Here is a 55991-nt window from a genome sequence, read left to right as displayed (position 1 = left end):
GGATCAGGAACGCTTGCAAGGTCTTGGTGAGAAACCCGAAGCCGAACAGCGCCCCGGTCAGCAGCACCCAGCGCAGGCTCGCCGTCTCGACGGCCCGCAGCAGCGCGTACGCGGCCAACGCCATCAGCAGCACCAGCAGCGCGTCCGGGTTGTTGAACCGGAACATCAGCGCGGCGACCGGGGTCAGTGCCACCACCGCGCCCGCGACCAGCCCGCCGAGCGCGGAGAACCGCCGCCGGACCGCGGCGTAGACAGTCCCGACGGTGGCCACCCCCATCAGCGCCTGCGGCAGCAGCACGCTCCAGGAGCTGAGCCCGAAGATGCGCGCCGACAGCTCCATCGGCCACAGCGACATCGGGGGCTTGTCGACGGTGATGAAGTTCGCGGCGTCCGAGGAGCCGTAGAAGAACGCCGTCCAGCTGCGGGTGCCGGCCTGCACCGCCGCCGAGTAGAACGAGTTCGCCCAGCCCGAGACGCTCAGATCCCAGCAGTACAGCAGCGCGGTGAGCGCGAGCAGCGCCAGGAACGCCGGCCGCACCCAGGCCGCGTCCTCGGCGCGCCCCCGCCACCCGCGCCGCACCCACGCGCGCCCCGGACCGCCACCGGGCGGACCACCGCTCGGGCTGCCGGTCGGGCTGCCGGTCGGATGAGGGGGTGGGAAGATCGACTCCGCCGCAGGGCCGCCGGGCGGCGGGACGGGCGGCGGTGGCAGGAGGGCGTCCGAAGGGACGGCGCTGGTACTGGTCATGGCGGACACGCTCCCGCCCCAAGCTGTGAATGCGCTTTGCCGCCCCTCTCACCGACCTGTGACCGGACGCCCGCCCACCAATTGGCGGTCGGTCTAAGACCGACCGGCAATTGGGGGGTGGAGGAAGGAGCGGCGTCCGGGCCGAGTCTGGGCGGTGCCGACGAGGGAGCCACTGCGGAGCATTGGCGACTGAGGAGAAGCCGTCCAGGCGACAGCCCGGGCGTCGCGACGCCGCCCCCCAATTGCCGGTCGGTCTAAGCTGCTTACATGCCTACGCACCCGCTGAGCACTGGTCTGGACGAGATCGCACGCCTGCTGGCCGGGCGAGGTGTCGCGGTCCTGAGCGGCGCGGGACTGTCGACCGAGTCCGGTATTCCCGACTACCGGGGCGCCACCGGCAGCCGGCGCCGCGGCACGCCGATGACGTACCAGGAGTTCGTGGCGAGCGAGGCGGGCCGCCGCAGGTACTGGGCGCGCAGCCACGTCGGCTGGCAGGCGATCGTCCGGGCCGAGCCCAACGCCGGGCACCGGGCGGTCGAGGAGCTGCGCCGCTCCGGCCGGGTGTCGGCCGTGATCACCCAGAACGTGGACGGGCTGCACCGCGCCGCCGGCACCCTCGACGCCGTGGAGCTGCACGGCGGCCTCGACCGCGTGATCTGCCTCGACTGCCGGCGCACCAGCACGCGCGAGGCACTCGACCGGCGCCTGCACGCGTTGAACGGCGCCTTCCGGGACACCGGCTCCCCGGTCAACCCGGACGGCGACGTCGAGCTGCCGGCGGCGCTGGTGGACACGTTCCGGATCGCTCCCTGCGAGGTGTGCGGCGGCATCCTCAAACCCGATGTGGTCTTCTTCGGCGAGAATGTCCCCAAATCCCGGGTCCAGCAGTGCTACGACCTGGTCGACGCCGCGCGGGCGCTGCTGGTCCTCGGCTCGTCCCTGACGGTGCTGTCGGGCCTGCGCTTCGTACGCCACGCGGCGCAGGCCGGCAAGCCCGTCGCGATTGTCAACCAGGGCGCCACGCGCGGCGACTCCTACGCGACGGCCAAGGTCGCCCTGCCGCTCGGCGCCGCGCTGAGCACCCTGGCGGAGCAGCTCGGGGACGCGCCCCGCGCCGCATCCGGGCGATGATTCGTCCATAGGTCCGCAGGTCCAGAAGTCCGGAAGTCCACAAGTCCGAAGAAGAGGAGAACAACTCCCGTGCGCATCGTGATCAGTGAGTTCATGAGCCTGGACGGCGTCGTGCAGGCGCCGGGCGGCCCCCAGGAGGACACCGACGGCGGCTTCGCCCACGGCGGCTGGTCACACCCGTTCTTCGACCCCGAGGTGATGGGCGCCGCCATCGGCGACGCGATGGCTCGCACCGACGCGCTGCTGTTCGGCCGCCGCACCTGGCAGACGATGGCCGCGGCCTGGCCGGAGCGGGCCGGCGACCCCTTCGCCGACCAGATGAACGCCATCCCGAAGTACGTGGTGTCCCAGACCCTGGGCGCGGACGAACTGACCTGGAACAACACGACCCTCATCCCCGGCGCCGAGGCGGTCGCCCGCATCCGCAAGCTGCGCGAGAGCGAGGGCGGCGACCTGCTGGTCATGGGCAGCCCCACGCTCGTACGCGCCCTGGTGCGGGAGGGCCTGGTCGACGAGCTCCGGCTCATGATCATTCCGGTGCTGCTCGGCGGCGGCAAGAGGCTCTTCCCCGACGACGGCGCGCTGCGCACACTCGAGCTGGTCTCCACGGTCACCAGCCGCACGGGCGTGCACGTCTGCACCTACCGGCCGGTTACCAGCGGGTAGGTCAGATCTGCCCACCCGGGTCGGAGAACGTCATCCCGCCGACGGCGAGCGGGTTGCGGACCGCGCGGGGCGCCGGGACCTCCTCGCTCGGCGGCTGCCGGAAGTCCGCGCCCTGCTCGATCGGCACGGCCGGCGGCCGACGCTCATCACCGCTCCCGGTGGGGGCGTTGACGGTATCGGTGGCGGGCTCGGAGAAAGCGGGCAGTCCCAGCGGACGGCGATCGGTGGTCATATGAGTAAGTCTCTCAGTCGAATCGGCCCCGATCTGCCAGGGCGTCAGAAATCCGGTCGCCCCGAGGGGGTGAAGAAGCGCCGCCACCCGTACCGTGTGCGCGACGATCGGCCGCGAGCGCCCAGGCACAGACCCGTTCCGACGTGCGTGTGGCGAGGAGTCGGCGGCTGCTTCGCCCGGAGTGGGGCATCCTGCGTCCGGGACGACGGCCCGGCCCGATGGCGGGAACCCGGGAGTCAACCGCTCCCGACAGTCTAGTCGGTCTCGTCCGGCTCGACCGGGGGCACCTCGATACCGCTCTCGCGCGCGAGGGCCAGGGCGTTCTCCAGCTCGTCCAGGCCGCGGGAGATCGCGTAGGAGTCATGCTCGGCGACGGCCTGTTTGAGCTCGTCGCGCGCGGTGCGGACGCGCTCCACTACGGATTCGGTGAACTCGTCCACGTCTCGGTCCCTCCGCCGGGCCGCACGGCCGATGCCGGCGGATGTGACCCCAGCATCACCGAGCTCAGGGCGTCCGTCAGTCCCTGCGGCGCAAGCGGGCGACCCGAGGCGCCGACGGCACCCGACACGACGGCACCCGGACAGGGCCGCAGGCGCCCAGGTGGCGCCGGACCGGGTTTTTGACCGGTGCGGCGCCGGGCCGAGCGGCCGCTCAGCAGCGCTGAGGCGGCCCAGCCTGCCTGGGAACTACTCGCCGACGGTGCCGGAGGCCGCGATGGCGATCTTCGCGCGGGTCGCACCGGACTGGGAGCCCAGGGACTCGATCTTCGTGACGAGCTCCTGGCCCTCGACGACCTCGCCGAAGACGACGTGCTTGCCGTCGAGCCAGGCGGTCTCCACCGTGGTGATGAAGAACTGCGAGCCGTTGGTGTTGCGGCCGGCGTTCGCCATCGACAGCAGGAACGGCTTGTTGTGCTTGAGCGTGAAGTTCTCGTCGGCGAACTTCTCGCCGTAGATGCTCTTGCCGCCGGTGCCGTCGCCGCGGGTGAAGTCGCCACCCTGGAGCATGAACTGCGGGATGACGCGGTGGAAGCCCGAGCCGGCGTAGCCGAAGCCGTGAACGCCGGTGGCCAGCTCGCGGAAGTTCTGCGCCGTCTTGGGGACGACGTCGTCGTACAGCTTGAAGACGATCCGGCCGGCGGCCTCGTTGTTGATGGTGATGTCGAAGAAAACGTTGGTAGACATGGGGATATCCTGCACCATCCGGTGACGCCGCGCGTGCCCGGCACCCCGCACGGCGGTCGAACGGCGGTCGTGCTACGGCCGTGCTACAGCCGCCTCCAAGGGCGCGTGCTACGCCTGCGGGGCCTCGTCGAGCAGGTGCGGGCCGTTGTTACGGACGCTGTTGACCGCCGACGAGACCGGACGCACGGTCAGTCGGCCGGCGCCCGGCGAGACCAGCAGAGCGCGCAGGGCGGTCGGGTCGCCGTGGGCCGGATCGAGCCAGGCGTCGGTGTCGGCGGGGGTGATGGTCAGGGGCATCCGGGGGTGGATGCGGCCGGCCGCATCGGTGGCGTCGGTCGTGATGATCGAACAGGTCGTCAGCCACGCGGCCGGATCCTCTTCGGGGGCCTCGGGGTTGCGCCAGAACTCGTACAGGCCGGCCATCGCCATCGGCCCGCCGTCCTGCGGCGTGATGAAGTACGGCTGCTTGCGGGCCTTGGCGGCGGTGGTGGCCGGGACGGCGACCCACTCGTAGAAGCCGTCGGCGGGCAGCAGGCAGCGCCGGGAGGTGAACGCCTTGCGGAAGGCGGGCTTCTCGTGGACGGTCTCCGCCCGCGCGTTGATCATCCGGCTGCCGACCGACGGGTCCTTCGCCCAGGACGGCACCAGGCCCCAGCGCAACGCGCGCAACTGCCGCACCGGCGCGGGCCCCTCGTCCCGGACCGGGCGCTCCAGGACCGCCCAGACCGGGTCCGTCGGCGATACGTTCCAGTCCGGTTCGAGGACTTCCTCGGGGTTCCACCGCGTCACGCCGAACAGCTGGACGAGGTCCTCGGGCTTGCTGGTGGAGACGAAACGACCGCACATGTTCCCTGTACCGTCCGCGAGTTGAAGGAGTGCCAGCTGCATCGTAGGTGACTTCGCAGCTGACTTCGCAGGTGACTTGGCTGAGGAGCTGCCGCCCTCGCCCGGCGGGTGATTGACTACTCCACATGGACCTCGCGCGAGCGCTCCCCACCCGTACGGACAGGCTGACGGCCTACGTCGCACCCCCCTTCGACCCCGAACTGAGCGCGGCGCTGGCGGCGTTGGGGGACCAGGCGAGGGAGCCGGTCACTCCGGACAACCTCGCCGCCCGGCAGGAGCGGGATGCCACGACCCGGCCCAGGCCGACGGTCCGGGACCTGCGGGCGGACGGCCGGTTCGAGGTGGATGAGCTGCGGGTGCCGGGAGCGTCGGGCGCGCCGGACGTCACGCTGGTGAGCGCGCGGCCCGCCGGGATCGCCGGGCCGCTGCCGTTGCTGTACTACCTGCACGGCGGCGGCATGATCATGGGCAATGCGTGGTCCGTCCTTCCGCAGCTGCTGCACGAGTGGGCGCACACGCTGGAGTTGGCCGTCATCTCCGTCGAGTACCGGCTGGCACCGCAGGCGCGGTACCCCGGACCGCTGGAGGACTGCTACGCCGGGTTCGTCTGGGCGGCTGAGCACGCGGCCGAACTGGGCATCGACGCGGACCGCGTCATTCTCGGCGGGAAGAGTGCCGGCGGCGGACTCGCCGCAGCGCTCGCCCTGCTCACCCGTGACCGGGGCGGGCCCACGCCCATCGGGCAGCTGCTGCTGTGCCCGATGCTCGATGACCGCAACAGCACCTTCTCCAGCCACCAGCTGGCCGGCGTCGACACCTGGGACCGGACCTCCAACGCGACCGGATGGCAGGCGCTGCTGGGTGACCGGTACGGCGCGCCGGACCTGCCGCCGTACGCGGCTCCCGCCCGCGCCACAGATCTGTCCGGGCTCCCCCCGGCCTACATCGACGTCGGATCGGCCGAGACCTTCAGGGACGAGGACGTCGCCTACGCCCATGCGATCTGGCAGGCCGGCGGCCAAGCCGAGCTGCATGTCTGGCCCGGCGCCTTCCACGGCTTCGACACCCTCGCACCGGAGGCGGCCATCAGCCAGGACGCCCGGAACGCCCGCTCCCGCTGGCTTCGGCGCATCCTCGCGCAGTCCGCATCCTCGCGGGCAGCGGCCGGGCCTGACTGCTGAAGCCCGCGCTGAAGCCCGCGTGCGGCTCAGCGGCCGACCTCGCGGGCCCGGAAGTCCTCGACCGTCTCCCGGCGGATCAGCAGCCGGGCGCGCCCGTCCCGGACGGCTGCCACCGCGGGCCGGCCGACCAGGTTGTACCCGGAGGCCATCGACAGCTGGTACGCCCCGGCGGCCGGGACGGCCAGCAGGTCGCCCGGGCGCAGGTCGGCCGGCAGCTCCGCACTGTGCGCGAGGACGTCGCCGGCCTCGCAGTGGCGGCCCACGACGTCGATGGCGGCAGTCGGGGCGCAGGAGACCCGGCCGACCATGCGTACGGCGTACGCGGAGCCGTACAGCGCCGGGCGCGGATTGTCGCTCATCCCGCCGTCGACGGCGGCGAAGGTTCGGCCGTCGGCGGTGTGCTTCACCGACAGCACGCGGTAGACGGCGACCCCGGCCGGTGCGGCGACCGCCCGGCCGGGCTCGACCAGCAGGCGCGGCACCGCGAGGCCGTACTCGGCGCACCGTGCGGCGAGGCGCTCGGTCACCCGGGCGGCGAAGTCGGGCAGGTCGAGTTCCTGGTCCTCGGGGAGGTAGCGCACGCCGTGGCCGCCACCGAGGTCCAGCTCGGGGAGTTCGACGCCGTGCCGGTCGCGGATCTCGCCCAGCAGGTCGACCAGCCGGTCGAGGGCGGCGAGATAGGGCTCGACCTCGGTGATCTGGGAACCCAGGTGGCAGTGCAGGCCCGCGAGTTCGAGGCCGGGCTGGGCCACGATGCGGCTGATCGCCTCGGCCGCGTCACCGCCCGCGATCCGGAACCCGAACTTCTGCCCGTCGACTCCCGTCTGCACGGCGACGTGGTGCCCGGCGGCGATACCCGGCAGGACCCGGACCAGCACGCGCTGCGGGGCGTCCGCGATGGCGAGGGCGGCCAGCCGGGGGATCTCGGCGAGGCCGTCGATGACGATCCGCCCGACCCGCAGCCGCTGTGCAAGGCGCAGCTCCTCGGGGCTCTTGGCGTTGCCGTGCAGCAGGATCCGCTCGGGCGGGAACCCGGCAGCGGCCGCCAGCCGCAGCTCGCCGGCCGAGCAGACGTCGAGCCCGAGCCCCTCCTCGGCCACCCATGCGGCCATCGCGCTGCACAGGAACGCCTTTGCCGCGTACAGCACTTCGGCGTGCGGCAGGGCGCTGCGGTAGGCCCGGGCGCGGGCTCGGACCTCGGTCTCGTCCAGGACGTAGAGCGGGGTGCCGAAGCGGTCGGCGGCCTCGGCGAGGCCGACCCCGCCGATCAGTACCTCGCCGGCGGGCCCCGGGACGGCGGACGCGGGCCAGGGGCTGCCGATCGCCGGGCTGGTCGGCCGGGCTGCGCGCGGGAGTGTCGACGTGATCGTCATGAGGTGATGCTCCTGCTGAGAGCGGCGGATGCGGGAGTCTGGGAGGCGGGAGCCGGGGAAGCGGGGGCCGGGGAGGCAGCGGCGCGGGCCGGGTGGCCGGTGACCGGCGGGGCTACGAGCTTGGGGTCCAGGACCAGGCGGCGGACGCCGAGCGGAGCGATCAGCGCCCGCAGGGCGGGCTCGGTCAGCTCGGCCGACGCCTGGTCGGCGCCGAGCAGCGTGTGCAGAGCTCGGGCCGAGCTGAAGGCGACAGCACAGCGGCTGCCGTCGCGCTGCCGGAACAGTCGCAGTACTTGGACGGATCCGACGATCCGGACCGGCACATGGCGAACGGTGTGCTCGTCACGCGCCTTCGATCGAGCGCCTGCGTGGCTCACGGCTGGTACCTCCGGTGGGGATCGGGTGAGATCAGGTGGGGAGGGGACGGCAGGGGACGGCAGGGGGTCTCAGTCCAGGTATTGCATGGCGATCCGGCAGTGCGCCGCCCTGGTGCGTCCTTGCTCCACCGGGAGGGTGGCCGGTGCGTCGGCGCTCTCATCCTGCTCGTCCTGCTCCACGACGGGGGCGGCCTCCCTCAGCAGACCGCGCCGCACCGCGTCCGGCACCGGCCGGCGCAGCGGGCCGAAGCGGCCGAGCTGACCAAGCGGTCCGAGTCGGCGTTCGTCCTCGGTGGTGGTCATGGCGGATCGTCTCCTTCCGGGCGCGGGGATTCCGGTACGTCCGGCCCGCAGCTCCAGTGGAGCCCCACCACGCCCCACCCGCCCCCGCCCTTGACGCCCGGACTACGCGAACGCCGCCCTCCTTGACGACACCTTGACGAAACGGCCCCTGGCCACCCGATCGCCTGCCCCTGCCTGCCGCAACCAAGATCCGCGCGAGCTCGTCCCAGTGATGGATCGGCACCGAACACCAGGGGGAAGCGATGGCCGCTGTCGAACCGCACAATCCGTACGCGGTCCCAGCGCAGTGGCGCCCGCCGGCTCGGCCTGCCCCGAGCCGGCGCTGGCAGGTCGTCATCCTCGGTGCAGCCTGTGCCCTCCCGTCGTTGGCCTGGGTGATCATCGGCAGCGGTGTCCAGTACTCCGACTCCCCGGAGGACGGGCGTGTCCTCGCGATCCTGCGCCTGTCGGTGACACTCGCGGCCATCGCGCCCGCGCTCTTCTTCGGCGTCCAAGCCCTGCGGCCGTCCGCCCCCAGGCGGCGCTGGCTGCTGGCACCCGCGCTGATCGCGCTCGACCTCGCCGTCCTCCACGGGCTGGCCCTGCTGCTGCCCTTCCGCCCCGGCCTGCTGAGCGTGCTGGTGTTCGCCCTCCCGCCCTTCGCCCTGGCCGGCGCCGTGGTGCTGCGCTCACGCGCCGCCCTGCTGGCGGCCGTCGGCACGCTGCTGGGCGTGTTCGTGCTCGCGCTCCCGCTGCGGGCGATGCAGCAGGAGCTGGGGGTCCGGGACCTGTTGCTCGGCACCGGCATCCCGTCCCGGTCGCTGCTGCAGCCGGTCCTCTCGCCGGATGTGCAGATCACCGGGATGAGTGGGGACGGGCATCGGGCAGTCTTCGTGCTCAGCGACCAGGCGGACCTGGACAACACCGGCGGAATCAGCGACGGCTTCGACAAGTCCGCCGTCGAGACGGTCTCCTCGGGCTACAGCGACCCCTGCGGCCGTCTTCTGCCGTCCGCGGATGGCGAGAACCTCACCAGCAGCCCGTTCACCCCCTGCCTGCCGGAGCCGGGCGGCCTCTGGACCGACGGAGCGAACCGGTACGTCCTGCAGCGCGACGGCCTCACGATCACGCTGGCCAGCGCCGGCATGAGCACCCTCGACGGGGGCGGCGAGGTGCGCCAGGCCATCCTGGCAACCCATCCCGCCACCGAACCCGAACTGCGCTCCCTGGAGGGCTGGTTCCCCTCCTCCCTGCTGGGCCTCCTACTTCTCTGACGTTACGGGGAGGTCCAGGTGGCGCGGACCAGTTCGCGTTCGGCGGCGGTGAGGTGGAGGGTGGTGGCCAGCCAGTTCGCGGCGTAGCGGTCGGTGGCGGGGTCGCCGAGGCGGCCGAAGGTGTCGCGGGTGCGGCGGTCGGCTTCGGTGGTCAGGGCTGTGGTCAGTGCGGCGGCGGTGTGGAATCCGGTCCGGCGCAGGGCGGCCGCGTCGGAGCGGGGGTCACCGCTGCGGGCGGACTCGGCGGTGGCACGGCGACCGCCGGCGACGGCGAGTTCGACCAGTCGGCGCACCCGCCAGAGCGGCGAGTCGGCCAGCGGGTCGGGGCCGGCGGTGGTCGGTGCGGTGGGGGTGGCGGCGGGGCCGGCGGCCGGCGGGAAGTGGACGCCCTGGAGGCGGTCGTAGCCGAGGTCGGCGCGGCCCTGCCAGTCCGGCGGCAGCCGCAGGGTCCGCTCGGCGCCTGGTACGGGGCCCACCGCCAGCGGGCGCAGGGTGCTGGCGTGGTCGGGGTCGATCCTGCCCAGGACGCGGATCAGGACGCCGGGGTGCGCGGCGAGTTGGGCGAGGTTCGCGCGGTGGCCGAGGTCGGGGTGGGGGTGGGCGGCGCGAAGCCGGATCAGCGGGCCGCTGCCCGAGAAGTCGGCGGGGTCGACTTCTCGGGCGAGGACGCAGTCGGCCAGCGCGCCGACGACCAGCAGGTCGCAGCCGACCAGCCCGCGCACCCGGCCGGTCTGCTCGGGGTCGGCGAGCGGCCCGTCGGCGAGCCGTTCGGCTGCGGCCTCGGCGAGCGGACGGGCGAAGAGTTCGGCCAGCGGGCCGGTCGACCAGTCGAGACCGGCCACGGGGTTGGCCCGCACGCCGCCGCCCGAGCCGAGTCGGCCGTCGGCGGAGACGGTGGCGCCGGAGACCAGCAGCCCGCCCCGGGAGAGCTGCGCGTGGTCCAGGGCGGCGGAGCCCACCGCCACCGGCGCCGTACCGGCCCCTCGGGCGCGGGCCGGGCCGCCCGGCTTGACGTCGGCGACCGAGAACCAGCGGCCGTCCTCGGTGACCAGGTGGGTGACCACGCCGCCGTAGCCGGTCGCGGTGAGCACCGGCTCTCGGCAGACCCCGTGGACGCGCAGCGAGCCGCCGGGCTGGTAGCTGCGCCGCACGGTGCCCAGCAGCGCGGCGTCGACCTCGCTCGCGCTCAACGAGCCGGTGGTGAGCAGGAGTTCACTGATCGCCGTGACCAGGTCGGCGAGCCGGTGGCCGTCCTGCCGGGCCCGGGCGCCGCGCAGTCCGCGGACCACCCGCAGGGCGGCGGCCTCGGCCCGGTGGAGCCCGGCCAGCCGGGCGGTGTGTGCGGCGCGCAGCAGTTCGGCCTGCAGGACCGCCCCGGCCGCGGGCACGCCGGCGGCGAGGACGGCCGCGGCGGCCGACCAGAGCTCGCGGGCGGCGTGGGTCTGGTCGGCGGTCGGGACGACGGTGGCGGGTGGCGGCGTGAGCGGGGTGGGAGCGGTGGGAGGCGGCGGGGGCGGGGTGCTGTCGGCGATCGGGCAGGCGCCCAGGACCGCCGCGCGGTGCAGGCAGCGCGGCGCGAGCAGGCAGCTGCAGCTCGCCTGCGCCGGGTCGGTGATGGCGCCGTCGGGCCCGGGCAGCAGGGTGACCTCGGCGTCCTCGCCGCAGCGGACGGCGACGCCGCCCCCGTCCGCTGCCGCTGAAGCGGGCAGGGCGGTGACGGGCAGGGCGGCGTACTGCTGGATGGCGTCGTCCAGCTTCTTGCGCAGCCTGGAGGTCAAGCCCTCGACCGCGGCGGCGACCACCTGTGGTGCCACCGGCGGGAGGGAGATCGGGAGGGAGATGGAGAGGTCAGGTGTCATCGGGGCTCTCCGCGGAGGCGGTCGCCGACCCAGCGGGCGAGGGCGAGCGGGCTGAGGGCGGCCACCGGCATGCCGGCGGCCACGAGCTGCTGGGCGACCGGCACGGAGTAGCGCGGGCTGCCGGTGTCGTCCAGTGCGGCGCAGCCCATCAGGTGCGCACCGGAGGAGGCGAGTGCGCGGACCTCGGCGAGCAGGCCGCCGATCGGGTAGCCCTCCTCGAAGTCGCTGACGACCACCACCAGCGTGCGGCTGGGCACGCTCACCAGGGACCGGGCGTGGGCCAGCGCGGCCGCGATATGGGTGCCGCCGCCGACCCGGACCTCCAGGAGTAGGGAGAGCGGGTCGCTGACCCGCTCGGTCAGATCAAGCACCTGGGTCGAGAACGCCAGGAAGTGCGTGGAGAGGGTCGGCACCCCGCCCAGCACGGCTGCGGTCAGGGCCGACCAGATGACGGAGGCCTCCATCGAGCCGGACACGTCCACCACCAGGATCAGCCGCCAGTCGGCCTGCCGGCCGGCCCGGGTGCCGAACACCGGCCGCTCGGGGACGACGACGGTGCGCCCGTCCTCCAGCCGCCGGGTGTGCACCAGGTTGGCGCGCAGGGTGCGCGGCAGGTCGAGCCGACCACCGGGGCGGCGGGTCGGCCGGGGCGTGGCCAGTCCGGTCAGGGCCGGACGCAGCCGGGTCGCCAGCTCGCGGGCCAGCTCGTCGACCAGACGGCGCACCAGGGGGCGCAGCTTGGCCAGTTGGTGTTCGGGCAGGCCGCCGGCCAGGTTCAGTACGGAGGTCAGCAGCTCCACGGACGGGCGCACCGCCGCCGGGTCGAGCTCGGCCAGGACGTCGGTGCGGCCGGATTCGGCGGCACGGCCGAGCACCTCCTCGCGGACGTCCGCGCCGAACAGGGCGTCGAGTTCCTCGGCCCAGTCGCGGGCGGTCGGGAACGAGGCCTTCTGGCCGCCGCCGGCGGCTGCGCCCTCGGGCAGATCGGCGGCGCCCTCGCCGCGCCCGGCGCCGTAGAGCTCGTCGAGGGCGCGCGCGTAGCGGCGGGCGCCCGAGGGCAGCCGCTCGGGCTCGCGGCCGAGCAGCAGGCGCCAGCGGTCGGCGGGCGAGAGGCGGTCGGCGGGCGGTGGCAGCGGCGCGGGAGCCGGCACGGGGACGGGGACGGGGTCAGCGGCAGGAGCAGGGACAGGGGCAAGGTCGGGATCCCGCAACCCCGGCAGCCGCAGCGCCCGCAGGGCCGCGGCGGCCGCGGCGTCGGCGGCCGTCCACAGGGCGATCAGCTCCGGCGCGGCGGTGAGCGTCAAGTCGGGGCGCTCGCCCAGGCGTTCGGTGACGGTCTGAAGGAGCCGGCCGCGCGCGGCGGGGGTGAGGGCGTCGAAGCCGCCGCGCAGCGCCGGCAGGCGGTCCAGGAAACCCCGGTCGGGCAGCTGGTCCACCCGGTCGAGCAGCGGGGCGAGGGCGGCGGGCGCGCCCTGGAGCAGCGGGCCCCCGGCGGTGAGCAGACCGGCCAGTTGGCGGGCGAGCCGGCGGCGGCTGTCCGGACCGGTCGCAGTGTCGACCCAGCCGGCGGCGCGGGTGCCCAGCGTGTCGGCGCCGTCGAGGTCGAGCAGCACGCGGGCGGCCAGTGCGGCGCCCTGGACGAGCGGCGCGCCCGTCCGGGCGAGGGTGGCAAGCGCGTCGTCCAGGCGCAGGCCGAGGCGCTGCTCGCCGGCCCGGGTGGCGAGGGCGACCAGGGCGGCGGCGTCCTCGGGGTCGTCGCTGCCGGCCAGGCCGGGCAGGCCGCGGACCGCCGCGTCCAGCAGGGTGACGGCGAGTTCGCCGGCCTGCTCGCGGCCGGCCGGGTCGGCGCCCGGCAGGTGTCCGCGCTTCAGGGACTCCAACAGGTCCAGGGCGGTGAGGAGTTCGGGCAGGGTGGCGGAGCCGGGCAGCAGCACGGCCGCCTCGGCGAGCCGCTCGGCGACCAGCGCGGGCAGATCGCAGCAGGCCGCCAGGCGCAGCGCGTCCAGGAGTTGGCCGCAGGTGGGGCCGCCCTCGGCGGCCTGGCGGTGGGCGTTCTCGCGCAGGGTGCCGGCGGCGGCGAGTTCGGCCGTCACACCGCGCACGCCCGCGAGGTCGAGCCGGGCCGTGGCGGCGGGGGTCCAGGCCAGCCGCCACCGGGTGGTGAGGGCGCCGGCGTCACCTGCGGCGGCGACGGCCACCGGCTCGCCGTAACCGATGCCGCAGATCCGCAGGCGCTGCAGCAGGACCTCGCGCCGCGCGTCGAGGGCTGAGCGCAGCGGGTCCAGGCGCAGCTCGCGCGCCTCGGGCTGGTCGGGGCCGGGCAGCCGCAGGTCGGCGAGTTCGGCCTCGACGGCGGGGCCGAGCCCGGAGCGGGGCGTACCGGGGGCGGTCCGGCCGCGGTCGGCGCCGACCAGGACGGTCTCCAGGGCCCGGGCCAGCGCTCGGCCGCGGCCGAGCGGCTCGCCTTGGCCGAGCACGGTGGTCACCGCCTCCAGCAGCTCGCCGCGTCCGGGGGCGGGCAGGTTGCGCAGCCGGGCGAGGTCGCAGGCCAGTCGCAGGGTCTCGGCCGCCTCGCCGGTGCCGGCGGTGTGGCCCGCGGCGCGCAGCTCGCGGCACAGCTCGGTGATCGCCCGGGCGGCGGCGTCGCGTACCCGCTCGGGGTCGCCCTGCGCGGTGAGCACCGCCTGCTGCCACTTCGGGTCGCGGATCCCGGCCGGGTAGCCGGAGCGCGAGTCGAGCAGGCCGAAGGTGTAGGGGACGAGCGAGGTGGTGACGGATGCCACCGGGACGACGGACGAAGTGGTGACGGGAGACGTGGTGACGGGAGAGCCGACGAGCGCGGGCCCGTGGAAGGCGCCGACGATCGCCGCCACCCGCCGCCCGCCGGCCGCCGCCTCGGCGATCACGGCGCGCATCCGCGCCTCCCGCGCGAGGTCGCCGGCGGACACTCCGCCCCGGGCGGCGGTGTCGCGCCGAAGCGCCCAGCCGACCGCGAGCGCGGCTCGCCGGACGGCCTCCGGCGTGCTGCCGGGGGCCCGTACCTCGACCGACCGGTCCCACAGGTCGTCGCCGTCGCGTCCGGTGCCGGCGGCACTCAGCGCGTCGCCGTACAGCAGATCGGCGGTCGGACCGGGCTGCGGCTGGTCCGATTCGGGGGCCGACCAGTCGGGGTCGGCCATCGGCAGGTCGCAGCAGCGCACCTCGACGCCGCGCCGGTGGGCCCAGCGGATCGCGGCGAGCTCGGGCGAGAAGTCGGCGAACGGGTAGAAGCCCAACCGCCCGCTCTCGTCCGTCCCGGCCAGGGCCACCGGCGCGGTCGTCTCCGGGTCCGCCAGATAGGGCAGCCAGTGCTGGAAGTCGGACGGCAGCTCGACGCAGAGCACCTGCGGGTCGGCGGCCTCCAGCAGCGCGGGCACGACGGCGGCGAGCGCCGGGCTGTGGTGCCGCACGCCGATCAGGTACGGCCGCGCACACGCGGCGAGCGCGGCCACCGCCTCCCGCGGGTCGACAGCTGCATCGATAGCTGGGTCGATAGCTGCGTCGAGGTGTGCGGCGCTGGGTCCGGGGCTGGGTGCGGCGCTCACCGCAGGCTCTCCCGCAGGTCCCAGAGGCGGCGCCAGAGCGCGGAGCCGTCCTCGGCGCGGCGGCGCACCGGCCCGTCCCAGTAGCCGAGCAGCCGGCCGTGGTCGGCCGGGTCGTCCTTGTGGACGGCGCCGAGCAGGTGCCCGGGCACCAGGTCCAGGACGTCGGCGCCGGCGAAGTACGCGCGGGCGAGACCGAGCGAGGAGGCGACGTTGACGGCCTCGGCGGTGGACATCACCGTGCCGGGCCGCTCGACGTCCCAGCCCTCGGCGGAGCGTCCGGTGCGCAGGTCCCGGAAGACCGTGACCAGCACGTCGAGGACGGCGTCGTCCACGCCGAAGGCGGCGCCGGCCCGCTGCACGGCGGCGGTGGCCTGGCCGCGGACCAGCGACATCTCGGCCTCGGCGTCGGCGATCGGGTGGACGGTCTCGAAGTTGAAGCGGCGCTTGAGCGCGGCCGACATCTCCGACACGCCACGGTCGCGCAGGTTGGCGGTGGCGACCAGGGTGAAGCCGGGCGCGGCCGCCACGAAGGAGTCCGCGGTGCCGGCGAGCTCGGGCACGCTCAGCCGGCGGTCGGAGAGGATCGACACCAGCGCGTCCTGCACCTCGGGCAGGCAGCGGGTGATCTCCTCGATCCGGGCCACCCGCCCGGTCCGCATCGCGGTCATCACCGGTGAGGCGACCAGGGCTTGCGGCGTCGGGCCCTGGGCGAGCAGCAGCGCGTAGTTCCAGCCGTAGCGGAAGGCGTCCTCGGTGGTGCCGGCGGTGCCCTGGACGGTGAGGTCGCTGGTGCCGCTGACCGCGGCGGCGAGCAGTTCGGAGAGCATCGACTTGGCGGTGCCGGGCTCGCCGACGAGCAGCAGCCCGCGTTCACCGGCCAGGGTGACCACGCAGCGCTCCACCAGGGCGCGTTCGCCGACGAACTTCGGCGCGATCACCAGCTTGGCCGGGAGTTCGCCGTCCTTGCGGCGGCGCGGCGCCAGGGTGAGGGCCTGGCCCTCGCTGCCGCAGACGAAGGTCACCACGGCACTCGGGGTGAGCACCCAGCCGGGCGGTCGGGGCCCGTCGTCGTGGGCGGCGAGGAAGGCGAGTTCGGCGGCGTGGCGCTCCTCGGCGGGCAGCAGCTGCCGGGGTGCCGGCTGTTCGGCGGTCTTGGGCATCGCGGTCCTTCAGGTTTTCAGGTGTTCGGGTGTTCAGGCTGGGGACGGGACGGGCCCGGGCGGTCAGCGGCGTCGGCCGCGCCGCGCCTTCAGCTCCTCGAAGCGCGGCAGGTCCCCGTCGAGCAGGCGCTGCCAGGCTCTGCGGTAGAGCGCCTCGGCGGGCCTGGTGGGCACCAGGAGGTCCAGCGGTGCACCGCGGCCGCCGATCTCCTCCAGCAGCGGCAGCTTCCACAGCTCCAGCGGCAGGATCGGCGAGCGCAGCTCCGCCCAGCCGCCGGGGAGGAAGAGCGAGCGGCCGGCCCGGCTGCGGGAGGCCTCCACCACCAGGTCGGTGGCGACCAGTTCGGCCCGGGCGGCCTTGAGCCGGGCCGGTCGCCAGCCGGTCCAGCGCGCGGTGTTGCGGTCGGTCGGATCGGGCATCGCCAGCAGCATCAGGTAGACGGCGGCGGCGTCCTGCCCCAGGCCGTGCTCGGCCGCGACCGCTCCCACCAGGTCCGGCACCGAGTGGGACGGGTTCTGCGGCCACCAGGTGCCGTCGGCGCCGCGCGCACCCCCCGCCGGCTCCCCCGGGTCGGCGAGCTGCGCCGCGAAGGCCGCCGAGTGGCAGAGCCGCAGCGCGACCTCGGCGGGCAGCGGCACCGCGCTCTGCGGCCGCAGCACCGGCAGGTACGGGTCCTGCCCGGCGGAGTCCAGCAGCGCCGTGCGGATGCCCGGAGCGGGCTGCAGGTCGTGGGTGGCCAGCACGACCGCGCCGTAGCGCTCGTAGCCCTCGCCGGTCTCGGTCGGCGCGCCCGCCACCTGCTGGAAGGCCGTCAGGCTGACGAACCGGTTGAGGTCGAGCAGCAGTTCGGGGTTGGCCAGCCGGGCCCGCAGCGCGGCCAGCGCCGCCGGGAGCGCCGCGCGGACCGGGTCGCCGGCCGGCAGCCGGTGGGCGAGCCAGGCCGTCAGTGCCACCGTGCCGAGCAGGGTGTCGGCGGTGAAGGCATCGGGATTCGGCTCGAGGGGCACGCACCGGTCGCGGCGGACGGTCCAGGCCAGGTCCTGGCTCAACTGCGCGGTCCCGGCCGGGTCCAGCAGCGCGGGCAGCGCGCGGATCGGCGTCCAGCCGGTGCGCACCGCCCGGACGGCCTCGGCGAGCAGCGCCTCGGGCACTGCGGCCCGCCGCCCGACCGCCGCGTTCCACACCTCGGCGGCCGCGTCCGCGTCGGGGCCCTCGCTCCACAGCCGGGCCGGCTCGGCGGGCAGCAGCGCCGCCACCAGGCGCCGGCGCAGCGGCACGTCCAGGCCGCGCAGCTCCTCCTTCGCCACGGCCGCGTCGGCCACCTTGAGGCCGAGCCGGGCGCGGGTGGCGAGCGGCAGGAAGTTGCGCTGGTAGGAGTCGAGTTGCGGCAGCGCCGCGACCACCAGGCCCGCCAGGCCGCCGGAGACCCCGGTGAGCTCGGCAAAGCGCTCGGCCGCCGCCGGGAACCAGGGCGCCGGGCCGCGCTCGGCCGCCTCGGCCAGCGCGGCGGCCGACCGGTCGTCCACCGGCCCGCCGACGGGCTCCGAGGAGAGCACCGAGTACGGCGCGGGGACCGCGAAGAGCCCGGCGGGATCGTGGTGCAGCACAGTGGACTCGGTGTCCCCGCCGGTCAGCACCTCGGAGTCGGCGAACAGCAGGAACGCGCCGCCGCCCAGCGCCAGCAGGGCGTCCTTGCTGCCGTTGCGGACCGAGCCGTCGGCGCCGATCAGGTGACCGGCCGTCAGGCGCAGCCGCTGCCGGCGCCAGCGGGCCGCCCCCTCGGCGCTGGTCAGGCCGAGCCCGTCCAGCTCGCGCAGCAGCTGGAGGAGCACCTCGTGCTCCGCCGACTCGCTGGTCACGGCCGCGCGCAGGGCGACGACGGGGGCGAGCGCCGGTAGCGCCGTCCAGGCCAGGCACTCGTGCGGCAGGGCGGAAGCATCGACGTGCAGCAGGCCCGGTACGGCCTGCGCGCGGGAGGCCGCCGCGAGGAAGGCCAGCTGCTCGCTGATGTAGCGGGTGCTCGACCCGGACCAGCCGGTGGTGCAGCCGAGGCCGTTCAGCGCCTCGCGCAGCTGCTGGTCGGTGGGACCGGTGGGCTCGGCGGAGGGTTCACCGATCCCGGCGAGCTTGTCCGCCAGGCGCTGCGCGACCCCGGCCAGCGCCTGCTGCTGGGTGGCGGCGAAGCGCAGCACCCCGGCGATGCCGGCCACCAGCGCGTCGTCTCCGACCTCGGGCAGCAGCGAGCGGACCGCCGCTGTCAGCGCCTCGGGCTGCGGCGTGCGGACCACCGCCGTCAGCGCCTCCGGCTTCGCCGCGTCCGCCGCGCAGGCGGCCTTGAGCAGTGCGGCGGCGGTCTCGGCGTCGAGCCGCCGCAGAGCGGCCGATCCCTGCGGATCGCGCGGGCGCAGGCAGTGCCAGAAGCGGACGGGGGGCAGGATCAGGCTGCCCTCGGCGAACGCGCCGGGGGCGTCGTCGGTGCGGGCCACCGAGGTGGTCACGCCGTCCTGGTCGACCAGGCGGATGCTGTAACCCTCCCGGACGACGGCCTGCGGCTGGTCGGTGCCGGGGAAGAGCACCATGCTGTTCGGCACGGCCTCGCGCAGGGTGACGGAGCGTCCGCCCAGGTCCTCGCCGCGGACCGTCCCGTCGGGGTGGCGCACGGTGCGCCAGCCGAGCAGCCCGTCGACCGGGGCCGCGCAGGGGGAGGTCTCGGCCGTCGGGTGGGGCCGCAGCCAGCCGGAGCGCAGGGTGCTGCCGGACGGCGCCTCGCGCAGGGCGTCGGCGAGGAAGCCGGGCAGCGAGGCGCGGCCGAGCGCGCCGGTGGCGGGGTCGTACTCGTGCCAGCCGGCGCGGGTGTCGGCGGCCGTCTGCGCCCAGACCCAGAACGAGGTGCCGTCGCCGATCAGCGCGCGCTCGGGCGGCACGGCGGTGTCCCCGACGTGGACGACCCCGCCGCCGGTGGCCCGGCCACTGCCCGGCAGCGGCAGGCTGTAGGTGCGCATGGTGCCGAGGAAGGTCATCCGGGTGCCGCGCGGGGAGGCGTTCTCGGCCAGCGTGAACACCCGGTCGGCGGCGGTGTGCCAGTACCCGGTGAGCTGATGGTTGTTCTGGCGCGAGGACCAGTGGACGAGCAGCGAGCCGTCCACGTAGTGGAAGCCGGGGTCGCGGCGGCTGTCGCCGGCCGGGATCCGCAGATCGTGCGTCAGCACGGTGCCCCGCTCGTCGATCACCCGGGCCTGCTGGGGGCCGGCGACGACCAGGTGCGGCCAGGCGTCCGCGACCACCAGATCCTCGACGTCCTTGCGGGCGACCAGCGAGGCCACCGCCTCCTCCCAGGCCGGCCAGCCCAACTCGTCCAGCACACCGGCCCGCAGCGTGCGGGCGAGCACCGTCGACAGGTCGGTTTCGGCCGCCGCCCGCACCTCCCGCTCCGCCAGCACCAGGACCTCGCCCGGCAGCCAGCTCAGCCGGCGCAGCGCGTCGGGGAGGTTCGGCAGCCCGGTGGCCGAGGACTGCCGGGCGACCTCGGCCATCCAGCCCGCCAGCAGCGGTCGGCCGCCGGGCGAGCGGGCCAGGACGCCGAGCGCCGTGCGGCCGTCGTGGTCGTCGCCGATCCGCAGCGCACCGCGGTGGAACGCCGGAGCGAACCGGTCGTCGGCCGCCAGCGCGAGCAGGTCGCGCCGGTCCTCCTGCAGGGCCCACTCCTCCAGCCGGAGCGTGCACGTGTCCGCGGGGTCGGCGACCGGCAGTCCCAGCGCCAGCAGGAGGTCCAGCAGATCGACATCGCTGTCGGTGACGCGCACCGAGCCACCGCCGCAGGCGAGTTCGGTGTGCAGGAGGCCGGCCATCCGCTCCACCAGCGGGTAGAGCGCCTCGATGCGGCAGACCCGGTTCCAGCGCGCTCCGCGCCAGGCGAGGAAGCGCTCCAACCAGCCGGCCGTGCCGTCGGCCGGCCGCTCGGCGGCCGGCCGCTCGGCGGCCGGCAGCGCGCCGTCGCACAGCCCGTCGGCGGCGCCGGACTCCATCAGCACCTCCAGCCACAGGGCGGGCAGATCCTCGTCGTCGTCGCCGGGCATCAGGTCCAGCAGCGCCCCGCGCAAGGTGCGCTCCCGCCGGGCCAGGGCCACCAGGGCCTGGCGGTGGCCGCGCCACCAGCCGGCGGGGGCGCGCAGGGTCGCCGGCAGGGCCAGCAGCTCGGTCAGGTAGGCGCCCTCCGCGAGGTCCGGGTCGCTGCCCGCGGCCCGGGCCAGCCGGCGCAGGTCGGTGGCCATCTGCGCGGACGGCGGCAGACCGCCCGCCGTCCGGCGCAGGCACAGCAGCCGGAACCGTTCGAAGGCCTGGTCCGCCGGCACCCGGGCGGCGAGCTCCCTCGCGTAGCCGGAGAGCACCTTGACGGGCAGCGCGCCGGCCAGCGCGAACTCCAGGAAGACGGCGTCCAGCCGGTCCTCGTCCAGCGCCAGGCCGTGCTCGGCCTCCACCCGGCGGGCCCGGCCGAACAGCTGCGCGGCGTAGCCGGCGTTCTCCAGGGCGAGGAAGACCCGGCCGGCCTGCTCGTAGAAGGTGGGCAGGAAGTGCGGTACGGCGGTGCCCAGTTGCGCGGCGAGCTGCTGGTACGCCTCCAGGGCGGCCTTCGGCTTGGTCCGCGCCTGGCGGGCGATCCGCTCCAACTCCGGCATCAGGCCCAGCGCGTGGTGGCCGTCCGCCGGGTGGTGGGCGAGCACCCACTCGGGGAAGCCCAGCGCCTGGCGCAGGCCGAGGCCGACCTCGACCGGCTCGACGGCCGGCTCAAGACCGAGGTAGCCGGCGGCCACGTCCTCGGCCGCGCCCAGCTCGGCGGCGACCAGGCGCACCACGACCCGGTCGTGCAGCGCCGGGTGGCGGTAGCTGCGCGCGGTCAGCGGCACCGCGCGCTCGCCGGCGCCGCGCGTGCCGGGCGGCAGCACCGCGCCGGCGTGCAGCAGGTCGACGGCCTGGCGCTCGGTCATCAGGTCCGCCATCAGGTCGGTGTCAGTCATGCGTCCTTGCCCTCCTCGACCGTGCGGCCCGCGTGCAGCGCAGCGGCCATCCGCATTCCCTCCGACCAGGCGACCGCTCCGACGTCGCGCAGCGCGATCGTCCGACCGTCCAGGTCACGCCAGCCGAGGCTGCCGGTCTGCGTGTCGCCGTCCCAGTACGGCTCCCCGATCCACACCGCCGCCTCGCTGCTCTGCCCGCCGTCCCGCACCCGGCAGGTGGCGTAGCCGCCCGAGACCCGGTAGCCGAGTGAGGTGGCCCGCCCGGCGAGGCCGAACCGGGAGGGGAACCTGCCGCCGGCGAAGTCCTGGACCTCGGTCGCCTTTTCGGCGAGGCCGTCCGGCTTGCGCCAGACCGCCCGGTGGATCTGGTCGACCGCCTGCGTGACGCCGAGCTCGGCGGCGAACTCCCGCAGGTCGTCGAGGTCGGGGAGCAGCACCGGGTGCGGCAGGGTGACCAGGGAGGGGGAGATCCGCACCGTCTCGCCGTCGAGGTTCACCAGCCGCAACTCCCCCTCGGGGGTGGCGTCCCGGAGGATTCCGACCTCGTCGGGGTCGTCGCCCAGCACGGCCAGGTCGCGCAGCGCCGCCTGCCAGGCCTCGTCCGGCCAGAGCCGGCCCAGCAGCGCGGTCGGCACCGGCAGCGACGACACCATCCAGGCGTCCACCTGCGCGGCGCAGGACGCGGCGTGGCGCTCCAGCCACTGCGCGAGCCGGCTCAGCCGGTCCGCCTCGGGATGCTCCCGGACCGCCTTCGGCAGCGTCTTCAACTGCCGACCGGCGGACCGGCCGCCGGTCGACCGCGCCGTCACCCGGCCCTCCACCAGGGCGACTTCGTAGCCCTCACCCGCCGCAAGCCAACCCATCGCCATCGAATCCCGTCTCGTCTCGTGCTGTGCTGTGTCGTGTCGTCGTCAGAAAGCCGCGCAGCCCGAGGGAATACGACACCTCGGTGCGGCGATGACGGGAACGCTAGCGGTCCCCGCAGACAATCGAACAACGAGGGCCCCCTCCCCTCCCCTCCCCCGCCCCCGCCTCCGCCTCCGGCCGCAGCAGCAGACCTCCATCAGAACTGTCAGTGGTGGTCGATAGCCTGCGGCCATGGCACTTCACCGACTCGATCGTGCGCAGGCACGACGCATCGCCGTCCGGGCCCAACTGCTGGACGCGGGGCGGCCCACCGACCTGCTCACGGTCGTCCGCCGGCTGACCCTGCTGCAGATCGACCCGACGGCCGCCGTCGCGCCGAGCGCGGACCTGGTCGCCTGGAGTCGCCTGGGCTCGGCGTATCGGGCTGAGCAGCTCCAGCAGGGCCTCGAACAGGACCGGACGCTCTGGGAGTTCAACGCGATGGTGCGGCCGATGGAGGATCTGCCGCTGTACCTCGCCGATATGAAGGGCCCGCCCCAGCGCGAGAAGTCGCGCGGGTGGCTGGCGGCCAACGGGCGGTTCCGACGCGACGTCCTCGACCTGCTCGGTTCGTCAGGCCCCCTGCTGTCGCGGGACATTCCGGACACCAGCGCGGTGGCGTGGCCGTCGAGCGGGTGGACGAACAACCGCAACGTCACGCAGTTGCTGGAGATCCTGCACTTGCGCGGCGAGGTCGCCATCGCCGGCCGCCAGGGGCGGCAGCGCCTGTGGGACCTGGCCGAGCGGGTGTATCCGGCCGACGCGCCCGAGGTCCCCTCGCAGGAGGCGCGCAGGCTCCGGGGCGAGCGGCGCCTGCGGTCGCTGGGGATCCAGCGCGCCCGCGCGGCCGGGTCTCCCAGCGAGCCGGGCGACGTCGGCGAGGCGGGGGAAGAGGCGGTCGTCGAGGGCGTCGCCGGCACCTGGCGGGTCGACCCTGCCGCACTCGACCAGCCCTTCGCCGGGCGGACCGCCCTGCTGTCGCCGTTCGACCGGCTGGTGCACGATCGCGGGCGGCTGCGGGACCTGTTCGAGTTCGAGTACGTGCTGGAGATGTACAAGCCCAAGGACAAGCGGCGGTGGGGCTACTTCGCCCTGCCGATCCTGCACGAGGACCGGCTCATCGGGAAGGTCGACGCGGTGGCGGACCGCAAGGCCGGCACGCTCGTACTGAACGCCGTGCACGAGGACGTCGCCTTCACCGCGTCCATGACCGAAGCGGTGCGGCACGAGATACAGGAGCTGGCAGCCTGGCAGCAGCTGCGCGTCGCGTAGAGCCGGCAGCGGGGAACCCGCGACCACGAGCTGTTCAGACGGCGGTCGCTCGGGCCTCCTCCGGCACCCGGAGGAGGCCCCCCACCTGGTGTGACGCGGGATTGGCGGCGGATAGGCTGGCCGGATGAGCGAGAACCTGCCCCCGTGCCCGAAGTGCTCCAGCGAGTACACCTACGAGCTGGACGCGCTGATGGTCTGCCCGGAGTGCGGCAACGAGTGGACTCCCGCCGAGGCCGCCGTGGACGACCCGAGCCCCTCCGCAGAGCGGGTGGTCAAGGACTCCGTCGGCAATGCGCTGAGCGACGGCGACACCGTCACTGTCGTCAAGGCCCTCAAGGTCAAGGGCAGCCCCTCCGGGATCAAGGCAGGCACCAAGGTCCGCAACATCCGCCTGGTCGACGGAGTCGACGGCCACGACATCGACTGCAGGATCGACGGCTTCGGCCCCATGCAGCTCAAGTCGAGCGTGGTCAAGAAGGCCTGACCCAGCTCACCCCGACGCCACCCACCCGCGGTCGCCCGGCGACCGCGGGTGGGTGGCGCCATAACGGAGGCCGTCGAGGAGCACCCGGACCACGCCCGCTGCCCGTTCCGGCCGCAGGTCGTCAGCAGCAGGGGCCGCCGGACGCGGCCCTCTGGGGCGTCGCATGCTGAGTGGCGGGCTGGGCGGCCGACGTACCCGCCGTCAGGACGACTCCGCCGACCAGCAGCGACACGCCGCAGGCCACGCCGACCACCAGGGCGACAATCTGCTTCTTCATCGTTTCCTCCGTGGATTTCCCAGTCGAACCAAATGATGTTCAGCAAAGCATCATTACCGTCGGCCGTAAGCCGGAAAACAAAAATAAAAGAATTGCCCCGTTTTGTACTTTTAGGGCGACTTGGCGATCCTTTTCCCGATTGCATGCGATGGTGCCAGCCCTATCGACCAGGACTCCGACCGAGCGGGACGCGGCAGAAGTCAGCCGATGCGGCCAATCGGGGGAATCCTCCCGCTCCGGCGGCATAGCCAGGGCTCGTCCTCTGTTGCAGCTGGAGATCGGTGACACAGCGGAGAGGCAACACAGCGGAGGAGCGGACCATGCCCAAGGCAGTGCGGTTCAACGAGTACGGCGGGATCGACGTCCTGCGGGTGGCGGAGGTGCCGCTGCCCGAGCCGGGTGCGGGTGAGGTCCGGGTCAGGGTCAAGGCCGCGTCGATCAATCCCGGCGAGGCGAAGATCCGTTCGGGGGCGCTGCACGCGGTCTGGCCGGCCACCTTCCCGTCCGGCGAGGGCAGTGACCTGGCGGGGGTCGTCGAGCAGGTGGGCAGCGGGGTGACGAGCGTCGCCGTCGGTGACGAGGTCATCGGGTTCACCCATGGGCGGGGCAGCCACGCCGAGTTCGTGGCCGTCGAGGCCGGCAACCTGACGCCCAAACCGGCGGGCGTCCCCTGGCAGGTCGCCGGCTCGCTGTTCGTCGCCGGGACGACGGCCTACGCCGCCGTGCGCTCGGTGTCGCTGCGGCCGGGCGACACCGTCGTGGTGTCCGGGGCTGCGGGCGGCGTGGGCTCCCTGGTGGTCCAACTGGCCAAGCACGCCGGGGCCGAGGTGCTCGGGATCGCCAGTGCGGCGAACCACGACTGGCTGATCGCGCACGGGGTCACACCGATCGCCTACGGCGACGGTCTGGCGGACCGGTTGCGCGCGGCGGCCAAGCCGGTCGGAGCGACGGACTCGGGGCAGATCGACGCGTTCATCGACACCCACGGCGCGGGCTATGTGAAGCTCGCGATCGACGAGTTGGGCGTGGACCCGTCCCGGATCGACACGATCATCGACTTCGCCGCCGCCGAGGAGTACGGGGTGAAGGTCGAGGGCAGTGCGGCGGCTGCCAGCACCGCCGTCCTGGCGGAGCTGGCAGCGCTGGTCGCGGCCGGGGTGCTGGAGGTTCCGATCGCTGCGGAGTTCCCCTTGGCCGAGGTGCGCGCCGCGTTCGAGCAGCTGGAACAGGGGCACACCCGCGGCAAGATCGTGCTGATCCCCTGACCAGCGACCAGCCGCCGACACCAGCCGCCATGCCTGGTCCAGCTGCCGTGGCTAGTCGGCCAGGCGGACGAGCATCTTGCCGGTGTTCGCCCCACGCATCATGCCAAGGAAGGCCTCGGGGGCGCGGTCGATGCCGTCCAGCACGGTCTCCTCGGTGCGCAGCGCGCCGTCGGCGAGCCAGCCGGCCGCCAACTGTGCGTACTGCGGGGCGAGGTGGTAGTAGCTGCCGACCAGCAGGCCGCGCAGGGTGAGCTGCTTGCCGATCACGGCGACCAGGTTGCGCGGGCCCGGGACCGGCTCGGTGGCGTTGTACTGGCTGATGGCCCCGCACAGGGCGATCCGCCCGCCCGGGCGCATCGCGCCGATGGCGGCCTCCAGGTGGTCGCCGCCGACGTTGTCGAAGTAGACGTCGATGCCGTCGGGGGCGGCCTCGGCGAGCTGCTCGGCCAGCGAGCCGGCCCGGTAGTCGATGGCGGCGTCGAAGCCGAAGTCCTCGACGAGCTTCTTCGCCTTCTCCGGCCCGCCGGCCGAGCCGATGACCCGCGAGGCGCCGAGCAGGCGGGCGATCTGCCCGGCGACCGAGCCGACCGCTCCGGCGGCGCCGGAGACGAAGACGACGTCGCCCTTGGCCACCGGTGCCACCTCGGTCAGGCCGGCGTAGGCCGTCAGACCGGGCATGCCCAACACGCCGAGGTACGCGGAGGCCGGGGCGAGCGAGACGTCGATCGGCATGACCGCCGCGGCGTCGACCACGGCGTACTCGCGCCAACCCAGCTGGTGCAGCACGGCAGTGCCGACCGGGACGGCGGCGGCCCGCGAGGCCACCACGGTGCCGGTCGCGCCGCCGCTCAGCGGCGCCCCGAGGTCGAAGGGGGCGATGTAGGAACCGGTGCCCGCGTTCATCCGCCCGCGCATGTAGGGGTCGACGGACATCCAGGTGTTGCGCACCAGCAGCTGACCTTCGCCGAGCTGCGGGATCGCGCTCTCGACGAGGGCGAAGTTCTCGGCGGTGGGCTCACCGACAGGACGGGATGCCAGCTGGATCTCGCGCTGGACGGTCGGGGCGTTGGTCATGGCTGTTCTCCTGGGATCGGGGCGGGGGGCGTCAAGCACCGGTCGGCACTGTTGGCACTGTTGGCACTCCGCAGTACTTGACCTCTCGTTCCAGAACGTACAGATTCTGGAACGAGAGGTCAAATATGTGCACCGACCACCCCGCGGCTTGGGTACGGTAGGGGCCATGGGAAGACCGCGGACGTTCGACGAAGAGGCGATCCTGGACCGGGCGATGCTCCTGTTCTGGCGCAAGGGCTACGAGGCCACGAGCATGAACGACCTGGTGGAGGAGCTGGAGCTGGGTCGGGGCTCGATCTACGCGGCGTTCGGCGACAAGCACCGCCTGTTCATCCAGGCACTCGGCCGCTACCTCGGCCGCCAGGCCGATCTGCTCGCCTCCGCGCTCGACGACCAGCAGCCCGCACTGCCGCAACTGCGACGCCTCTTCGAGACGCTGCTGCACTCGGAGTCGGCCTGCAGCGGTGCGGGCTGCTTCAGCGTCAACAGCATCGCCGAGCTCCTCCCGGGCAACCTCGGCGTCGCGGAACTCGCCCGCGCCAGCCTGCGCAGCGCCGAGGACGCGTTCACCGCGCAGCTCGAACGGGCGCGAGCAGCCGGTGAACTCACCGCCGCCGTGAGCCCGCGCGAGGCCGCGCGCCTGCTGGTCGCGCTCATCCAGGGCCTGCAGATCCTGCGCAAGGCCGATCCGGACCCGGCCCGCCTCGCCGCCTCGCTGGATGCGGCCTTCGCGCTCATCACGAGCCCGCAGCCGGCCGCCGCCCCCGCATCCGTTCCCGCAGCCGTTCCCACAGCCTGACGCTCAGTCAGCCCTGGTCGGCCGCCGACGCCGCTCGCCGGGCCAGCACCGTGAGGGCCGTCTCCCCCCAGCGCAGTGTCTCCTGCTCGAAGGAGACGCCACGTAGCAAGGTGAGGTAGGGACCGATGTGTTCGGCCTCGGCAAGGTAGGCGTCCTCGCGGCGACCGTCCAGCAGCCGCTCGCGCAGGCGCTCGTAGCGGGCGAGCTTGGCCCGCGACCACTCCATCCGCTCCGCGACGGCCACCCGTACGGCGTCGAGATCGCCCCGGTCGGCGGCCTGCACCTTGACCAGCAGCTCGTCCCGGATCGCGGTGGGCCGCGCCGGCTCCGCGGTGAACGCGTGCAGCGCGCGACGCCCGGCCTCGGTCAGCGAGCACAGCCGCTTGTTGGGTCGGCGCTCCTGCTCCACCACCCGCGTCCGGATCAGGCCGTCGCCCTCCATCCGCTCCAGCTCCCGGTAAAGCTGCTGCGGCGTCGCCGACCAGAAGTTCGCCACTGACGCGTCGAAGCGCTTGGCCAGGTCGTAGCCGGAGGCCTCGCCCTCCAGGAGCGCCGCCAGGACCGCGTTTCGCAGAGACATGTAGACAACGTATCAGGGCGCGATTATTCTCCGATGCACCTAATCAACAAGTTGAATAGAGGCGCCGGATGCACCCCTTCCGCAAGGCCGTCGAGGCCCACGACCACCAGGCAATCCCGGCCCTGCTGGCCGAGGACGCCGCCTTCCTCAGCCCGGTCGCCTTCGCTCCCTACCAGGGCCGAGCCATGGTGGCGGCGATCCTGCGCGGGGCCGACCGGGCGTTCGAGGACTTCCGGTACGTCCGGGAGATCGCCGACGGCAACAGCCTGGCGCTGATGTTCAAGGCTCGCATCGGCGAGCGGGAGGTGCACGGCTGCGACTTCCTGGAGCTCGACGAGGAGGGGCTGATCAAGGAGTTCTGTGTGATGGTCCGACCGCTGTCGGCCGCGAACGCGCTCGGCGAGGCGATGCGGGTGCAGTTCGAGATCATCCGGCGCGAACTCCTGGAGGACGGACCCGCCTGACGCCGGCGGTCCCCCACCCCCACCGCTCCCTACCTCTGCGACGCCGCCACCAGGAAACAGGCGAACGCCGCCACCGCCGCCCAGGTGCGCACCGTGTCCAGCCGCTCCCAGCGGCGGATCAGCTCCCGCCAGTTCTGCGGCAGCGCACCGGGCTGCCAGTCGAGCACCGCCGCGTTGATCGGCACGGTGCCACCGAAGGTGGCCAGCGTCCAGACGACCATCGCCAGCACCGCCGCACAGCGGAAGCCGAGCGCGATCCCGGAGTTGGCGCCCGCGCCGGCGCCGGCGCCTGTGCCGTAGAGGGCCGTGACGACCACCCCGGACACGATCGTCGGCAGGTAGGCGGCCGGCACCACGACACGCAGGGTCCGGATCAGCGCCTGGCGCAGTTGCAGCTGCGCACGCTCCTCCAGGGCTGCGAGCGGTCCGCGCACGCCGAAGCGGACCACGAACTCCATGCCTGCCAGCAGGCCGGCGAAGAACAGGTTGACGAACTCGACGAACTCAACGATGCGCGCAGCCATGCATCATGCCTTTCCAGCTCAATCTTACCGTCACTGAACCTTTACTGTAGCAGTAAGCATTCAGGCGCTGGACTATCCTGTCGCCATGAGCGCACGAACAGTGGACTGGGCAGCACTGCGCGGCCCCAGGATCGGGGCACCAGAGGCCGAGGGACTGCGCGAGCGCAAAAAGCGGCTGCTGCGCCAGGAGTTGTCCGACACCGCGACAGAACTCTTCGTGGAGCGGGGATTCGAGGCCGTCCGCGTCTCGGAGATCGCCGAGGCGTGCGGGGTGTCGGAGAAGACGGTGTTCAACTACTTCCCCACCAAGGAATCCCTCGTCCTGGACCTTCCGGACGCCACCATGGCCGCCCTGCGCATCGACCTGGCCAACCGGGACCTCCCCCCGGTCGAAGCCGCACGCCAGATCCTGGCCGACGAGTTGGGCGCCCTGACGTCCTGGCTCGGCACACAGGCCGACCCGGTCCAGGCCGTCGCCAGGTTCCAGCGCTTCGGCGCCCTGATCCACAGCACGCCGTCCCTGCGCGCCCACCAACGCGACATGACGGACCGCCTCATCGCGGTAGCCGCCGAGACCCTGGCCGAACGGATCGGCACCAGTCCCGACGCCCCCGAACCCCAATTGGCCGCCACCGCCCTGCTCGGACTCTGGCAGATCCAGTTCCGGGCCCTGCGCAAGTACCTGGACGACACTCGCACCCCCGCCCAGGTCCGCGAGGCGGTCACCGCCGACGTCCACCGCGCCGCGCACCTGCTCGACGACGGACTCGCCACCTTCGCCGTCATCCCGCTTCGGCCGCCTCGATGACGACCGGGCGCACCGAGCGCACCGGACACCACCGTGTACCCGCTCGCACCGAACGGCTCGCGTTCCGCCGGATGTCCGCAGCCGACCTCGACGACATGGCCGCACTCCTCGGCGACCCGGAGGTGATGCGGTACTACGCCCGCGCCAAGGACCGCACCGAGGCGATGGCCTGGATCGACTGGAACCAGCGCCTCTATCAGCAGGAGGGCTTCGGCCTCTGGCTGATCACCCTTCAGGCCACCGGCGAGTTCGTGGGCGACTGCGGCCTGACCCCCCAGGAAGTCGAAGGCACCCTCGACATCGAGCTCGGCTACCACATCCGCACCGCCCTCCAGGGACGCGGCTACGCCACCGAAGCAGCCGCAGCCTGCCGCGACCACGCCCGCGAAGTCCTCGGCACCAAGCGCCTCATCGCCATGATCCACCCGGACAACACACCGTCCCAGCGGGTGGCCCAGAAGGTCGGCCTCTCCTACGAACGCGACGCCGTATCCCGAGCAGGCCTACCGATCCAGATCTACGCAGCGCAGCTCTGACCCCCGCGCGGCCCCTGCCCCTCCCCCGCAACCGGTGCACCGAACACCCGAGCCACCCAACCGTCCAGTCGGTTGCCGAACGCCCCGGCGGAATCCACTCCGCTGCTGGAAGAGTCCCGAAGTCATCGCCGTCGACCACATAGTCCACATCGGCCCAGCCCCCTCGGAACAGCACCACCGACAACTCGGCCTCCCCTGAGCGTGAGAGGACGACTCCGACCGAGTCAGGCGCACTGACCCGCGACCTGTCGTCTGGCTGTCTCCGGGGCGCCGGAACAGGATCAGGAAGTCGATCCGGCCGACTTTGAGATCCCCGGGGGATCCGCGGGTGACGTCGGGTGATCAGTGGCGGGCCGAGGCGAGGAGGCGGCGTAGTGCGGCGTGGGCCGGTGGGCCCCAGGTGTGATTTTGTCGGGTTGTATGGGTTCAGGCACAGATCCCGTGAAGTGAATCAGGTCCCGGTCATCCGGCCAGACGGCGCCTGGCAGCCCGGGCAGAGCACGGGGACGTCCCGCACCTCCATGTACTCGACCTGTATTCCGGCGAGATGCGGAAGCAGAAGGACCAGTTCTTCACACGCAGCCGGCATCCACCCGTAGATGACGAAGCGTCACCGGCGCACAGAAGCACGATCGGCTGCACGGAATCCGTGCCTGAACTGTTGTACGAGAGCCACGTTTTCGTTGGATCGGGGCCGGTGGATCTTCGGTGAGATTGGGAGCCATCCGGTGTGATGATGTGCGACATGCCGCTTTTGGAGTAATCGGAAGCGGTAGGCCGTTTGGCCGTCACGCTGTGCTTGTTGATCACGGTCCAGGTCAGGGAGACCGATGGTGCACAGGTCGCGTGAAGTGCTGTTCGAGAGGATCCGCCAGGCCCACCGGGAAGGCTTGTCAGGGCGGGAACTGGCGGCGCGGTTCAAGGTCTCGCGGAACACGGTGAAGCAGGCGATCGAGTCGCCGTTGCCGCCGAAGCGGAAGTCGCCTCCCCCGCGGGCGAGCGTGCTGGAGCCGGTGAAGGCGCTCATCGACGCGATGCTGCGCGAGGACGTGGACGCACCGCGGAAGCAGAAGCAGAAGCACACGATCGTGCGGATCATGGAGCGTCTGGCAGCGGAGCACGACTTCGAGCTGGCCCGGCAGACCACGGTGTGGGAGTACGTCAGCAAGCGGCGGCCTGAGATCAAGTCGGAGGCGCTGGAGGGGCGGCGGCATCTGGAGGGTGTGGTCCCGCAGGCGAAGCGTCCGGGTGAGGAGGCGGAGGTCGACTTCGCGGACTTCTGGCTGGATCTTTCCGGGCAGCGCCGCAAGTGCGTGCTGTTCACCCTGCGCCTGTCCTACTCCGGCACGGCTATCCACCGCGTCTACGCGACCGCCTCGCAGGAGGCGGCCCTGGAAGGCCACGCGGAGGCGTTCGCAGTGCTGGGTTGGGTGCCGTCGGTCCACATTCGGTACGACAACCTCAGACCGGCGCTCAAACAGGTCTTGTTCGGGCGCTCGAGGCTGGAGTCGTCCCGGTGGGCTTCGTTCAAGTCGTGTTACCAGTTCTCGGCGTTCTACTGCGCGCCGGGTGAGGCCGGGGCACATGAGAAAGGCGGCGTCGAACACGAGGGAGGCCGGTTCCGCCGCAAACACATGGTCCCGCCGCCCCGGGTCGACGCGCTGGCGGTACTGAACGAGCGCCTGGCCGCGATCGACGTCGCGGAGGACGCCCGGCACATTCACGGCCGGCCGACCTCGATCGGGTTCGATTTCGAGCAGGAACGCGACCTGCTCCGCCCGCTCCCTGCGGACGACTTCGACTGCGGGATCGGCCTGACGCCCGTGGTTGCGCGCAACAGCCGGGTCACGGTCCGTCAGGGCTACTACTCCGTCCCGGCGAAGTTCATCGGGAGCAAGGTGCGCATCAAGCTGCGGGCCAACGAGCTGTGGGTGTTCGACGGCCGCCAGGTCGTCGCCCGCCACCCGCGTCTGACCCGCCGTTACACCTACCACGACTTCCTGGACCACTACCTGGAGATCCTGCTGGTCAAGCCTGGCGCGTTCGCCGGCGCGTCCGCGCTCGCCCAGGCCCGCGCCGAGGTCTCCTTCACGAAGGGCCACGAGGCGTTCTGGGCAGCGGCCAAGCAGAAGGTCGGGGACCGCGAGGGCACGAGGATGCTGATCGAGGTGCTGCTGCTGCACCGCCAGCTTCCCGCCGCCGCCCTGGTCCAGGGGGTGGCGACCTGCCTGCGGATCGGATCGGTGAGCACGGACCTGGTCGCGATCGAGGCCCGGCCACCCAGGAAACCCTCTCCACGGCCGCCTCTAAATGATCAGCGAAGACCCGGCGATCCCACGTCCTGGTTCAGGCCGCACCAGACATCCCGGATACGCGCTGAAAACTCCGATCGGCCCCTTCTACGGGTCCGGCCTACCCGACCATTCCCTGCGTGAAGAGACGAGCAACATGCAAAAGCCGCCCTGGATCCTCATGTACCACTCCATCGATACAGCCGAATTCGATCCTCATATGATCTGCGTCTCCCCGAGGCAGTTTTCAGCGCAGATGGAGTGGCTCTCCCGCCGTGGCTTCAGGGGGGTCAGCATGGCCGAGTTGCTGCAGTCCCGGGATCCTGCCGCCAATAAACTGGTCGGACTGACCTTTGACGATGGCTACGAGGATTTCCTGGGCAACGCACTGCCCGTGCTCGAAAAGCATCGCTTCACGGCCACAGCCTTTGTTATTGTCGAGCGGCTTGGCGGCTATAATGACTGGGACTTCTCCAGTGGCGCCGACAAACGCAAGATCATGTCTGTCGAGCAAGTGAGGGAACTGGCTTCAACCGACATTGAAGTGGGCTCGCACAGCCTCACGCACCGGCACTTGCCCGAGATCTCCGACAGCGAGGCTGAAGCTGAGATCACCGGGAGTCGAATGGCTCTTGAGCGGATCACTGGCAAGCCGGTCCTTGGCTTCTGCTATCCGTACGGCTCGGTCGACGCCAGGATCTCCGCAATGACCCAGCAAGCAGGGTACCGATACGCCTGCGCCACTAAAGCAACAATCCAGCCTTCGGGTCATACGATTCCACGCTGCTTTGTCGGGGAGCGCGACACGCCGTTGCGGCTCACACTCAAACGTATCCGCCACCTCGCCGTCACCCGCCAATAGCGCCAGATGAACAGAACGCGCAGTCGCACCCCTGGAGTAAGATAATGAGGATCCTCCATATCATCACCGGTCTGGCCGCAGGCGGAGCGGAACAGCAACTGCGGCTTCTGCTGCGAAACATGCCGGACGATCATCACTGCGAGGTCGTCACATTGGAAAACCCGGGGACGGTAGCAGAAGGAATTCGACAGGACGGCACTCCGGTCACACATCTGGCGATGCGGGGGAATCGGGACATCGCCGCACTCTTCAAACTGGCCGGCTTCATCCGTCGAGGGCGCTTCGACATCGTCCACACTCACCTGTACCGCTCCTGTGTCTACGGCCGCCTGGCAGCCCGGCTCGCGGGGGTCTCAACGATTGTGGCAACTGAGCACTCACTGCTGAAGAACTCAATTGAGGGACGCAGTACAACCGTGGGAGTCAGACTTCTATACACCGCGACAGAACGGCTTGGAAGCTGCACCGTAGCCGTTTCCAGTGAAGTCTCGGAGTGCCTGAGCAGCTGGGGAATCCCGGCTCAGCGGATCCGGAAAATCGCGAACGGAATCGATGCTTCCGCCTACACGTCTACATCGGTCGAGCACGCAAAATCGCGGAGAGAGGTGCGCACGCAACTGGGAATCCCACTCGATTCCTACGTGATCGGCGGGGTAGGTCGACTGGTTCCGGGCAAACAGTTCGATGTGCTCATCGACGCCCTGGCCTCCATGCCAGCCGCTCTGTCGGACGGCCGTGTGCCATGGCTGGTTCTGGTGGGCGCGGGGCAGCAGCTTGACGCACTGACCCGCCAGGCCCGCGAAGCACAGCTGGCCGACCGGACCGTATTCCTTGGTGAGCGTGACGACGTATCACGCCTCCTGACTGCCCTGGATGTCCTCGCGGCCCCGTCCATTGTCGAAACCTTCGGACTATCTCTCCTGGAGGCCCTGGCGGCCGGCCTCCCGGTCGTCTACACGAGCGGACCATCACTGGCTGAACTCCCACGGCATTACGCAGGACACGCCTACTATTCGCCTTCGGACGGCCGTAGCTACGCTTCTCGCCTGTCCACGGTAGCTGCGGAATGCGTGCCTCCCCTGACGCCACCACCGGTCGTGGGCATGTACGACATCTCCCAAGTCGCCGACGAACTCACATGCCTCTACGCCGAACTCGTCGCGCGTCGCTAATCCCGCAGTTGGCCGCCCAGGCAACAAGGACCAGCCAACGAAGAGTAACCCTGGGGGCGGGCCCGTCCTGGCCGTGACTTGTCAGGGAGACGGCCAACGGGCCCGCAGTCACAAGCTACCGAAACTCAAAACTCCGACAGTCTCAGGGACACGCCCCGATCCGGAAGATCACCCGATCAGAGGCCCCCAGAGCCACCGGAAAATACGAACCACGGTCGAGTACATCGACGTCACGAACGGCCCTATCCTGGCACCGGCTTCCACCGAAGGCGTGGTACCCATACGAGTCGGTGAAATCACCAGGTGGGCTTCCGGGGTCGCGGGAACCGTTCTCGGTGTGGGTCATGCGGAGCAACGGTAGTCGGGCGGTGGCGCGGGTCGCGCGCACCGGCTGATCGGTCAGTTTCGGAGAAGCGGCCGCCCGCACCCCGCGCCTACCGTGGGATCACCGGCGCAACCCGCAGGGCCGCCGCAGGACCATCCCGAGACACAGGAGTACCCACGTCATGAGCACTGGCATCAGCGTCATCCTTTACCACGTCAAGGACCTGGACCGGGCCAAGGCGCTCTTCGGTACGTTCCTCGGCGTCGAGCCGTCGACGGACTCGCCGTACTACGTCGGCTTCGAGCTCGACGGGCAGCAGATCGGCCTCGTGCCCGACGCCCACGAGAGCGGCCTCTCCGGCCCGGTCTGCTTCCGCGACGTGCCCGACATCGCCGCCGCCCGCCAGGCCCTCCTCGCCGCCGGCGCCGAGTCCCACGAAGAGCCGCACGATGTCGGCGGCGGCATGCTGGTCGCCTCCGTCAAGGACGCGGACGGCAACGTCATCGGGCTCCGCCAGCTGCCGTGACCCCCTGACGCGGGCCAGGCGGGAACGAGAGCGAGATGCCACACCCGAACAGACAGGCGGGTGTGGCATCGCGCTGTCCTTGCCGGGCCGGCCGGGGCGGGGTGATCAACTCCGCGGGATCGCGGACAGCTCGGCCGCCGCGGCGGCCAACAGCAGGTCCAGGGCGGCCGGGTAGGCGCTGATGTTCATCCGGGCGACCAGCAGGTCGGCGGTGGCGGCGATGTGCGGGTGCGTCTCCTGCGGCAGACCGGCGTAGGTCGCCTGCCACATCTCCTCGTCCGACCGGCGCGCCGTCTCCGGGAGCGCCAGCGACGCGGCGTCCAGCGTGGCGAAGGCCAGGCTCTGGTCGATGAAGACGTGGAAGATCCGCACTGCCGCGCGGTCCGGGAAGCCCGCTCCGCGCAGCAGGCCGAGGATCGCCTCGTCGGCGGCGACCTCCTCGGGACGGCCGCTGACGCGGCTGGCGGTCAGCACGGCCGCGTGCGGGTGGGCGAGGTAGGCGGCGTGGACGCGCAGGCCCAGCGCCCGCAGGTCCGCGCGCCAGTCGCCGACCGGTTGCCAGTGCTCCATGGCCCGGCGCATCAGTTCGTCCGCGATGGCGAGCGTGAGGTCGTCCATGCCGGCGAAGTAGCGGTAGACCGCACTGGCGTCGGCGCCCAGTGCCAGCCCGAGACGGCGCGCGGTGAAGCCCTGGGCGCCGTGCTCGCGCAGCATCCGCAGGGCGGTTTCGACGATCTCGGCGTGCGTCAGCACCGTGCCCTGCTTGGTCCGCCTGCGGCGCTGCCGCGCCTGTTCCCGCACCACGGTCTTGGCCATACGGGCAAGCTTACGCCAACGCGGTTGACCTTAATCGGACGGCAGGCGTTCGATGGGGGCATCTCCCGGCCAGGCATCCCTCAGCGGCCAGGCATCCCCCGAGCATCCCCACCGGACGGAGCCCCCCATGCGCATCCTTCTCGTCGGCGCCGGAGGCGTCGGCACCGCGATCACCCGGATCGCGGCCCGGCGCGACTTCTTCGAGCACGTCGTCGTCGCCGACTACGACCAGGCCCGTGCCGAGGCGGCGGTCGCCGCGCTCGGCGAGGCGCGGACCCGGTTCAGCGCGGCGCGGATCGACGCCGCCGACCAGGACGCCGTCACCGCGCTGCTCACCGAGCAGCGCTGCGACGTGCTGCTCAACGCCACCGACCCGCGCTTCGTACTGCCGCTGTTCGAGGCTGCGTTGGCGGCCAGCGCGCGCTACCTGGACATGGCGATGTCGCTCTCCAAGCCGCACCCCGAGCGTCCGCACGAGCTGTGCGGGGTCAAGCTCGGGGACGACCAGTTCGCCCGCGCCGAGCAGTGGGAGCAGGCCGGCCTGCTGGCCCTGGTGGGCATGGGCGTGGAGCCCGGCCTGTCGGACGTCTTCGCCCGCTACGCCGCGGACGAACTGTTCGACGAGATCGAGGAGATCGGCATCCGCGACGGCGCCAACCTCACGGTCGAGGGCTACGACTTCGCCCCCTCCTTCAGCATCTGGACCACCATCGAGGAGTGCCTGAACCCGCCGGTGGTCTACCAGGCCGACCGCGGCTGGTACACCACCGCGCCGTTCAGCGAGCCGGAGGTCTTCGAATTTCCCGAAGGCATCGGACCGGTGGAGTGCGTCAACGTCGAACACGAGGAGGTCCTGCTGGTGCCGCGCTGGGTGGACGCCAAGCGGGTCACCTTCAAGTACGGCCTCGGCGACGACTTCATCGCCAAGCTCAAGACGCTGCACGCCCTCGGCCTGGACCGCACCACTCCCCTCACCGTCGCGAGCAACCTGGGACCGGTCCAGGTCTCCCCGCGTGACGTGGTCGCCGCGGCGCTGCCGGACCCGGCCGGCCTCGGCGAGCGGATGCACGGCAAGACCTGCGCCGGCACCTGGGTCAAGGGCGTCAAGGACGGGCGTCCGCGCGAGGTCTACCTCTACCACGTGGTCGACAACCAGTGGTCGATGCAGGAGTACGGCTCCCAGGCGGTGGTCTGGCAGACCGCGATCAACCCGGTGATCGCCCTCGAACTGGTGGCTTCCGGCGTCTGGTCGGGCACCGGCGTGCTGGGCCCCGAGGCGTTCCCGGCCGAGCCCTTCCTCGACCTGCTGGTCGCCTACGACTCCCCGTGGGGCCTGCGCGAGCAGTAGTCAGCGCACCCCGCTCGGGCGGAACTGGATGCTGATGCGCGGGCCCACCGGGCGGGCCGTCTTGGGGACGCAGTGCTCCCAAGTGCGCTGACAGGAACCGCCCATGACGAGCAGGTCGCCGTGGCCGAGCGAGTGCCGCACGGTCAGGCCGTGCCCGTCGCGTGGTCTGAGCAGCAGCTGGCGCGGCTGCCCGACCGAGAGGATCGCGACCATCGTGTCCTCGCGGGAGCCGCGCCCCGTCCGGTCGCCGTGCCAGGCGACGCTGTCCCGCCCGTCGCGGTAGTAGCAGAGCCCGAGCGTGCTGAACGGCTCCCCGAGCTCCGGCCCGTAGTGGGCGCTGAGCGCCGCGCGGGTGGCGGACAGCACCGGATCGGGGAGCGCGTCGTCCTGGGCGTAGAAGGCGAGCAGGCGCGGGACCGCGACCACGCGGTCGTACATGGCGCGCCGCTCGGCCCACCAGGGGACGTCGACGGCCAGCTTTTCGAACAGCGCGTCCCCGCCGGCCAGCCAGCCGGGCAGCACGTCGACCCAGGCGCCGTGCGCAAGCCGCGTGCGCCGCAGCGCCGCCAGGTCGCCGAGGCCGACCTCGTCGGCGCCGTCCAGCAGGGATCCCTGGAGTTGAAAAGCCATACCGCCAGGGTAGCTCCAGATTCGAACGCCTGCTCGATTAAATGGCGGGCCGACCCACTTCGGGATGCCGTCGGCGCCGACGCTGGCTAGCGTCGGGGCTGGCGTCGAAGGGCGTCGCACGGAACCGGGAGGCCCGAGATGAGTGCTGCCACGCCGGCAGAGCAGCAGGACAGCACGACCGAGGTGGCACTCGCCGAGCACTGGCGGCGTGCGGCGGAGCGACATCTGTCCCCCACCAAGCGGTCACTGCTGGTGACCTGGGTCGCGTTCGGCACCACCTTCGGCACCGCCCGGCTGATCACCCACGGCATCAGGGGCGGCTGGCTGCCGTGGGGCAACATCTCCGCGGGCGGTCGCCATCTGCACCACTACAACATCGGTATCGCGGCACTGGTGGGAGTCGGGCTGGTCGCGGTGCGCGGCGATCAGCGGGCGGTCAGGCACCCCGGCGTGGCCGCCGCCTACGGAGCGGGGACGGCGCTGATCGCCGACGAGTTCGCCCTGCTGCTCGACCTGCAGGACGTCTACTGGGCCAAGCAGGGGCGGGTGAGCGTGGACGTCTCGCTCGGCGTGCTCTCGGCCCTGGGCGCCTACCTGACCGCCGCCCCCTTCTGGCACGAGGCGATCCGCGCGACGCACCACCACCTCCGCGGTAGCCACGGCCGCTGACCGACCGGGACGAGCGGGCTGACCAGGCTGACCGGGCCGACCGGGCTGACCGCTGCGCCAAGGTCGTTCAGCGGCCGCCGTCCGTCGCCGGGATGCCCACGAAGTTACGTGGACATGAAGACTTTTCAGGGCCCTGTCGCATGCTCCGACGGACCGTCAGACTGCTGGCATGCAGACGTTTCTACGCGCGTTGAAGTCGCGTTCCGCTTCCGTTCTCACCGTCGGCCTGCTGGCCCTGACCCCACTGACGACGTTCGCCTCCGAGGCCCACGCCGACGTCTCCGGCAGCATCTGCCAGAGCGCACTGCCCAGCCAGGCCGACGACACACTCAACCTGATCGCCCAGGACGGCCCGTTCCCCTACAGCGAGGACGGCGAGGTGTTCCAGAACCGCGAGGGCGTCCTGCCCGACGAGTCGTACGGCTACTACCACGAGTACACCGTGACGACCCCGGGCGCGTCGAACCGCAGCACCCGCCGCATCATCACCGGCGAGGCGGCCCAGGAGGACTACTACACCTCCGACCACTACGAGTCGTTCAGCCTGATCGACTTCACCTGCTGAGCGCGGGCATCGCTCGAACCGCGCCGGGCGCAGTACGCCGCCCGGCGCGGTTCGCGGGTTTCGCGGGTTCGCGGCTACCAGAGATCGCCGCTGGTCAGCACATAGACGAAGGGCACCAGCGGGATCAGCGACAGGATGCCCCACGCCAGTTTGCGACCGCCGCTGACATCGCGCCGCGTGGCCAGGTCGATCCAGACCAGTACGACGGCGATGGGGTGGAGGAAGCAGACCAGCAGTTCCAGAACTTTCTTCATAGCTCTCTGATGCCCGCCCCCGCGCTCCCTACACGACGCTGCTCCTCGCGCGCCCCCGGCCCCTCGACGCCTCGGCCACCGGGCGGGCCCGTCAGGCGAGTTGGGCGAGTTGGGCGAGACAAGCGACTCGGGCAGGCTGAAAACCCCGTGCGAGGCGAGGGCGGCCTGGGTAGCGTCGACGCTCATGAACACCACCGACGGTTTACCCGCACGCCCAGCCGAGCGGGCGCTCACCGCACCCACCGTGTCCTGCGTCTTCGTCTGCCATGACGGCCAGGGCCGGCTCCTGCTGGCCCGGCGCAGCGCGGGCGCGCGGGACGAGCCGGGCGCCTGGGACACCGGCGCCGGCGCGCTGGAGCACGGCGAGTCGTTCGAGTCGGCCGTACAGCGCGAGGTCCGCGAGGAGTACGTCGCCGAGGCCCTGGCGGTGGAGACCCTGGGCGTGCGCAACATCCTGCGCGGGGACCCGGTCTCGCACTGGGTCGCGGTGGTCTTCGCGGTCGAGGTGGATCCGGCCCTGGTCGCCCTCGGCGAGCCGCACAAGTTCGACGCTCTCGGCTGGTTCGCCCCCGACGGCCTGCCCGAGCCGCAGCACTCACAACTCGCGCAGACGCTCGCCCTGTTCCGCGACCGGTGGGGCACAGCGGGGCTATGACCCCCGCCGTGCCCCAGCGGCGTGGCGTCAGGAGCCGGAGACGGCGGCGAAGCGGGCGGCGACGTCGTTCCAGTTGACGACGTCCCAGAGCTTCGCGTACACGGCCCCTTTCGAAGTCGAGATCATCGTGCCGGGATCACACTATTGCGAGTTACTTGCAACTGCACTGATGATGGTTCAGCTCGCACCTCGCGTGTAGCCGCCCCCGGAGGGAACGCATCCATGAGCAGCAGCGCCAGCACCGCCACGAGGGACCCGGTCAGCGTCGGCTGGCGCGCCGCCGCCGCCTCGATGAGCCGGCGGGAGTGGACCAACCTGGCCGGCATGGCCGGCTTCATCACCGCGCTGCACGTCATCGGCTGGTTCACGCTGGTCGCGATCGTCGCGCCCCAGCACCTGAGCCTGGGCACGAAGGGCTTCGGCATCGGGATCGGCGTGACCGCCTACACCCTGGGCATGCGGCACGCCTTCGACGCCGACCACATCGCGGCCATCGACAACACCACCCGCAAGCTGATGCAGGAGGGCAAACGGCCACTGTCGGTGGGCTTCTGGTTCTCGCTGGGCCACTCCACCATCGTCTTCGGCCTGGCGTTCCTGCTCTCGATCGGCGTCAAGGCGCTGGCCGGACCGGTGCGGGACGGCAACTCCCACCTGCACAACGTCACCGGGCTGATCGGCACCACGGTGTCGGGCACCTTCCTCTACGTCATCGCCGCCATCAACCTGGTCATCCTGGCCGGCATCTGGAAGGTCTTCCGGCAGATGCGCGCCGGCACCTTCGACGAGGCCGCACTGGAGGAGCAGCTCAACAACCGCGGGTTCATGAACCGGCTGCTGGGCAGGGTGATGAAGTCGATCAGCAAGCCGTGGCAGATGTACCCGGTCGGGATGCTCTTCGGCCTGGGCTTCGACACCGCCACCGAGATCGGCCTGCTGGTACTGGCCGGCAGCGGCGCCGCCTCCGGCCTGCCCTGGTACGCGATCCTCTGCATGCCGGTGCTCTTCGCGGCGGGGATGTCGCTGCTGGACACCATCGACGGCTCGTTCATGAACTTCGCGTACGGGTGGGCGTTCTCCAAACCCGTCCGCAAGGTGTACTACAACCTCACCATCACCGGCCTGTCGGTCGCCGTCGCGCTGATCATCGGCACCGTCGAACTCCTCGGCCTGCTCGCCCAACAGCTGAACCTCACCGGCGCGTTCTGGGGCTGGATCAGCGGCATCGACATCAACCTGCTCGGCTTCGTGATCGTCGGCCTCTTCTTCGTCACCTGGATCGCCGCCCTCGCCGTCTGGAAGTTCGGCCGGATCGAGGAGAAGTGGACCGCCGGCATGCGCCCGGCCGAACACACCGGCGACTGATCGCGGGCGGCAGGCCGTACGCAGACGCGGAGTTCGCGCCGGTACGTGCGCCTGCCGTGCGCCGGGGTCGCCGTGCGAGGCTGCAACCCCTGTTCGGTCGAGCCGAGGAGCCCTCTTGTCCGAAATCCACACCGACCCCTCGCTCTACCGCACGCCGGCGGACGCGATCGCCGCGCCGCCCGAGAAGCTCGCCTATGTGGTCGGCTTCGACCGCTCCGCGCAGCGACCGGACGCCCTGATCACGCTCGACACCGACCCCGCCTCGCCCAGCTACGGCCAGGTCCTCAACGTCACCGAAATGCCTACCCCCGGCGACGAGTTGCACCACTTCGGCTGGAACGCCTGCTCCAGCGCCCTGGCCCATGCCTGCCACCACAACCCCGAGCGGCGCTACCTGCTGCTGCCCGGCCTGCGCTCCTCGCGCCTGCACGTGCTGGACACCCGGCCCGACCCGGTCCGCCCCCGCCTGGTGAAGACCGTCAGCGCCGAGGAGCTCGCGGAGAAGGCCGGCTACTCGCGCCCGCACACCCTGCACTGCGGCCCCGACGGCGTCTTCCTCTCCTGCCTGGGCGGCGCGAACGGCAACGACGGCCCGGGCGGCGTCGCGCTGCTCGACCACACCACCTTCGAGGTGCTGCGGGCTTGGGAGAGCGAGCGCGGACCGCAGCGGCTGGCCTACGACGTCTGGTGGCACCTGGGCACCAACACCGCCGTCACCAGCGAGTGGGGCACCCCGTCGATGGTCGAGGACGGCATCGTCCCGGAGCTGCTGCTGGGCCGCAAGTACGGCCACGCGCTGCACTTCTGGGAGCTGGACTCGGGCCGCCACCTGCAGCGGATCGACTTCGGCGACCATCACCAGATGGTGCTGGAGCTGCGCCCGGCCCACGACCCGGAGCAGGAGTGGGGATTCGTCGGCGTCGTGACCAGCGTGGAGGACCTGTCGGCCTCGGTCTGGCTGTGGTATCGCGACGGCGCGAAGTTCGCCGTCCGCAAGGTGATCGAGATCCCAGCCGAGCCCGCCAAGACCGAGGATCTGCCACCCGCGCTGCAACCCTTCGGCGCGGTACCGCCGTTGGTCACCGACATCAACCTGTCGGTCGACGACCGCTGGCTCTACGTCTCGGCCTGGGGCACCGGCGAGCTCCACCAGTTCGACGTCAGCGACCCGTTCCACCCGCGCGCCACCGGCTCGGTGCGACTGGGCGGCATCACCGCCCGCGCCCCGCACCCCACCGCCCCCGACACCCCGCTCACCGGCGGCCCGCAGATGGTCGAGCTGAGCCGCGACGGCAAGCGCCTCTATCTCTCCAACTCCCTCTACGGCTCCTGGGACGACCAGTTCTACCCCGACGGCATCGAGCCCTGGGTCATCAAACTCGACGCCGACACCACCGACGGCGGCCTCACCGTCGACCCCCGATTCTTCCCGCACGGCGCCGAGTTCAACGGCCTGCGCGTCCACCAGACCCACCTGCACGGCGGGGACGCCTCCTCCGACTCCTACTGCTCACCCCGCTGAAAGATGCAGGGCCGCTGGTCAGCGGGGCTGTGCCGTCCCGTACGCTCCGGGGTGCTTGGGCAGTAACAGCACAGGGGGAGGCCTGAACAGCGATGAGCAGTGATGAGGCAGGACAGCCGCCCGCGGGCGAGCAGCGCGGCCAGGACGGGGACGCGATACCCGGTCGGCCGCAGCCGCAGCCGCAGTGGCAGGCGCCGGGGCAGCCACCGGGGCAGCAGCAGTGGCAAGCGCCGGGGCAGGGGGCGTGGCAGGCCTGGGGGTATGCCCCGCCGCCCAAGCCGGGGGTGGTGCCGCTGGCGCCGCTCGGGCTCGGCGAGATCGTCAGCGGCGTCTTCGGCACCGTCAAGCGGTACGCCCGGGCGCTCTACCAACCGCTGATCGGCCCCACGCTGGGCGCGCTGGCGGTGCTGAGCGTGTACGGGGTCATCGCGTACTTCTCGTTGCGGGGGCTTGTCGACGAGCTCGGCAACCAGCCGGACTACCAGCCGACCGGTGACCAGAAGTTCACCCTCGGTCTGCTGATCGTCGTCGGCTGGCTCCTGCTGGTGGTCTGCCTGCTCGCGCTCTCCACCGTGGCGTCCACCGTGAGTACCGCGGTCCTGCGGCACTCCGTGCTCGGCCGGCCGGTGACGGCGCGCGTGCTCCGAGCGGAGGCGGCGCCGCACTTCTGGCGCGTGCTGGGGGGCCAACTGCTGATCGGTACGGGCTTCGTGGGGGTCATGGCGGTCTCGCTGCTGCCGGCGCTGCTGCTGGGCCTGGCCGGCGCGCGTGCCGGCCTCGTTCCTGCGGTGGGCGTGCTCTGCGCCCTGCCCGCGATCGGGTGCTGCGTCTACGCGCAGGTGCGGCTGAGCTTGCTGGTGCCGGTGATCGTGCTGGAGCGCTCTCGGCCGGTCGCGGCGATCCGTCGGGCCTGGCGGCTCAACCACGGGGCCTGGTGGCGCAGTCTGGGCATCCCGTACCTGATCAACATGATCGCCTCGTTCGCCACCCAGGTGGTCGTCGTACCGTTCGCGATCACCGGGATGGTCGCCCTGATGGGCAGCATCCACCCGGTGTCCACCCCGGGCTTCGTCGACGCCTCGCAGCCGGCTCCCAGCGTCGGCGGGGTTGTCGTCTTCATGGCATGCCTGCTGATCGGCGCGGCGCTGGCGAACGTCATCGCGCTGCCGCTGGCTCCGCTGACCCACGGTCTGCTCTACGTGGACCGCCGGATCCGCAACGAGAACCTCGCGCCGGTGCTCGCCGCCGAGGCCGGCCTGCCCGGGTGGGGGCAGGCCGCGGGTCAGGAGACAGAGGGTCAGGCCGGGCAGGTGCCGCGGGTGTAGTCGACGGTCGCGGCGGCCTGCGAGTACTGCCACTCCGGGGTGAGCAGGTTCGCGTCGAGCTGGGCGGCCGCGCTCGGGCTCTCCACCAGGTAGCCGAAGTCCTGCAGCCACGCGGGGTAGAGGTTCTTGGAGCCGATGAAGAAGGCCGACCCGTCGACGGAGACCAGCTTGTGGTGCAGCGCGTACGGGTGGCCGTCCGCCCAGGCGGTGCCCGGGGCCGCGCGGAAGGAGGCGAGCTGGAGGTTCTGGCACATCGTCGTCCGCGCGGCGTCGGGCGTGCTGCCGGTGACGGCGGCCAGCCGGTTGCGGAGCGTGTCGCTGACCTCCGCGAGGGACTTGATCTGCGAGTACCCGCCGCTGCCGACCGCCCCCCGGTTGGCCGGGTCGCTCACCACGATGCGGACCTTCACCCCGGCGGCCAGCTTGGCGGCCAGCAGGTCGTAGAGCCGGACGTCGTAGCGGGGCAGCGGCGGGCAGGTGCCGTTGAGGTCCTGCTGGGAGATCTCGATGTGGTCGGTGGCACTGGCCACCAGGGCACGCAGGGCGCTCTCCTCGGGGTTGACCGTCTCGTAGTCGCGGTCGGCGTTGGTGTTGTCGTGCAGGGCGATCGGGCCGCAGCTGCTGTCGGGCGCGCTGGGCAGCACCGGCTGGTAGGTGGAGGCGGGGTCGGCGCTGCTGATGCCGACGCCGAGGCCGCCGACGGCGATCACCGGTATGTCGCCGGTCGCGGCGGCGGGCGCCGGGTTGGCGTCCTTCTCCAGCGTCGGCAGGCAGGCGGCGCCGCCGGTGGAGGCGAACCAGGCGGCGGAGAGCACGCCGGTGTGCTGGCAGGTCCAGCCCCACAGGGTGTCGAGGTAGGCGCCGGCGGATGAGGCGGCGGGCCCGGTCAGGGCCAGGTCGACGTCCGACACCGGGTGGGTGGTGTCGATGTAGTCGTCCTTCCAGTTGTTGATGCCACCGGTGATCACGCTCTGCCCGTCGACCACCAGCAGCTTGGAGTGGTTCCAGGAGAAGGCGGTCTTGGCGGTGGTCATCGACGCGACGTTCAGCGTGATGGCGGAGGCCGCCGGGCCGAGCTTGCCGACCAGTTCGTCGCGGTACCTGGTCGGAACCGCGCTGATGTTGTAGAGCGGCGCGGCCCCGACCAGGATGCGGACCGTCAGCTTGTTGCCGTTCGCCACCGAGGCCTTCAGGCCGGCCACGATGGCGTCCTCGAACTCGCCGTTCGGGAAGGGCGCGAGGGTGGAGATGTCCACGGTGCGGGTGGCCTGGGAGATGTTCTGGGTCATCTTGGCCAGCAGCTTCTGCGTCCCGACCCGGTCCGCGCAGGTCGCGTCGCCCCAGCAGCCCGGGGTCTGCAGCAGCCAGCCGGCCGGGTCGCCGGCGGGGGCGTCCAGGCTATTGCCGCTGGTGCGCTGCCACACCGATCCCTCCAGCCCGGGCGAGACCTGGCGCAGCGTCTGCTCGACCGCGTCCAGGTGCGGGGTGGTCGAGGCCGCCGGTGCGGCAACGGGAGCGGGGGCGGGAGCCGGAGCCGGAGCAGCCAGGGCGGGGGTGGCGGGTAGGACGACGAAGGCCGCAGTGACAGCCAGCGCGGACCGTGTGAGGCGACCGAGGCGACGGGGGGACTGGTGACGGAGCACGAACGAATCCTTCAAGAGTTGGCGAGCTGTTCACTCGTTTGACCCCTTGAAGGTACACCACCTTTAATATGACTTAACGTCAAGGACTCGTTGAGATCAGCCCGCTGACATGGGATCCGGCGAGGTGGAGGACTGGACGGCTTGCGGACAGCCGAGATTGATGAGGGAGGCGGCCAGTCGCTGCGTAAGGAAGTCGAAGAGGTTCTGTCCGTTCTGTGGCGAGGGCGCCCGGACCGTAAACCGCCGGTCAAGGGCGATCCGGCTGGTGCCCAGCGTCGCCAGCTGCGCGCAGTAGGCTCCCCCGTCGCCGTCCGGGGCCGCGCCCAGCCGGGGCTGGTCCACGCCCGCGCGGTAGAGGTCGGTCGTCGAGCGGCTCTGCCGGGTACGGTGCAGCACCATCGGATCGTTGAGCGGGACCAGCGCGACCGGCGCGGCCTGCTCCTTGGCGGCCTGCAGCTCGTCCAGACCCAGGGAGGTGGCGCGGCTGCCCGGGTCGGCCAGATCGGGCGCGGTCCACGGGGTGCAACCGAGCGCCGGGTCCTCGAATCCGGTCAGCAGCAGGTTGTCGCTGCCGTTCAGCAGCGGGGTGCCGTGCAGGACGGCGCTGGTGTGCGCGGTCCGCTGGGCGGTCCGGCCGCGGGCGGTGACCAGGTACTCGGTGGTGACATTGTCGCTCTGGTCCTGGTCGACCAGGCCGAAGTCACGGGTGGTCAGGCACGGCCTGCCGTCGCGCCCGGTGCCGAGCGGCGGCACGGTGAGCCGGCCCGCCTGCTCGGCCGCGTCGGCCGCCGCGAAGAACGCGGGCGCGTCGCAGTAGGCGAACTGGCCGAAGGGCTGCCCGGACGAACCGTTGACGCAGGCACCGTTGGCGAGGCCGCCGGAGAGCGTCAGGACGGACCCGTTGAAGCCGAACCAGATGCCCACCACGGCGTTGCGCGGCAGTGCGGGCAGCACCGGGGCGACGGCGGGAGCGGTCCCCTTGTCGGTGACCAGCGGGTCGTAGACGGAGAGCGCACCGGTGGCCGGGTCGAGCACGGTGGCCTGGACGAACGCCGACTGGTTGACGTCGGACTCGTGGCAGGGCCCGTGAGCCGGGTCGGTGGCCGTCAGGGTGTACGGGGTGGCCAGCCCGGTCGCGGTCAGCGGCTGGGCCGGCACGGTGAGGGTGCAGTTGGGGTCGGCTGCGGCGACCGGGAGCGGGCCGCCCGGGGACGCGGGAGCCGGCGGGACGGAGGCGGCGAAGGAGACGCCCAGCAGCGCGGTGGCGACGCTGAGCAGCCCGCCGCAGGAGAGCGCGAGGACGGTGATCCGGCGGCGCCGGTCGCGGCGACGGCGGCTGGGCCGGCGGGGACTGGAGCTATCGCGACTGGACCTGTGGTGAGTCGACATTGGGAGTCCTTTGCACGATGAGGGAGGCGGGAGGGAGGCAGGACAGGGGGACCGGAATCAGGGGCTCGCCACCTGCACTGGCGCCCGGCTGGGCGGCATCGGCGGCGCCGTCAACAGGACGTGGAGGTACCCGCCCATCACCACAGTCAGCACGGCGGCGATGAACAGCCAGCGCACATGGAGCCGCGCCGGCAGGCTGATCAACCAGCGCAACGGCCCACCATAGGAAGAGCTTTGGCGCCGACTGCGGCGGATGGCCCGGTGGCTCAACGGCGCTTCCTCCTGCTCGGTGTCCGCGCCCCGGGCAGCGGCGGCGGCCGCAGCCGGCCCACCTGGTCCTGGTAGTCCAGCAGCTCACGCGGCATGTCGAAGGCCACCGCGGCCACCAGTTGCGGGCCCTGCGCGGTCTGGCGGGTGTACGCCGCCAGGAACCGCCCGGAGCGCAGCGAGCCCTCGACGACGTCCATCCGCTCCCCCAGCGCCGGCATGCCGACCGCCTGCAGGCGCGTCCCGTGCTGCTCGGACCAGAAGCGCGGCACCGGGGTGAACAGCGCGGCCCGGCCCGGGCCCTGGAGCAGCGAGTCGGCGGCGTGCTGGCCCATCTCGACGGCGTGGATGAGGTGTTCCACCCGCCGGGGCGTGCCGTCGAAGCGCAGGTTCGGCCAGCGCGCCACATCGCCCGCGGCCACGATGCCGGGCAGCGGCCGGCCGTCGGGGCCGACGGCGTGGCCGGTGGCGTCGCACAGCACGCCGTCGGAGACGTCCAGGCCGCTGCCGCGCAGCCACTCCGTGCGCGGCACGCTGCCCAGGCCGAGGACGACGAAGTCGGCGTCAAGGACCTCGCCGTCGTCCAGCCGCAGGCGCAGCCCGTCACCGGTGTCGAGCCAGTCGGTGATCTGCGTGCTCAGCCGGACGTCGACCCCGGCCCGGGACTGGATCCGGCCGACCACCTCGCCCAGCGTCCGGCCAAGGACCCGGCGCAGCAGCGGCGCGCTGTGCACCACCAGGGTCACGTCCATGCCGTGTTCGCGTGCGGTGCAGGCGAGTTCGCAGCCGATGAAGCCGCCGCCGAGGATCACCACCCGGCGCGCGGTGGCCTCGTGCATGGCCCGCTGGATCGCGACCGCGTCGGCCATCGTGCGCACGGTGCGCACCCGGTCGCTGAAGACCGGCGCCTGCGGCAGCCGCTTGGCGTCGACGCCGGTCGCGATCACCAGCCCGTCGAAGGGCAGGAGTTCGCCGCCGCGCAGTTCCAGCGTCCGGCGCCAGGGGTCGAGCCCGACCAGGTGCGTGCCCAGCAGCCAGTGGGTGTCGACCGGGTCGTCGGCCCGGAAGGTGAGGTCCTCGCCGCTCAACTCCCCCGCCAGGAACTGCTTGGACAGCGGCGGGCGGCTGTAGGGGCGCTGCGGCTCCTCGCCGACGACCACGAGCTCGCCGTCGAAGCCGCGCTCGCGCAGCCGGGTGGCGGCGCTGAGGCCGGCCAGTCCGCCGCCGGCGACCACGATCCGCCGGTGGCTGCCCCGGCCGGCCGTGCCGCTGCGGCGAAACCGGCGGCGCGGGGCCTGCGGCGGCGGCGCGTCGCGGATGGTGATGGCCTGCATCGGGCAGCACCGGGCCGCCTGCCTGGCTTGGGCTGCCGACCTGGCCGGCACGCTGCCCGTGTAGTGCAGCGAGCCGCCTGCGGCGAGGCGGAAGACCTCGGGAGCCTCCTGCTGGCAGATGCCGTAGATGTGGCAGCGGTTGTTGTCCACGCTGACCTTGACCGGCTCCCACTCGGGGACGAGTTGGGGGCGGGCCGGGGCGAGCGGCGCGGCAGGTCGCGGGCTGGGGAGCAGCTGTCCCTCGATCGTTGCGCTGCTCGTTGTGCTGCTCGTTGTCATGCTCGTTGTTACGCTCGTTGTTATGCTCAACTCCGGCCGCCCAGCGGGTAGTTCTGCCGAAGGCGCGAGTGCGAGGGCAGCACCCGGATCAGGAAGGCCAGCAGGCAGCCGCCGGCTCCCGCCGCGACGCCGACCGCCACCAGGTCGAAATGGCGGGGTTCCGGATGCACCAGGATGATGTGCAGCCAGATCAGGGCGAACGCCAGATAGCCCAACTGGTGTGTCCGCAACCAGCGGTGGTAGCCGATCCGGCGCTGCAACCAGACCGAGCAGCCGACCGCGACGGCCAGTTCGGTCCCCAGCACGCCGAGGCCCACCGGGATCCGCTGCAGGCCGCCCGCGAACGGGAGCACAAGCTCGCGGGTGCCGATATGCCACACCGGTTGGTACAGGAACGTCATACCGTGGATTCCTCCGAAGATCAGGGCGGAGAGCGCGAGCGTCATATGCGCGCCGTAGACCGTGCTGCGGTTGACGACGCGCTGGAAGTAGCGCATCCGCAGCACCACGCCGAGCACGACCGTCGCGGTCATCAGGGCGTACGCGAGGATCGCCGCGAAGCGCGCGATCTTGTGCACGCCGGTGTCATAGGGCACCTGTTTGTCGTATGCGTCCAGCGGCGAGCCCGGTATCGGGGCCACGACGGTGGGCAGGGCGGCCCCCGGCAGAGCTGCCACGGCGGCGGCCGGCGGGCAGTTGCCCGGCCCCAGCGCCATCAGCCCCAGCACGGCCACCAGCAGCAGCACCGCGACGCGAAGTCTCGGTCCTGCTACACGGGGAGGAGCGCTCGGCGCGGTCCGCGGGGCTGCTGCGTCAGCGATCATGGTCGTCGTACCTCGGCTCACTGGTCCCTACGGGTGCGCCACGCCTTGACGGCCGCGCCGGCACGCCCGCACAGGCGTGGACAAGCGTGGACAGGCGTGGACGGGCTGCGCGGACTCGCGCGCCCCAGTCCGTCGAACCTCCTTGGGTGTCAACGGACTTCGTCGACCCTCGGGCCCGAACAACGAGTCGACGCCACCGATCGTATGGTCGCCCGGAGGCGAAAGGCGCCCGCCGCAGAGCTCGCTAAGAAAGCCCTAAGGTTGCGCTTAACCAGAACGGGGCAAGCAGCAAGCGGCAGACAGCGGGCGGTTGGCGCCTGGCGGCAGGGTGCCGCTCAGCGGCGGCGATGGCGCCAGGGCCTGCGGCGGCGGGGCTCGGCGGCCAGGCCGAACACGACCTCCACCCGCGCACCACCCAGCGAGCTGCGCCCGATCAGCACCTGCCCGCCCGCCGAGGCGGCGGCCCGGCGGGCGATGTCCAGCCCCAGACCGGTGGAACCGCCGACGCTGACGCCGCGGGAGAGCGCGCCGGCCGGGTCATCGATGCCCGGCCCGCCGTCCTCGACCACCAGCACGATGCTCAGCGCCGTGCGCCGTACGCTCACCGCGAAGGGCGTGCCCTGCCGGGTGTGCCGGAAGACGTTGCCGACCAGGGCGTCGACCAGCGCCGCGAGGTCGTCCTCCAGCAGTGGCACGGGGGTCGGCTCGTCCGTCGCCCCGAGCCGGCACTCCCGGCCCTGCTGGGCGGCGAGCACCGACCAGAAGCCGACCCGGTGCGCGACCACCTCCGACACCTCGCAGCGGTCCCCTTCCCGACCTCCCTCCCGACCGCCGCGCAGGCTGCTGCCGGTCGGGCCGGGTGACAGGCCGGCGGTGCCCGGACGGTCGTCCGGCGCGCGGTGGCCGGTGGCCGCGGGCGTGCGGGCGGTACGGATGATCGAGTCGACCTCCGCCTCCAGCTGGTGGGTGGCCGAGGTCAGCCGGGTCACCCCCGCCGCCGAGCCGAGCTGCTCGATGGCCAGGTAGAGGGCGGTCAGCGGAGTCCGCAGCCGGTGCGACAGATCAGCCACCAACTCCCGCTCTGCCACCATCAGTTGAGTGACCCGGTCGGCCATCGCATTGAAGGCCCGGCCCGCCTCGGACAGCTCGGCCGGCCCGGTCGGCTCCACCCGGACCTCCAGGTCCCCCGCCCCCAGGGCGTGGGCCGCCGAGGCCAGCCCGCGCGCGGACCGGGCCAGCCGGACGGCGAACCGGTCCACCACCAGCACCGAGCCGGCCACCAGCACCACGGCGAGCAGCGCGAGTTCGGACCAGCCGGTGCGAACCCCCCGGTCCAGCCGCGCCTGCGGAACGAACTCCTCGACCAGCGCCACCTGCTGGCGCCCCAGCAGGACGGGTTGCAGGTAGTCCCACCCGCCGGGGATGTCGGCCGCCACCGACCGCCGCACCTCACCGACCCGGTCGAGCAGCTGCCCGGGCGCATGGCTGTCCCCCACCACCCGGCCGTCGGGCAGCCGGACGCTCAGCACGTCCCCACCGCCCGCATCGCCCAAGTCGGCTTGCAGGTCCGCTGGTTGGGTGGAGAGCGAGAGCGCGGGCGCGACCGCCGCCGCACGCAGCTCGGCGTCCCGGGTCACCTCGGTGCGCAGCTGGGTGCGCAGCAGCAGCCCCAGCGGGATCAGGAAGGTCAGCGCCACCACCGAGGTCACCGCGAGCGTGACCCTGGCCACGGCGGCTCTCACGGGGGCGACACCAGTTTGACGCCCACCCCGCGGACGGTGTGCAGATAGCGCGGGCGGCTGGCCCGCTCGCCGAGCTTGCGGCGCAGGCAGGACAGGTGCACGTCCACGGTCTGCTCGTCCACGTACGGCTGGCGCCACACCTCGGCGAGGATCTGCCGCCGGGACACCACCTGCCCCACGTGCTGGGCCAGGTAGGCCAGTAGGTCGAACTCGCGGCGCGTCAGCCGTACTTCCCGCCCGGCCAGATGAACGGTCCGGGCCAGCGGCTCGATTCGCAGCTCGCCCACGGTCGCGGGCTCCCGGGCCGCAGCCGACGCCCCGCCGCCGTAGCCCTGGGCACCGGCGTAGCCCGAGGCGCCACCGTCCGCCTCCCCCGGCCAGGCCGCGCTGCGGCGCAGCACCGCCGCCAGCCGGGCCACCAACTGGCCGCCGGAGAAGGGCTTGACGAGGTAGTCGTCGGCCCCCGCGTCGAGGAGTCTGATGATCTCGCGATCGTCGTCCCGGGCCGTGGCTACCAGCACCGGGACCCGCGACAGGCCTCGGATCATCCGCAGCGCGTCGCAGCCGTCCAGATCGGGCAGGCCGAGATCGAGCACGACCGCATCCGGCGGCGCCTGGGTGATCTCCCGCAGCGCGCCGAAGCCGTCGGGCGCGCTGCGCACCAGATGGCCACGCGCCGTCAGGATCTCTATCAGAGACGTGCGAATGATCGGGTCGTCTTCAACAACGAGGACGGACGTCATGGAGCACACCGTAGCCGATGCGCCAGGATGTCCCGCATGAACCGTCTACCACGATCTGTGCTGGTCTGGGCCGGCTGTACGGCCGTTGGCGCCGCCCTGGCCGTGCTTGCGATACGAACGGTGTCCGACCCGGCGACCACCGGGATCCCCGCGCTCCCGCCCGCTGCCGCCAGCGCCGCTCCTTCGCCGAGCGACCAGCCGCCCGCTCCCCCGGTCGGCCGGGTCGGCGTGGCGGCCAGCTCCGTCGGCCTCCCGCCGCCCGCCGCGCCGCCACCGCCGAGCCAGTGACGACGGCTCGGCGGCAACGCTGGCCGCCTACGGGTAACTGACCAGGTCCGCAACGCTGTTGGCGGAGTTGGCGGGCCCTCCAGCACCGTTGACGATGTGCGTGATGGTGCCCACGCCGCCCAGCGAGACGGTGACCATATCGTGCAGGCTGACGCCGGGGGTGTCCGGCACCTCGATGGCGTGGTCGGCCACGATCGAGGAGTTGACGTCGAAGTAGCAGTAGACGCCCAGCCCCCAGGCCTGGTGGCTGGTCACGGTGTCCGCGACCTTGTACGCGGCGTAGCCGTCGCTTCCGCCGTTCATCCAGCTCGCCTGGTCCGGCGGGTCGTAGGGAAGCTCGTTCTGCAGGAAGTAGGTGCGGCCGCGCTCGCCGTTCCAGAGCACCGCGTACTGCTGGTAGTGCTCGGCCGCCAGCCCGTACATGGTGACGTCCGCGCCGTTGACGACCAGGCCGTTCGCGGCGGTGTTGGAGGTCCAGCCGACGCCGGTGCCGTGGTCGGCCCGCCACAGCCAGAAGTCGTCGCCGACCACGTCGGCGCTGTTCACCTGCACGCTGACGGTCGCCTTGCCGACGGCCGCGCCGCCGATCCGGGCGAAGACGTCGGACAGCACGGTCGGGTCGGCGGAGTGGTCCGCGCCCGAGCCGTTCGGCCCGATCTGGAGCAGGACGGGCGAGTTGGTGGTCCCGGCGTCGAAGAGCAGGCCCGCGATGCGGATACCCGACACGTCGGCCGTGGACATCGCGGTGACGCCGTTGTCGGCCTCCAGGGTGGCAAGCCCGAGGCCCAGCACCACGGTGTCGGCGCGGGTCACCCTGATGGTGTCGTTCAGGTGGTAGACCCCGGGGGTGAAGAGCAGGTTCTTTCCCGAGGCAAGCGCCGCGTTGATGGTCGCGGCGGTGTCGGCGGGCTTGGCGATGTAGAACTGGCTGATCGGCACCGAGGTCCCGGGGGTCCCGCCGCCGGCCCAGCTGGTGCCCAGGCTGCCGGCCTGGTCGGCCGGGACGAACACCTGGTAGGCGCCGGACGAGTCGACATACAGGTACGGCTTCTCGGCGATCACCGGCGTCGTGGCGACGGTGGTGTACGGCGGGTTGGGGAAACTCGTGGCAGGGGCGTTGGTGTCACCGACGAAGACCATGTTCCAGTTGGACCCGGTCCAGCCGCCCCACTGGTCATTGCGCGAGAGCCACTGCTGCTGGCTGCCGGAGTTTACCTGCCCGTCGACCTTCGAGTCGGCGAGGAAGCCGCCGCTTGACCAGCCGCCGTTGTCGTCCAGCACCATGCTGCCCGCGATGTGCACCCTGCGCATCGGGGAGGCCTGCGAGACGGCCCACTTGGTGGTCCCCGAGGAGGGGTTGTCGGTCAGGTTCTCGACCGAGCGCCAGAAGTTCTGTGTGGCATTGCCGCCGTCCCACTGCGCGTCGGCGTTGACCCCGCCGCCGTTGATGGTGGTGTCGTCCGGCGACTGGCCCAACCCCAGCACCTGGGTGTAGTAGCCGACGTTGACGTTCACGTTGTAGGAACCGGGCTTGAAGAGCAACGCGTAGCGCTGAGCGCCGAACTGGTTGGTCTGCTGCTGGCTGTAGACGGCGTCGAGCCGGCTCTGGATCGAGGCGCTGGACATCGACGGGTCGAAGGTCAGCACGTTGGGGCCGAGATCGGGTGCGCCCGGCGGAGTCCCACCGGTCGGGGTCAGCGTGAACGACTGGGCGCCGGTGCCGTTGCAGGCGTACTGCTGGAGCTGGACGCCGTCGGCGGTGGACGCACTCGGCGTGTCCAGGCACTTGCCGCTGTTGCGGTTGACGAAGTGGTACGCGCCGCTCGCCTCCGCCACCGGCTGCCACTGCTGGTTGGCGCCGCCGCCGTACGTCCAGAGCTGGATGGGTGCGCTGTCGGCGGTGGACACGTTGGTCACGTCCCACACCTGAGCGCCGGCGGCGGCGTTGCCGACCTGGAAGTAGCCGCCGCTGGTCGCCGTGAACGTCCACTGCTGCGCGATGGTGCCGTTGCAGGTGTACTGCTGGACCGCGGTGCCGTTGGCGGTGGCCGCCGCCGTGGCGTCTACGCACTTGGCGCTGTTGGCGTTGGTGACGGTGTAGGTGACGCCGGAGGTGACGGTCGCCGCCCTGGGCGCCGTCTTGGGCGCAGCTTCGGGCGCCGCCGTGGCAGCGGGGGGCGCGGTGAGCGCGAGGGCGCCGGTCAGCAGGGCGGTGGCCAGCACTGCCGTGCGGCTGCGCATGAGGTGGGGTCTGTGGGGCATCTGATCCTCCGTCGGTCGGGCTGCGGGCGGAGCCGGGAGGGAAAGTGTTCAGGGCTTGAAGACGAGAGCGCTTTCTCGCACCCATCGCCTTCAAGCCCTGATTGAACTCAGCCCGCATGACCGCGTCAAGGGTCTGGACCAGTTGAGGATTTCGGTGGTGCGATCAGCGCGCCGGGCGCCACATGGTCGTCACGACATGGCCGCTGGCGGTGGTGACCCGGCCGTGCGGCGCAAAGCCGACGCTCGCGTAGCGCGCGTCGTTCGCGGGATTGGACGACTCCAGGTAGACCGGCGCGCCCAGGGCGTCGACCCGGGCGAGACCCTCGCGCACCAGGCCCATGCCGAGTCCGCGGCCGCGGTGCGCGCTGTGGGTGCCCAGGATCGTCAGATAGAAGTGCGACTCGGCGGGGCGCGCCGCTTCGAGCTGCTCGCCGATGGTGATGATGCTCGCGGCCACCTCCGCCCCCGCGGTCTCGGTCAGGACGTCCACCAGCAGCCCCTCCTCCTCGTGCGTCAACTCCACACCGCCCGGCGGAATCCACAGGGCCACGGCCTCGACACCAGGCGTCACCGTCGCCCACGGGTGGTAGCGCAGCGCCGAAGTCGCATAGAGCCGCCACATCGCGGCCGCCTGCTCGGCCCGCCGACCGACCTCGGGGAACGCCGGCCCCCACAGCGGGTCCTCGAAGAACGCGCTGGTCAGGGTCGCGACCATGGCGTCGACATCTGCGGGCACAGCTGCCCGCGAGGGGATGAGCGGAGATCCAGTAGTCATTCCGCGACCTTAGACCGCCCGGCAAATGGAGGGCGGCGTCGCCAAGCCGAAGGGCCGAGCGGCCGAGTGCCGATGTCGCGTAATTCGGATGCGGCCGTGGGAGTGGCCGGGTAACGTGCCGTCACGCGCCTCCCGATGCGCCGGGCCCCGGTTACTTCCTCGAAAAAAACACCGGCACCCACCACTGATCTCGGGAGGCGCCCGCCGGCACACCGCGC

Annotated in this window: 52 protein-coding genes (1 of these 52 running past the window's edge); 23 read left to right on the top strand and 29 right to left on the bottom strand. The window is 72.3% G+C overall.

Annotated elements, in window-relative coordinates:
* Window positions 1-748 carry the 5' end (the start) of a glycosyltransferase family 39 protein gene (locus P3T34_RS37220; protein WP_280670857.1) on the bottom strand. Its footprint begins 1556 nt before the window's first position, so only the first 748 of its 2304 coding nucleotides appear in the window; its start codon is at window positions 746-748; its stop codon lies beyond the left edge, outside the window.
* Between the two features lie 267 nt (window positions 749-1015).
* Between P3T34_RS37220 and P3T34_RS37215 the strand changes: the two genes are divergently transcribed.
* Both P3T34_RS37215 and P3T34_RS37210 read left to right on the top strand, forming a co-directional pair.
* Complete coding sequence (locus P3T34_RS37215; RefSeq protein ID WP_280670855.1) at window positions 1016-1879, top strand: NAD-dependent protein deacetylase; 864 nt, start codon at window positions 1016-1018, stop codon at window positions 1877-1879.
* A gap of 69 nt (window positions 1880-1948) precedes the next feature.
* Window positions 1949-2545, top strand: a complete 597-nt coding sequence (locus P3T34_RS37210; protein ID WP_280670853.1) for a dihydrofolate reductase family protein — start codon at window positions 1949-1951, stop codon at window positions 2543-2545.
* A 1-nt stretch (window position 2546) separates the two neighbouring features.
* Here the strand turns inward: P3T34_RS37210 and P3T34_RS37205 are convergent, their stop codons facing one another.
* From P3T34_RS37205 to P3T34_RS37190, 4 genes are all read right to left on the bottom strand, one after another.
* Complete coding sequence (locus P3T34_RS37205) at window positions 2547-2777, bottom strand: hypothetical protein (RefSeq protein WP_280670851.1); 231 nt, start codon at window positions 2775-2777, stop codon at window positions 2547-2549.
* A 254-nt stretch (window positions 2778-3031) separates the two neighbouring features.
* Window positions 3032-3217 carry a hypothetical protein gene (locus P3T34_RS37200; protein WP_280670849.1) on the bottom strand — a complete coding sequence of 62 codons (186 nt, stop codon included), beginning with the start codon at window positions 3215-3217 and terminating at the stop codon, window positions 3032-3034.
* Between the two features lie 246 nt (window positions 3218-3463).
* The gene (locus tag P3T34_RS37195) at window positions 3464-3961 is read right to left on the bottom strand and encodes a peptidylprolyl isomerase (RefSeq protein WP_280670847.1); all 498 of its coding nucleotides are present in this window, start codon (window positions 3959-3961) and stop codon (window positions 3464-3466) included.
* A 108-nt stretch (window positions 3962-4069) separates the two neighbouring features.
* Window positions 4070-4807, bottom strand: coding sequence for an SOS response-associated peptidase (locus P3T34_RS37190; protein ID WP_280670845.1), 738 nt, complete (start codon window positions 4805-4807; stop codon window positions 4070-4072).
* Between the two features lie 125 nt (window positions 4808-4932).
* On the opposite strand from P3T34_RS37190, the gene P3T34_RS37185 reads away from it, so the two are divergent.
* Entirely contained in the window at window positions 4933-5988 is a 1056-nt protein-coding gene (locus P3T34_RS37185) for an alpha/beta hydrolase fold domain-containing protein (protein WP_280670843.1), read from the top strand.
* 26 nt (window positions 5989-6014) lie between these two features.
* Here P3T34_RS37185 and lysA read toward each other — a convergent pair whose 3' ends face one another.
* From lysA to P3T34_RS37170, 3 genes are all read right to left on the bottom strand, one after another.
* The gene (lysA, locus tag P3T34_RS37180; RefSeq protein WP_280670841.1) at window positions 6015-7361 is read right to left on the bottom strand and encodes a diaminopimelate decarboxylase; all 1347 of its coding nucleotides are present in this window, start codon (window positions 7359-7361) and stop codon (window positions 6015-6017) included.
* A complete protein-coding gene (locus P3T34_RS37175) occupies window positions 7358-7738 on the bottom strand; it encodes an SAV_915 family protein (protein ID WP_280670839.1) in 381 nt (126 codons plus the stop codon). The genes lysA and P3T34_RS37175 overlap by 4 nt, the downstream gene beginning before the upstream one ends.
* A 69-nt stretch (window positions 7739-7807) precedes the next feature.
* A complete protein-coding gene (locus P3T34_RS37170) occupies window positions 7808-8041 on the bottom strand; it encodes a hypothetical protein (protein WP_280670837.1) in 234 nt (77 codons plus the stop codon).
* 242 nt (window positions 8042-8283) lie between these two features.
* Between P3T34_RS37170 and P3T34_RS37165 the strand changes: the two genes are divergently transcribed.
* On the top strand, window positions 8284-9294 hold the full coding sequence (locus tag P3T34_RS37165) for a hypothetical protein (protein WP_280670835.1): 1011 nt from the start codon (window positions 8284-8286) through the stop codon (window positions 9292-9294).
* Between the two features lie 2 nt (window positions 9295-9296).
* On the opposite strand, the gene P3T34_RS37160 is transcribed toward P3T34_RS37165, so the two are convergent.
* The 5 genes from P3T34_RS37160 to P3T34_RS37140 form a co-directional block, all read right to left on the bottom strand.
* Window positions 9297-11153: an SWIM zinc finger family protein gene (locus P3T34_RS37160; RefSeq protein ID WP_280670833.1), complete on the bottom strand. Its 1857-nt coding sequence runs from the start codon at window positions 11151-11153 to the stop codon at window positions 9297-9299.
* A complete protein-coding gene (locus tag P3T34_RS37155) occupies window positions 11150-14674 on the bottom strand; it encodes a DUF5682 family protein (RefSeq protein ID WP_280672633.1) in 3525 nt (1174 codons plus the stop codon). Before P3T34_RS37155 ends, P3T34_RS37160 begins: the two co-directional genes overlap by 4 nt.
* Before the next feature lie 59 nt (window positions 14675-14733).
* Entirely contained in the window at window positions 14734-15897 is a 1164-nt protein-coding gene (locus P3T34_RS37150; protein ID WP_280670831.1) for an AAA family ATPase, read from the bottom strand.
* 63 nt (window positions 15898-15960) lie between these two features.
* Complete coding sequence (locus tag P3T34_RS37145) at window positions 15961-20913, bottom strand: DNA-binding protein (protein WP_280670829.1); 4953 nt, start codon at window positions 20911-20913, stop codon at window positions 15961-15963.
* On the bottom strand, window positions 20910-21776 hold the full coding sequence (locus P3T34_RS37140; RefSeq protein WP_280670827.1) for a DUF4132 domain-containing protein: 867 nt from the start codon (window positions 21774-21776) through the stop codon (window positions 20910-20912). The genes P3T34_RS37145 and P3T34_RS37140 overlap by 4 nt, the downstream gene beginning before the upstream one ends.
* A 235-nt stretch (window positions 21777-22011) precedes the next feature.
* On the opposite strand from P3T34_RS37140, the gene P3T34_RS37135 reads away from it, so the two are divergent.
* Window positions 22012-23091, top strand: a complete 1080-nt coding sequence (locus P3T34_RS37135; protein ID WP_280670825.1) for a crosslink repair DNA glycosylase YcaQ family protein — start codon at window positions 22012-22014, stop codon at window positions 23089-23091.
* Between the two features lie 124 nt (window positions 23092-23215).
* Entirely contained in the window at window positions 23216-23575 is a 360-nt protein-coding gene (locus P3T34_RS37130; protein WP_280670823.1) for a zinc ribbon domain-containing protein YjdM, read from the top strand.
* Window positions 23576-23696: 121 nt separating this feature from the next.
* Here P3T34_RS37130 and P3T34_RS37125 read toward each other — a convergent pair whose 3' ends face one another.
* A complete protein-coding gene (locus P3T34_RS37125) occupies window positions 23697-23852 on the bottom strand; it encodes a hypothetical protein (protein WP_280670821.1) in 156 nt (51 codons plus the stop codon).
* Window positions 23853-24172: 320 nt separating this feature from the next.
* On the opposite strand from P3T34_RS37125, the gene P3T34_RS37120 reads away from it, so the two are divergent.
* Entirely contained in the window at window positions 24173-25117 is a 945-nt protein-coding gene (locus P3T34_RS37120) for an NADP-dependent oxidoreductase (protein WP_280670820.1), read from the top strand.
* Between the two features lie 51 nt (window positions 25118-25168).
* On the opposite strand, the gene P3T34_RS37115 is transcribed toward P3T34_RS37120, so the two are convergent.
* Complete coding sequence (locus tag P3T34_RS37115; protein ID WP_280670818.1) at window positions 25169-26191, bottom strand: NADP-dependent oxidoreductase; 1023 nt, start codon at window positions 26189-26191, stop codon at window positions 25169-25171.
* Between the two features lie 166 nt (window positions 26192-26357).
* On the opposite strand from P3T34_RS37115, the gene P3T34_RS37110 reads away from it, so the two are divergent.
* Window positions 26358-26990 (top strand): TetR/AcrR family transcriptional regulator, encoded by a 633-nt coding sequence (locus P3T34_RS37110; RefSeq protein WP_280670816.1) that lies wholly within the window; start codon window positions 26358-26360, stop codon window positions 26988-26990.
* A 7-nt stretch (window positions 26991-26997) separates the two neighbouring features.
* Here P3T34_RS37110 and P3T34_RS37105 read toward each other — a convergent pair whose 3' ends face one another.
* Complete coding sequence (locus P3T34_RS37105; RefSeq protein ID WP_280670814.1) at window positions 26998-27570, bottom strand: PadR family transcriptional regulator; 573 nt, start codon at window positions 27568-27570, stop codon at window positions 26998-27000.
* Window positions 27571-27638: 68 nt separating this feature from the next.
* Between P3T34_RS37105 and P3T34_RS37100 the strand changes: the two genes are divergently transcribed.
* Window positions 27639-28034, top strand: a complete 396-nt coding sequence (locus P3T34_RS37100; RefSeq protein ID WP_280670812.1) for a nuclear transport factor 2 family protein — start codon at window positions 27639-27641, stop codon at window positions 28032-28034.
* A 29-nt stretch (window positions 28035-28063) separates the two neighbouring features.
* Here the strand turns inward: P3T34_RS37100 and P3T34_RS37095 are convergent, their stop codons facing one another.
* Complete coding sequence (locus tag P3T34_RS37095; protein WP_280670810.1) at window positions 28064-28558, bottom strand: anthrone oxygenase family protein; 495 nt, start codon at window positions 28556-28558, stop codon at window positions 28064-28066.
* An 85-nt stretch (window positions 28559-28643) separates the two neighbouring features.
* Between P3T34_RS37095 and P3T34_RS37090 the strand changes: the two genes are divergently transcribed.
* The 6 genes from P3T34_RS37090 (at window position 28644) to P3T34_RS37065 (ending at window position 35078) form a co-directional block, all read left to right on the top strand.
* Window positions 28644-29366, top strand: a complete 723-nt coding sequence (locus P3T34_RS37090) for a TetR family transcriptional regulator (protein WP_280670808.1) — start codon at window positions 28644-28646, stop codon at window positions 29364-29366.
* A complete protein-coding gene (locus tag P3T34_RS37085) occupies window positions 29363-29902 on the top strand; it encodes a GNAT family N-acetyltransferase (protein ID WP_280670807.1) in 540 nt (179 codons plus the stop codon). Before P3T34_RS37090 ends, P3T34_RS37085 begins: the two co-directional genes overlap by 4 nt.
* A gap of 830 nt (window positions 29903-30732) precedes the next feature.
* Window positions 30733-32337: an IS21 family transposase gene (gene istA / locus P3T34_RS37080; protein WP_280670805.1), complete on the top strand. Its 1605-nt coding sequence runs from the start codon at window positions 30733-30735 to the stop codon at window positions 32335-32337.
* Between the two features lie 151 nt (window positions 32338-32488).
* Window positions 32489-33055, top strand: coding sequence for a polysaccharide deacetylase family protein (locus tag P3T34_RS37075; protein ID WP_280670803.1), 567 nt, complete (start codon window positions 32489-32491; stop codon window positions 33053-33055).
* Window positions 33056-33099: 44 nt separating this feature from the next.
* The gene (locus tag P3T34_RS37070; protein ID WP_280670801.1) at window positions 33100-34227 is read left to right on the top strand and encodes a glycosyltransferase; all 1128 of its coding nucleotides are present in this window, start codon (window positions 33100-33102) and stop codon (window positions 34225-34227) included.
* Between the two features lie 506 nt (window positions 34228-34733).
* Window positions 34734-35078, top strand: coding sequence for a VOC family protein (locus P3T34_RS37065; protein WP_280670799.1), 345 nt, complete (start codon window positions 34734-34736; stop codon window positions 35076-35078).
* Between the two features lie 105 nt (window positions 35079-35183).
* On the opposite strand, the gene P3T34_RS37060 is transcribed toward P3T34_RS37065, so the two are convergent.
* Entirely contained in the window at window positions 35184-35894 is a 711-nt protein-coding gene (locus P3T34_RS37060) for a TetR/AcrR family transcriptional regulator (protein ID WP_280670797.1), read from the bottom strand.
* Window positions 35895-36021: 127 nt separating this feature from the next.
* Between P3T34_RS37060 and P3T34_RS37055 the strand changes: the two genes are divergently transcribed.
* Complete coding sequence (locus tag P3T34_RS37055) at window positions 36022-37242, top strand: saccharopine dehydrogenase C-terminal domain-containing protein (protein WP_280670795.1); 1221 nt, start codon at window positions 36022-36024, stop codon at window positions 37240-37242.
* Here the strand turns inward: P3T34_RS37055 and P3T34_RS37050 are convergent, their stop codons facing one another.
* Entirely contained in the window at window positions 37243-37872 is a 630-nt protein-coding gene (locus P3T34_RS37050; RefSeq protein ID WP_280670794.1) for an alpha-ketoglutarate-dependent dioxygenase AlkB, read from the bottom strand.
* 138 nt (window positions 37873-38010) lie between these two features.
* On the opposite strand from P3T34_RS37050, the gene P3T34_RS37045 reads away from it, so the two are divergent.
* Window positions 38011-38541 (top strand): hypothetical protein, encoded by a 531-nt coding sequence (locus P3T34_RS37045; protein ID WP_280670792.1) that lies wholly within the window; start codon window positions 38011-38013, stop codon window positions 38539-38541.
* Window positions 38542-38710: 169 nt separating this feature from the next.
* On the top strand, window positions 38711-39106 hold the full coding sequence (locus P3T34_RS37040; protein ID WP_280670790.1) for a ribonuclease: 396 nt from the start codon (window positions 38711-38713) through the stop codon (window positions 39104-39106).
* A 74-nt stretch (window positions 39107-39180) separates the two neighbouring features.
* Here the strand turns inward: P3T34_RS37040 and P3T34_RS37035 are convergent, their stop codons facing one another.
* The gene (locus P3T34_RS37035; RefSeq protein ID WP_280670788.1) at window positions 39181-39360 is read right to left on the bottom strand and encodes a hypothetical protein; all 180 of its coding nucleotides are present in this window, start codon (window positions 39358-39360) and stop codon (window positions 39181-39183) included.
* A gap of 184 nt (window positions 39361-39544) precedes the next feature.
* Between P3T34_RS37035 and P3T34_RS37030 the strand changes: the two genes are divergently transcribed.
* The 4 genes from P3T34_RS37030 to P3T34_RS37015 all read left to right on the top strand — a co-directional run bounded on the left by P3T34_RS37030 (window position 39545) and on the right by P3T34_RS37015 (window position 44227).
* Entirely contained in the window at window positions 39545-40015 is a 471-nt protein-coding gene (locus tag P3T34_RS37030) for an NUDIX domain-containing protein (protein WP_280670786.1), read from the top strand.
* A gap of 222 nt (window positions 40016-40237) precedes the next feature.
* A complete protein-coding gene (locus P3T34_RS37025) occupies window positions 40238-41380 on the top strand; it encodes a HoxN/HupN/NixA family nickel/cobalt transporter (protein ID WP_280670784.1) in 1143 nt (380 codons plus the stop codon).
* 115 nt (window positions 41381-41495) lie between these two features.
* The gene (locus tag P3T34_RS37020) at window positions 41496-42902 is read left to right on the top strand and encodes a selenium-binding protein SBP56-related protein (protein ID WP_280670782.1); all 1407 of its coding nucleotides are present in this window, start codon (window positions 41496-41498) and stop codon (window positions 42900-42902) included.
* A 92-nt stretch (window positions 42903-42994) separates the two neighbouring features.
* A complete protein-coding gene (locus P3T34_RS37015) occupies window positions 42995-44227 on the top strand; it encodes a hypothetical protein (protein WP_280670781.1) in 1233 nt (410 codons plus the stop codon).
* On the opposite strand, the gene P3T34_RS37010 is transcribed toward P3T34_RS37015, so the two are convergent.
* From P3T34_RS37010 to P3T34_RS36980, 7 genes are all read right to left on the bottom strand, one after another.
* On the bottom strand, window positions 44200-45870 hold the full coding sequence (locus P3T34_RS37010) for a phospholipase D-like domain-containing protein (protein ID WP_280670779.1): 1671 nt from the start codon (window positions 45868-45870) through the stop codon (window positions 44200-44202). The genes P3T34_RS37015 and P3T34_RS37010 overlap by 28 nt on opposite strands.
* A gap of 96 nt (window positions 45871-45966) precedes the next feature.
* On the bottom strand, window positions 45967-47259 hold the full coding sequence (locus P3T34_RS37005) for a hypothetical protein (protein ID WP_280670777.1): 1293 nt from the start codon (window positions 47257-47259) through the stop codon (window positions 45967-45969).
* 57 nt (window positions 47260-47316) lie between these two features.
* Entirely contained in the window at window positions 47317-47472 is a 156-nt protein-coding gene (locus tag P3T34_RS37000; protein ID WP_280670775.1) for a hypothetical protein, read from the bottom strand.
* A 53-nt stretch (window positions 47473-47525) separates the two neighbouring features.
* A complete protein-coding gene (locus P3T34_RS36995; RefSeq protein ID WP_280670773.1) occupies window positions 47526-49139 on the bottom strand; it encodes an FAD-dependent oxidoreductase in 1614 nt (537 codons plus the stop codon).
* Window positions 49140-49165: 26 nt separating this feature from the next.
* Entirely contained in the window at window positions 49166-49885 is a 720-nt protein-coding gene (locus P3T34_RS36990) for a ferric reductase-like transmembrane domain-containing protein (RefSeq protein ID WP_280670771.1), read from the bottom strand.
* A 413-nt stretch (window positions 49886-50298) separates the two neighbouring features.
* Window positions 50299-51705 carry a HAMP domain-containing sensor histidine kinase gene (locus P3T34_RS36985; RefSeq protein ID WP_280670770.1) on the bottom strand — a complete coding sequence of 469 codons (1407 nt, stop codon included), beginning with the start codon at window positions 51703-51705 and terminating at the stop codon, window positions 50299-50301.
* Window positions 51702-52448, bottom strand: a complete 747-nt coding sequence (locus tag P3T34_RS36980) for a response regulator transcription factor (RefSeq protein ID WP_280670768.1) — start codon at window positions 52446-52448, stop codon at window positions 51702-51704. The genes P3T34_RS36985 and P3T34_RS36980 overlap by 4 nt, the downstream gene beginning before the upstream one ends.
* A 36-nt stretch (window positions 52449-52484) precedes the next feature.
* Here P3T34_RS36980 and P3T34_RS36975 point away from each other — a divergent pair, with 36 nt between their 5' ends.
* On the top strand, window positions 52485-52736 hold the full coding sequence (locus P3T34_RS36975; protein WP_280670767.1) for a hypothetical protein: 252 nt from the start codon (window positions 52485-52487) through the stop codon (window positions 52734-52736).
* A gap of 27 nt (window positions 52737-52763) precedes the next feature.
* On the opposite strand, the gene P3T34_RS36970 is transcribed toward P3T34_RS36975, so the two are convergent.
* Together P3T34_RS36970 and P3T34_RS36965 are read right to left on the bottom strand one after the other, a co-directional pair.
* Entirely contained in the window at window positions 52764-54998 is a 2235-nt protein-coding gene (locus P3T34_RS36970; RefSeq protein ID WP_280670766.1) for an RICIN domain-containing protein, read from the bottom strand.
* Window positions 54999-55161: 163 nt separating this feature from the next.
* Window positions 55162-55773: a GNAT family N-acetyltransferase gene (locus P3T34_RS36965; RefSeq protein WP_280670765.1), complete on the bottom strand. Its 612-nt coding sequence runs from the start codon at window positions 55771-55773 to the stop codon at window positions 55162-55164.
* Between the last annotated feature and the right edge of the window lie 218 nt (window positions 55774-55991).

The sequence above is a fragment of the Kitasatospora sp. MAP12-44 genome (assembly GCF_029892095.1).
Taxonomy (GTDB): domain Bacteria; phylum Actinomycetota; class Actinomycetes; order Streptomycetales; family Streptomycetaceae; genus Kitasatospora.
This window is presented reverse-complemented; position numbering and strand designations above follow the sequence as displayed.

Coding starts and splice junctions, on each gene's coding strand:
- P3T34_RS37115 (WP_280670818.1), bottom strand. CDS start 26,191: ATGACCAACGCCCCGACCGTCCAGCGCGAGATCCAGCTGGCATCCCGT.
- P3T34_RS37165 (WP_280670835.1), top strand. CDS start 8,284: ATGGCCGCTGTCGAACCGCACAATCCGTACGCGGTCCCAGCGCAGTGG.
- P3T34_RS37160 (WP_280670833.1), bottom strand. CDS start 11,153: ATGACACCTGACCTCTCCATCTCCCTCCCGATCTCCCTCCCGCCGGTG.
- lysA (WP_280670841.1), bottom strand. CDS start 7,361: ATGACGATCACGTCGACACTCCCGCGCGCAGCCCGGCCGACCAGCCCG.
- P3T34_RS37100 (WP_280670812.1), top strand. CDS start 27,639: ATGCACCCCTTCCGCAAGGCCGTCGAGGCCCACGACCACCAGGCAATC.
- P3T34_RS37130 (WP_280670823.1), top strand. CDS start 23,216: ATGAGCGAGAACCTGCCCCCGTGCCCGAAGTGCTCCAGCGAGTACACC.
- P3T34_RS37060 (WP_280670797.1), bottom strand. CDS start 35,894: ATGGCCAAGACCGTGGTGCGGGAACAGGCGCGGCAGCGCCGCAGGCGG.
- P3T34_RS37195 (WP_280670847.1), bottom strand. CDS start 3,961: ATGTCTACCAACGTTTTCTTCGACATCACCATCAACAACGAGGCCGCC.
- P3T34_RS37190 (WP_280670845.1), bottom strand. CDS start 4,807: ATGTGCGGTCGTTTCGTCTCCACCAGCAAGCCCGAGGACCTCGTCCAG.
- P3T34_RS37140 (WP_280670827.1), bottom strand. CDS start 21,776: ATGGGTTGGCTTGCGGCGGGTGAGGGCTACGAAGTCGCCCTGGTGGAG.
- P3T34_RS37045 (WP_280670792.1), top strand. CDS start 38,011: ATGAGTGCTGCCACGCCGGCAGAGCAGCAGGACAGCACGACCGAGGTG.
- P3T34_RS37150 (WP_280670831.1), bottom strand. CDS start 15,897: ATGCCCAAGACCGCCGAACAGCCGGCACCCCGGCAGCTGCTGCCCGCC.
- P3T34_RS37105 (WP_280670814.1), bottom strand. CDS start 27,570: ATGTCTCTGCGAAACGCGGTCCTGGCGGCGCTCCTGGAGGGCGAGGCC.
- P3T34_RS37125 (WP_280670821.1), bottom strand. CDS start 23,852: ATGAAGAAGCAGATTGTCGCCCTGGTGGTCGGCGTGGCCTGCGGCGTG.
- P3T34_RS37075 (WP_280670803.1), top strand. CDS start 32,489: ATGGCCGAGTTGCTGCAGTCCCGGGATCCTGCCGCCAATAAACTGGTC.
- P3T34_RS37065 (WP_280670799.1), top strand. CDS start 34,734: ATGAGCACTGGCATCAGCGTCATCCTTTACCACGTCAAGGACCTGGAC.
- P3T34_RS37205 (WP_280670851.1), bottom strand. CDS start 2,777: ATGACCACCGATCGCCGTCCGCTGGGACTGCCCGCTTTCTCCGAGCCC.
- P3T34_RS37025 (WP_280670784.1), top strand. CDS start 40,238: ATGAGCAGCAGCGCCAGCACCGCCACGAGGGACCCGGTCAGCGTCGGC.
- P3T34_RS37215 (WP_280670855.1), top strand. CDS start 1,016: ATGCCTACGCACCCGCTGAGCACTGGTCTGGACGAGATCGCACGCCTG.
- P3T34_RS37030 (WP_280670786.1), top strand. CDS start 39,545: ATGAACACCACCGACGGTTTACCCGCACGCCCAGCCGAGCGGGCGCTC.
- P3T34_RS37015 (WP_280670781.1), top strand. CDS start 42,995: ATGAGCAGTGATGAGGCAGGACAGCCGCCCGCGGGCGAGCAGCGCGGC.
- P3T34_RS37135 (WP_280670825.1), top strand. CDS start 22,012: ATGGCACTTCACCGACTCGATCGTGCGCAGGCACGACGCATCGCCGTC.
- P3T34_RS37095 (WP_280670810.1), bottom strand. CDS start 28,558: ATGGCTGCGCGCATCGTTGAGTTCGTCGAGTTCGTCAACCTGTTCTTC.
- P3T34_RS36995 (WP_280670773.1), bottom strand. CDS start 49,139: ATGACAACGAGCAGCACAACGAGCAGCGCAACGATCGAGGGACAGCTG.
- P3T34_RS37170 (WP_280670837.1), bottom strand. CDS start 8,041: ATGACCACCACCGAGGACGAACGCCGACTCGGACCGCTTGGTCAGCTC.
- P3T34_RS36965 (WP_280670765.1), bottom strand. CDS start 55,773: ATGACTACTGGATCTCCGCTCATCCCCTCGCGGGCAGCTGTGCCCGCA.
- istA (WP_280670805.1), top strand. CDS start 30,733: ATGGTGCACAGGTCGCGTGAAGTGCTGTTCGAGAGGATCCGCCAGGCC.
- P3T34_RS37055 (WP_280670795.1), top strand. CDS start 36,022: ATGCGCATCCTTCTCGTCGGCGCCGGAGGCGTCGGCACCGCGATCACC.
- P3T34_RS37050 (WP_280670794.1), bottom strand. CDS start 37,872: ATGGCTTTTCAACTCCAGGGATCCCTGCTGGACGGCGCCGACGAGGTC.
- P3T34_RS37185 (WP_280670843.1), top strand. CDS start 4,933: ATGGACCTCGCGCGAGCGCTCCCCACCCGTACGGACAGGCTGACGGCC.
- P3T34_RS37085 (WP_280670807.1), top strand. CDS start 29,363: ATGACGACCGGGCGCACCGAGCGCACCGGACACCACCGTGTACCCGCT.
- P3T34_RS37005 (WP_280670777.1), bottom strand. CDS start 47,259: ATGTCGACTCACCACAGGTCCAGTCGCGATAGCTCCAGTCCCCGCCGG.
- P3T34_RS37090 (WP_280670808.1), top strand. CDS start 28,644: ATGAGCGCACGAACAGTGGACTGGGCAGCACTGCGCGGCCCCAGGATC.
- P3T34_RS36975 (WP_280670767.1), top strand. CDS start 52,485: ATGAACCGTCTACCACGATCTGTGCTGGTCTGGGCCGGCTGTACGGCC.
- P3T34_RS36980 (WP_280670768.1), bottom strand. CDS start 52,448: ATGACGTCCGTCCTCGTTGTTGAAGACGACCCGATCATTCGCACGTCT.
- P3T34_RS37145 (WP_280670829.1), bottom strand. CDS start 20,913: ATGACTGACACCGACCTGATGGCGGACCTGATGACCGAGCGCCAGGCC.
- P3T34_RS37035 (WP_280670788.1), bottom strand. CDS start 39,360: ATGAAGAAAGTTCTGGAACTGCTGGTCTGCTTCCTCCACCCCATCGCC.
- P3T34_RS37110 (WP_280670816.1), top strand. CDS start 26,358: ATGGGAAGACCGCGGACGTTCGACGAAGAGGCGATCCTGGACCGGGCG.
- P3T34_RS37040 (WP_280670790.1), top strand. CDS start 38,711: ATGCAGACGTTTCTACGCGCGTTGAAGTCGCGTTCCGCTTCCGTTCTC.
- P3T34_RS37120 (WP_280670820.1), top strand. CDS start 24,173: ATGCCCAAGGCAGTGCGGTTCAACGAGTACGGCGGGATCGACGTCCTG.
- P3T34_RS37070 (WP_280670801.1), top strand. CDS start 33,100: ATGAGGATCCTCCATATCATCACCGGTCTGGCCGCAGGCGGAGCGGAA.
- P3T34_RS36970 (WP_280670766.1), bottom strand. CDS start 54,998: ATGCCCCACAGACCCCACCTCATGCGCAGCCGCACGGCAGTGCTGGCC.